Annotated in this window: 49 protein-coding genes and 2 tRNA genes (1 of these 51 running past the window's edge); 29 read left to right on the top strand and 22 right to left on the bottom strand. The window is 31.5% G+C overall.

The annotated features are described in order from the left end of the window. On the bottom strand, positions 1–2,222 hold the 5' portion of the coding sequence (locus F0000_RS12600) for a translocation/assembly module TamB domain-containing protein (protein ID WP_149625075.1). 2,206 nt of this gene lie to the left of the window's left edge; 2,222 of the gene's 4,428 nt are visible here — the first part of the coding sequence; its start codon is at positions 2,220–2,222; the stop codon falls past the left edge of the window. Between the two features lie 81 nt (positions 2,223–2,303). Between F0000_RS12600 and tsaD the strand changes: the two genes are divergently transcribed. Together tsaD and F0000_RS12590 are read left to right on the top strand one after the other, a co-directional pair. Continuing rightward, entirely contained in the window at positions 2,304–3,326 is a 1,023-nt protein-coding gene (gene tsaD / locus F0000_RS12595; RefSeq protein ID WP_149625074.1) for a tRNA (adenosine(37)-N6)-threonylcarbamoyltransferase complex transferase subunit TsaD, read from the top strand. A gap of 12 nt (positions 3,327–3,338) precedes the next feature. After that, a complete protein-coding gene (locus tag F0000_RS12590; RefSeq protein WP_149625073.1) occupies positions 3,339–4,043 on the top strand; it encodes a 16S rRNA (uracil(1498)-N(3))-methyltransferase in 705 nt (234 codons plus the stop codon). Between the two features lie 81 nt (positions 4,044–4,124). On the opposite strand, the gene F0000_RS12585 is transcribed toward F0000_RS12590, so the two are convergent. The 5 genes from F0000_RS12585 to F0000_RS12565 all read right to left on the bottom strand — a co-directional run bounded on the left by F0000_RS12585 (position 4,125) and on the right by F0000_RS12565 (position 6,719). Then, on the bottom strand, positions 4,125–4,493 hold the full coding sequence (locus F0000_RS12585; RefSeq protein ID WP_149625072.1) for a diacylglycerol kinase: 369 nt from the start codon (positions 4,491–4,493) through the stop codon (positions 4,125–4,127). Positions 4,494–4,502: 9 nt separating this feature from the next. Beyond that, on the bottom strand, positions 4,503–5,003 hold the full coding sequence (gene tpx / locus F0000_RS12580; protein ID WP_149625071.1) for a thiol peroxidase: 501 nt from the start codon (positions 5,001–5,003) through the stop codon (positions 4,503–4,505). Between the two features lie 451 nt (positions 5,004–5,454). Continuing rightward, positions 5,455–5,712, bottom strand: coding sequence for a hypothetical protein (locus F0000_RS12575; protein ID WP_149625070.1), 258 nt, complete (start codon positions 5,710–5,712; stop codon positions 5,455–5,457). Further along, positions 5,693–6,007 carry a co-chaperone YbbN gene (locus F0000_RS12570; protein ID WP_149625069.1) on the bottom strand — a complete coding sequence of 105 codons (315 nt, stop codon included), beginning with the start codon at positions 6,005–6,007 and terminating at the stop codon, positions 5,693–5,695. The genes F0000_RS12575 and F0000_RS12570 overlap by 20 nt, the downstream gene beginning before the upstream one ends. 73 nt (positions 6,008–6,080) lie before the next feature. Further along, positions 6,081–6,719, bottom strand: a complete 639-nt coding sequence (locus F0000_RS12565) for a peroxiredoxin (protein ID WP_149625068.1) — start codon at positions 6,717–6,719, stop codon at positions 6,081–6,083. 382 nt (positions 6,720–7,101) lie between these two features. Between F0000_RS12565 and F0000_RS12560 the strand changes: the two genes are divergently transcribed. The 5 genes from F0000_RS12560 to F0000_RS12540 all read left to right on the top strand — a co-directional run bounded on the left by F0000_RS12560 (position 7,102) and on the right by F0000_RS12540 (position 11,690). Beyond that, the gene (locus F0000_RS12560) at positions 7,102–9,222 is read left to right on the top strand and encodes a response regulator (protein ID WP_149625067.1); all 2,121 of its coding nucleotides are present in this window, start codon (positions 7,102–7,104) and stop codon (positions 9,220–9,222) included. A gap of 110 nt (positions 9,223–9,332) precedes the next feature. Further along, a complete protein-coding gene (locus tag F0000_RS12555) occupies positions 9,333–10,505 on the top strand; it encodes a PLP-dependent aspartate aminotransferase family protein (protein ID WP_149625066.1) in 1,173 nt (390 codons plus the stop codon). A 1-nt stretch (position 10,506) separates the two neighbouring features. Then, positions 10,507–11,223, top strand: coding sequence for a bacillithiol biosynthesis deacetylase BshB1 (gene bshB1, locus F0000_RS12550; protein WP_149625065.1), 717 nt, complete (start codon positions 10,507–10,509; stop codon positions 11,221–11,223). Between the two features lie 59 nt (positions 11,224–11,282). After that, positions 11,283–11,358: transfer RNA gene (locus F0000_RS12545), tRNA-His, on the top strand. A 125-nt stretch (positions 11,359–11,483) separates the two neighbouring features. Next, positions 11,484–11,690, top strand: a complete 207-nt coding sequence (locus tag F0000_RS12540; protein ID WP_149625092.1) for a transposase — start codon at positions 11,484–11,486, stop codon at positions 11,688–11,690. A gap of 96 nt (positions 11,691–11,786) precedes the next feature. Here the strand turns inward: F0000_RS12540 and F0000_RS12535 are convergent. Further along, positions 11,787–11,871: transfer RNA gene (locus F0000_RS12535), tRNA-Ser, on the bottom strand. Positions 11,872–12,042: 171 nt separating this feature from the next. Between F0000_RS12535 and F0000_RS12530 the strand changes: the two genes are divergently transcribed. From F0000_RS12530 to F0000_RS12520, 3 genes are all read left to right on the top strand, one after another. Next, positions 12,043–13,086 carry a M28 family metallopeptidase gene (locus F0000_RS12530; protein WP_149625064.1) on the top strand — a complete coding sequence of 348 codons (1,044 nt, stop codon included), beginning with the start codon at positions 12,043–12,045 and terminating at the stop codon, positions 13,084–13,086. Between the two features lie 949 nt (positions 13,087–14,035). Continuing rightward, complete coding sequence (locus tag F0000_RS12525) at positions 14,036–14,896, top strand: hypothetical protein (RefSeq protein ID WP_149625063.1); 861 nt, start codon at positions 14,036–14,038, stop codon at positions 14,894–14,896. 867 nt (positions 14,897–15,763) lie between these two features. Continuing rightward, the gene (locus F0000_RS12520) at positions 15,764–16,369 is read left to right on the top strand and encodes a hypothetical protein (RefSeq protein WP_149625062.1); all 606 of its coding nucleotides are present in this window, start codon (positions 15,764–15,766) and stop codon (positions 16,367–16,369) included. Between the two features lie 351 nt (positions 16,370–16,720). Here the strand turns inward: F0000_RS12520 and F0000_RS12515 are convergent, their stop codons facing one another. Then, positions 16,721–17,185, bottom strand: a complete 465-nt coding sequence (locus tag F0000_RS12515; protein WP_149625061.1) for a hypothetical protein — start codon at positions 17,183–17,185, stop codon at positions 16,721–16,723. 65 nt (positions 17,186–17,250) lie between these two features. Then, positions 17,251–18,621, bottom strand: a complete 1,371-nt coding sequence (gene hisS, locus F0000_RS12510; RefSeq protein WP_149625060.1) for a histidine--tRNA ligase — start codon at positions 18,619–18,621, stop codon at positions 17,251–17,253. 416 nt (positions 18,622–19,037) lie between these two features. Between hisS and F0000_RS12505 the strand changes: the two genes are divergently transcribed. Then, entirely contained in the window at positions 19,038–20,402 is a 1,365-nt protein-coding gene (locus tag F0000_RS12505; RefSeq protein WP_149625059.1) for a T9SS type A sorting domain-containing protein, read from the top strand. A gap of 603 nt (positions 20,403–21,005) precedes the next feature. Here F0000_RS12505 and F0000_RS12500 read toward each other — a convergent pair. Together F0000_RS12500 and F0000_RS12495 are read right to left on the bottom strand one after the other, a co-directional pair. Continuing rightward, entirely contained in the window at positions 21,006–21,323 is a 318-nt protein-coding gene (locus tag F0000_RS12500; protein ID WP_255452708.1) for a YchJ family protein, read from the bottom strand. 244 nt (positions 21,324–21,567) lie between these two features. Then, complete coding sequence (locus F0000_RS12495) at positions 21,568–22,161, bottom strand: DUF2293 domain-containing protein (RefSeq protein ID WP_149625058.1); 594 nt, start codon at positions 22,159–22,161, stop codon at positions 21,568–21,570. A gap of 439 nt (positions 22,162–22,600) precedes the next feature. Between F0000_RS12495 and F0000_RS12490 the strand changes: the two genes are divergently transcribed. After that, on the top strand, positions 22,601–23,182 hold the full coding sequence (locus tag F0000_RS12490) for a tRNA-(ms[2]io[6]A)-hydroxylase (protein ID WP_149625057.1): 582 nt from the start codon (positions 22,601–22,603) through the stop codon (positions 23,180–23,182). A 97-nt stretch (positions 23,183–23,279) separates the two neighbouring features. Here the strand turns inward: F0000_RS12490 and tssO are convergent, their stop codons facing one another. The 5 genes from tssO to F0000_RS12465 are packed head-to-tail and all read right to left on the bottom strand — an operon-like array spanning position 23,280 to position 28,303. After that, positions 23,280–23,786: a type VI secretion system TssO gene (tssO, locus tag F0000_RS12485; protein WP_149625056.1), complete on the bottom strand. Its 507-nt coding sequence runs from the start codon at positions 23,784–23,786 to the stop codon at positions 23,280–23,282. Positions 23,787–23,823: 37 nt separating this feature from the next. Continuing rightward, positions 23,824–24,981, bottom strand: coding sequence for a type VI secretion system baseplate subunit TssK (locus F0000_RS12480; protein WP_149625055.1), 1,158 nt, complete (start codon positions 24,979–24,981; stop codon positions 23,824–23,826). Between the two features lie 22 nt (positions 24,982–25,003). Beyond that, positions 25,004–26,002 (bottom strand): PKD domain-containing protein, encoded by a 999-nt coding sequence (locus F0000_RS12475; RefSeq protein WP_149625054.1) that lies wholly within the window; start codon positions 26,000–26,002, stop codon positions 25,004–25,006. 25 nt (positions 26,003–26,027) lie between these two features. Continuing rightward, complete coding sequence (locus F0000_RS12470; protein ID WP_149625053.1) at positions 26,028–27,827, bottom strand: type VI secretion system baseplate subunit TssF; 1,800 nt, start codon at positions 27,825–27,827, stop codon at positions 26,028–26,030. A 44-nt stretch (positions 27,828–27,871) separates the two neighbouring features. Continuing rightward, a complete protein-coding gene (locus F0000_RS12465) occupies positions 27,872–28,303 on the bottom strand; it encodes a GPW/gp25 family protein (RefSeq protein WP_149625052.1) in 432 nt (143 codons plus the stop codon). 200 nt (positions 28,304–28,503) lie between these two features. Between F0000_RS12465 and F0000_RS12460 the strand changes: the two genes are divergently transcribed. The 15 genes from F0000_RS12460 to F0000_RS12390 all read left to right on the top strand — a co-directional run bounded on the left by F0000_RS12460 (position 28,504) and on the right by F0000_RS12390 (position 46,991). Further along, positions 28,504–29,127 carry a C40 family peptidase gene (locus F0000_RS12460; protein WP_149625051.1) on the top strand — a complete coding sequence of 208 codons (624 nt, stop codon included), beginning with the start codon at positions 28,504–28,506 and terminating at the stop codon, positions 29,125–29,127. 31 nt (positions 29,128–29,158) lie between these two features. Beyond that, entirely contained in the window at positions 29,159–30,082 is a 924-nt protein-coding gene (locus F0000_RS12455) for a hypothetical protein (RefSeq protein WP_149625050.1), read from the top strand. Continuing rightward, positions 30,079–30,954 (top strand): TssN family type VI secretion system protein, encoded by an 876-nt coding sequence (locus F0000_RS12450; RefSeq protein WP_255452707.1) that lies wholly within the window; start codon positions 30,079–30,081, stop codon positions 30,952–30,954. Before F0000_RS12455 ends, F0000_RS12450 begins: the two co-directional genes overlap by 4 nt. Positions 30,955–31,202: 248 nt before the next feature. Further along, positions 31,203–31,592 (top strand): type VI secretion system tube protein TssD, encoded by a 390-nt coding sequence (gene tssD / locus F0000_RS12445; RefSeq protein ID WP_149625049.1) that lies wholly within the window; start codon positions 31,203–31,205, stop codon positions 31,590–31,592. Positions 31,593–31,729: 137 nt separating this feature from the next. Beyond that, positions 31,730–32,125 (top strand): type VI secretion system tube protein TssD, encoded by a 396-nt coding sequence (gene tssD / locus F0000_RS12440; RefSeq protein ID WP_149625048.1) that lies wholly within the window; start codon positions 31,730–31,732, stop codon positions 32,123–32,125. 535 nt (positions 32,126–32,660) lie between these two features. Next, positions 32,661–34,445: a type VI secretion system Vgr family protein gene (locus F0000_RS12435; protein ID WP_149625047.1), complete on the top strand. Its 1,785-nt coding sequence runs from the start codon at positions 32,661–32,663 to the stop codon at positions 34,443–34,445. 37 nt (positions 34,446–34,482) lie between these two features. After that, complete coding sequence (locus tag F0000_RS12430) at positions 34,483–35,457, top strand: hypothetical protein (protein ID WP_149625046.1); 975 nt, start codon at positions 34,483–34,485, stop codon at positions 35,455–35,457. A gap of 12 nt (positions 35,458–35,469) precedes the next feature. After that, a complete protein-coding gene (locus F0000_RS12425; protein WP_149625045.1) occupies positions 35,470–35,964 on the top strand; it encodes a DUF4280 domain-containing protein in 495 nt (164 codons plus the stop codon). Between the two features lie 11 nt (positions 35,965–35,975). Next, positions 35,976–38,684: an OmpA family protein gene (locus F0000_RS12420; RefSeq protein ID WP_149625044.1), complete on the top strand. Its 2,709-nt coding sequence runs from the start codon at positions 35,976–35,978 to the stop codon at positions 38,682–38,684. A gap of 4 nt (positions 38,685–38,688) precedes the next feature. Further along, complete coding sequence (locus F0000_RS12415; RefSeq protein WP_149625043.1) at positions 38,689–39,396, top strand: hypothetical protein; 708 nt, start codon at positions 38,689–38,691, stop codon at positions 39,394–39,396. A gap of 10 nt (positions 39,397–39,406) precedes the next feature. After that, positions 39,407–40,186, top strand: coding sequence for a hypothetical protein (locus F0000_RS12410; protein ID WP_149625042.1), 780 nt, complete (start codon positions 39,407–39,409; stop codon positions 40,184–40,186). Between the two features lie 1,034 nt (positions 40,187–41,220). Then, entirely contained in the window at positions 41,221–43,518 is a 2,298-nt protein-coding gene (locus F0000_RS12405; protein WP_255452706.1) for a lytic polysaccharide monooxygenase, read from the top strand. Between the two features lie 476 nt (positions 43,519–43,994). Continuing rightward, on the top strand, positions 43,995–44,705 hold the full coding sequence (gene uppS / locus F0000_RS12400) for a polyprenyl diphosphate synthase (protein ID WP_149625041.1): 711 nt from the start codon (positions 43,995–43,997) through the stop codon (positions 44,703–44,705). A 62-nt stretch (positions 44,706–44,767) separates the two neighbouring features. Beyond that, complete coding sequence (locus F0000_RS12395) at positions 44,768–45,967, top strand: hypothetical protein (RefSeq protein WP_149625040.1); 1,200 nt, start codon at positions 44,768–44,770, stop codon at positions 45,965–45,967. 124 nt (positions 45,968–46,091) lie between these two features. Further along, positions 46,092–46,991, top strand: a complete 900-nt coding sequence (locus F0000_RS12390) for an EamA family transporter (protein ID WP_149625039.1) — start codon at positions 46,092–46,094, stop codon at positions 46,989–46,991. 283 nt (positions 46,992–47,274) lie between these two features. On the opposite strand, the gene F0000_RS12385 is transcribed toward F0000_RS12390, so the two are convergent. The 5 genes from F0000_RS12385 to F0000_RS12365 all read right to left on the bottom strand — a co-directional run bounded on the left by F0000_RS12385 (position 47,275) and on the right by F0000_RS12365 (position 53,882). Next, positions 47,275–48,135, bottom strand: a complete 861-nt coding sequence (locus F0000_RS12385) for an RICIN domain-containing protein (RefSeq protein ID WP_149625038.1) — start codon at positions 48,133–48,135, stop codon at positions 47,275–47,277. A gap of 235 nt (positions 48,136–48,370) precedes the next feature. Then, on the bottom strand, positions 48,371–49,327 hold the full coding sequence (locus tag F0000_RS12380) for a lytic polysaccharide monooxygenase (protein WP_188112110.1): 957 nt from the start codon (positions 49,325–49,327) through the stop codon (positions 48,371–48,373). Positions 49,328–49,949: 622 nt separating this feature from the next. Then, entirely contained in the window at positions 49,950–51,557 is a 1,608-nt protein-coding gene (lepB, locus tag F0000_RS12375) for a signal peptidase I (RefSeq protein ID WP_149625037.1), read from the bottom strand. Positions 51,558–51,653: 96 nt separating this feature from the next. After that, the gene (locus tag F0000_RS12370) at positions 51,654–52,694 is read right to left on the bottom strand and encodes an AraC family transcriptional regulator (RefSeq protein ID WP_149625036.1); all 1,041 of its coding nucleotides are present in this window, start codon (positions 52,692–52,694) and stop codon (positions 51,654–51,656) included. Positions 52,695–52,847: 153 nt separating this feature from the next. Beyond that, on the bottom strand, positions 52,848–53,882 hold the full coding sequence (locus F0000_RS12365) for a bestrophin family protein (RefSeq protein WP_149625035.1): 1,035 nt from the start codon (positions 53,880–53,882) through the stop codon (positions 52,848–52,850). Between the two features lie 760 nt (positions 53,883–54,642). Between F0000_RS12365 and F0000_RS12360 the strand changes: the two genes are divergently transcribed. Beyond that, on the top strand, positions 54,643–55,560 hold the full coding sequence (locus tag F0000_RS12360; protein ID WP_149625034.1) for a M57 family metalloprotease: 918 nt from the start codon (positions 54,643–54,645) through the stop codon (positions 55,558–55,560). 1,251 nt (positions 55,561–56,811) lie between these two features. Here F0000_RS12360 and F0000_RS12355 read toward each other — a convergent pair. Then, on the bottom strand, positions 56,812–57,168 hold the full coding sequence (locus F0000_RS12355; protein ID WP_149625033.1) for a hypothetical protein: 357 nt from the start codon (positions 57,166–57,168) through the stop codon (positions 56,812–56,814). 128 nt (positions 57,169–57,296) lie between these two features. On the opposite strand from F0000_RS12355, the gene F0000_RS12350 reads away from it, so the two are divergent. Then, entirely contained in the window at positions 57,297–57,497 is a 201-nt protein-coding gene (locus tag F0000_RS12350; protein WP_149625032.1) for a hypothetical protein, read from the top strand. The last annotated feature ends 174 nt before the right edge of the window (positions 57,498–57,671 follow it).

Genomic DNA, 57,671 nt, shown 5'->3' with positions numbered 1-57,671 from the left:
TTATAGCTATCCACATTGTTTTTACCGCCTTTGAACTCTGATCGCATAAACAATGTATCATTTAGTGTAACATTAATCAGACTAAATCTGGATATATCATAATATTTAGAATTTATACTATCAATTGCTACATAGGTATTAAATAAGGGGTTTTTGTTATCTACCTGTATATCGACTTTCTGCATTGAATTATCAAAAGCCTTTATCAACGGAGATTTAAATGTTAACTTAAATTCAGAATCATTACTTTCTACTTTTCCCTTAATAAATGTATTGGGTGCAAACTGAATTTCTGGAAAAAATATATCTACGATCTTATTATAAATTTTAAAATTAAACTCCATAAATTCGTTGTCAGTAATCTCTGTTGCTTCAAAATTAGTGTACAGACTACCTATTGAATTTCGAAATAAATCATAAACATTCTCGAATCGAAAAACTCCAGCCACACTTCCCTCAATTATATCTGGGCTATTCATCGTAATTGTTCTTACATTTTCCTTATCAAAACTGGAAGTAATTTCAAAATCATCAAAATAATAGCTTGCATTCTGATTCTTATATAACCCTTTCTTAAAGGAAATTGTACCAAAAGCATCATTAACACCGGTTCCTTTCATATTCATAATTACATCTCCATTAAGTATTGAAATACTGTCTCTGGTAAAAAAATTGAGTTTCTCGAGGTCAATATGATCTATATTGGCAGTAAAATCATAGTTGTTAATCTCTTCTGACAAATCTGCAACACCATTAAAATGAAATTTAATATTCGGATCATTAGAAATCAACGAACCATCAAAAACAGGATCTCTTAAATTACCAATAACACTCAAATTGGAATAGCTATATCCATTAAACTCTAATTTACTAATATCTCCCTCTAGTTTAGTCTTTAAGCTCTCTAATGTAAAACCGCTTCCATCCACATCAATATTAAAAGCTGCTGTACCTAACTTTTCTTTTCCTAGTAATTGTCCCACGTTAAAATTATCAGAAATAATGTTACCATTATAAACAGCCTGCTTTACATCATCTAAACCACCTAATAAGACAAAAGCATATACTTTACCCAATTGCGAAAAGAAGTCCATATCTACGTCTACATCTTTTCTACTGATTACTGCATTTCCTACAGCCTTTACACTTCCTAATTGATATAGTTGTTTTGGTAGTGATCTTCCTAAGATTTTGGGCAATAAATTTACTAGGTCATAATAATTTGTAGTGAGATTGGTCATATCTCCTACTAACCTAAACTTGGAAACATTAGTAACTGCATTTTGTATCCGTATGTTTCCTTTTATGATAGATCTATCCAATCCGGAAATATTGGCTCCGATGATATTAAAATCATTTAAAGTCCCTTTTAGCTTTGTTTTTTTAAGCGTTATTTTTTTATTCCTACCAAATTCTTTGTAAAATGGGATCAAGTCATTGGTAGAAACAATCGCTCTTTCAAAATCTGCATCTATCGTAACCTTATTTACAAAATCTGACATCCCTCCTCGTTCATACGAAAATAAGACTTCAGCGTTTACATAAGAATCAGGAGTTTCTATCATCAATTTTCTGAAACGCATGGCTCTGGGCGTAATTGATAAATCTGTTTTAAGATTAGAGATGTTTAATCCACGATGATCCTTAAAAGATAATAATTCTGTAGTCATATAAAAGTCTTCCCCATCTACCTTAATACTTTCTGCATCCAATGTGATTTCTTTGAGGATTAAAACATCAGGGCTTGCTAAATTTTCATCAATATATCTAAACTTACCTTTCCTCATACTGATATTCCCTGTGGTCAATAAAAATTTAGTCTCAGAACTAGATTTTTTGCCCGTATTGAACTTTCGTATAAAAGTCATTAAATTATCACTTTGTTCACCTTGATACAATTTCATTTTGAACGTGAGTTCTTCGATGGCAATATCTCCCAATTCTGGTTGACCTTTTGAGATTTCTCTTATATTCAGGATTGATGTAGCTATAGTTCTTGCAAACAATAAGGTGTCTTTATGATGATCTCTTACAAAAATTTCTTTCAAATTAATATCACCCGTATAGGTCAGCCCTACTCTACCAACATTAATATCTACAGAGTACTTATCATTCAGATAATCAGTGACTTTTTTACCAAAATATGTTTGAACTCCTGGAATAGAAAATAGTATTACAACTAATATGAATAGCGATAGTAAGGTAAGAAATACCCTCTTCAATATTTTTCCGAATTTTTTGATACGTTTTATTGTTTTAACTTTGCCAGCAATATTAACAATTTCTATGCCCTTTTCCTCATAATGAACTCAAAAAATGTATACATACTAGGTATTGAGTCTTCCTGCGATGACACCTCTGCTTCCATACTATGCAACGGTAAGGTACTATCTAATATTATTGCTTCCCAAAAAATTCACGAATTATATGGCGGAGTGGTTCCGGAACTGGCGTCTAGAGCACATCAACAAAATATTGTACCTGTAATAGATCAGGCTATTAAACAAGCAGGTATAGACAAGTCTACTATCAGTGCTATAGCTTTTACCAAAGGTCCCGGTTTAATGGGATCTTTACTGGTCGGAACTTCTTTTGCCAAATCCTTAGCACTGGCATTGGATATACCTCTTATTGATGTTGATCATATGCAAGCGCATATTCTTGCTCACTTTATTGATGAAGAAGGTCAGGAAAAACCAAACTTCCCATTTTTAGCCATGACTATTAGTGGTGGTCATACACAAATTGTCATTGTTAAGGATTACTTTGATATGGAGATTATTGGAGAAACCATCGATGATGCTGTAGGCGAAGCTTTTGATAAAAGTGCTAAGATATTGGGACTGCCCTATCCAGGAGGTCCCTTGATTGATAAACACGCACAATCTGGAAATCCTAAGGCTTTTCCTTTTACCAAACCCAGAGTCGATGGATTGAATTTTAGCTTTAGCGGGCTGAAAACAGCAGTATTATATTTTGTTCAAAAACAAGTAAAAGAAAACCCTGATTTTATAACAGAAAACTTGGATGATGTATGTGCCTCTATACAGTATACCATCATAAATATTCTTATTGATAAATTAAAAAAGGCATCTAAAGAAACAGGAATTAAAACCATCGCAATCGGTGGTGGTGTTTCTGCTAATTCAGGAATTCGAAAAGCGCTAAAAGAAGGTGAATACAAATATGGATGGAAAACATTTATTCCCAAATTTGAATATACTACAGATAACGCAGCAATGATAGCAATGGTAGGTCAACTAAAGTATGAGATAAAAGAATTTACCGATATGAGTGTCATTGCGCAAGCAAGAACTAAATTTTAATTTTCATCTTTTATGCAGCTATTCTATAGTAAAGATATTTCTGAAACTACAACCGAATTTACTTTTTCCAGAGAAGAAAGCAGACATATTACTAAGGTTTTACGAAAAAAAGAAGGAGATACATTATATATCACCAATGGAGATGGATTATCTTGCCAGGGAATCATTACATTTTCCAGTCTCAATACCTGTAGGATACAAATAGAGAACAAAAAACACATTCTTGGTAAAAGCTACAATATACATCTTGTTGTTGCACCTACAAAAATGAATGATCGATATGAGTGGTTTTTAGAAAAAGCTACAGAAATTGGAGTTCAGGAAATTACTCCTGTTATCTGCGATCATAGTGAACGAAAAGTAATAAAACTTGAACGCTTTGAGCGTATTTTACAAAGCGCTATGAAACAATCATTACAATATTATTTACCAAAACTAAACCCTGTAATTTCTTTTACGAATTTTATAAAATATAAAAAAACGGATCAATTACTAATTGCTCATTGCGAGGAAGCTAAAAAACAAGCTATTAAAGAAGTATTGATCCCTGGGAATGATATCACTATTCTTATTGGTCCAGAAGGAGATTTCTCTAATAAAGAAATTGAAATAGCCTTGCAATCAGGGTATACCCCAGTTACTTTGGGAGAAACACGATTAAGAACAGAAACCGCAGCTATTATAGCTGCACACAGCATTGTTTTCTTAAATTCTTAAAGACTATTTTTAGTTCATTAGCTTTTCTATTTTCATGGGTATCAATCTTCTATAAATCAGATACATCAAGGCTAAAAAGCACTATAATATATATGGGATATAAATAATAAAACCAATAATAACAGCAGTTATGGCTGCAATAAAAACAGCTCCCGCGGCAATATCTTTGATAAAACCAATTTTATTATGAAAATCAGGATGTATAAAATCTGCTATAGCTTCTATGGCAGTATTAAGCCCTTCCATACTCATTACTAAACCAATAGCAAAAGTTTGCAAAACCCATTCGGTAGCCGATATTTTCATATAGAAACCTGCTATTGTCATTAATATACCAATACCGGCTTGTACCTGAATACTTGCCTCTGTTTTAAGGAGTAGCAATGCACCTTTTGTGGCATATCCACACCCTCTCAATCTACCTATTATAAATCTAGAAGCTTTACTCATTGTTACTACCTAACCTAAAGTTTCTATAGCAGCACTATAGTTGGGTTCTTGTACGATCTCTGGTACTTGCTCAGTATATTTGATAGTACCTTCTTCATCTACAACAACTACTGCTCTGGAATGTAATCCCTGCATAGGTCCATCTGTGATCTCTACTCCATAATCTTTTCCAAATTTACCATCCTTAAAATCAGAATTATTAAGTACGTTTTCTAAACCTTCTGCTCCACAAAATCTAGCCTGAGCAAATGGTAAATCTCTGGAAATACATAAAACTTTAGTATTAGATAGTGTGCTTGCTACTTTATTAAATTCTCTTACAGATGCAGCACAAATACCGGTATCAACTGATGGAAATATGTTTAATACTAACCTCGTTCCTTTATAATCTGATAATTTTGATAGTGATAAATCAGTGTTAACCAATTCAAAATCAGGAGCTTTTTCACCTACTTTAGGCAAGTTTCCATTGGTGTGTATTGAATTTCCTTTTAGTGTTATTGAAGCCATAATGATGTTTGTTAATTTTAGACCTCTAAATTAATAAGATTATATGTCATTATTCAAAAACTTTGAATAAAATATAACGAACGAATCCTAACTTTTTCTATTTCTCAATTAAAGACTGAAATTCACATACTTTTCATTACTGTTCTTATTTACACTGTAAACATACTTTTTAAAAAACGCATAATTTTAACTAATTTTTTATACATTTTTTAAATTAAAAACAAAAAAATAGCTATATGTTTAATGTTTTAAAAAGAGAGTAAGTACGATACTTGTAAAGCAATAGAAATCTATTAATATTTCCGGATTAAGAAAAGATGTATGTATCTCTCATTAAAAGAGGTCAATAAGAAGCCGTCAAATTCATTAAGAACTAAACTTTACACAAAAAAATAGGTTTGAACTAAAGTTCAAACCTATTTTTTATATCTACAAATACATTACAAAAGTTCTAAGTATCAATTGATCCCATAACTCTGCTCATAAAAGTATTTAAAGCTTCTTTTTTCTGTGCTCCTTCTTTTACCATTTTATTTACTTCGAGTGCTCCATACATATTAGAGATTAATTCTCCAATAACATCCAATTCCTCATCTTTTAGTGAAGGAACTTCTGTTAAGGCCTCCAAAGTTTCAATAGCTTCTACTACAAAGTCTTCATCATTTTCTTCAATAAAACCTGTTAGGTGCTTAATTATTGGTAACTTCATCTACTAATTCTTTTAATACATCAAATTTATTAGTCTGAACCTGATTAACAAAAGTACCACTCTGGAATGTCGCAAATGTTGGAAGGTTATCTACTGTTGCCATCTTTCTGGATTCTGGATTTTTTTCTGCATCTACTATAATAAAGATCGCATCACTTTTCTCTGAAGCCAATTTTTTAAACTTTGGTTTCATAATCCTACAATTTCCGCACCAGGTAGCAGAATATTGTACTATTACTGTATTATTAGCTTCAATAATCTCAGAAAGATTATCTGCTGTCAATTCTTGAATCATAATCTATAATAATTAATATAAAAGACTTCTCCAGAACTTGTTGTCTGGAGAAGTTATCTATTATAAAATAAAATTAATGGCTTGCCAGGTATGAAGCTACACCATCTCTATTTGCAGACATAGCATCTTTTCCTTCTTCCCAGTTCGCAGGGCATACTTCTCCATTTTTTTGAACGTGAGCATAGGCATCAATTAATCGCAAGAATTCTGCAACATTTCTACCCACTGGCATATGGTTAATACCTTCGTGAAAAACAGTCCCTTCTTCATCCATCAAATAAGTAGCTCTATACGTTACATTATCTCCTTCTACAGTAACGACACCTGTTTCTTCATTATAGGTCTCATTAGAAATATCAAGAATTCCCAAAGTACTAGAAAGATTACGATTAGAATCTGCTAATATTGGATACGTAACACCTTCGATACCTCCATTATCTTTAGAAGTATTTAACCATGCAAAATGTACCTCTGGAGTATCACAAGAAGCTCCTATTACAATAGTATTTCTTTTTTCAAATTCTGATAAAGCCTCCTGAAAAGCATGTAATTCTGTTGGACATACAAAAGTGAAATCTTTTGGGTACCAAAAAAGTAATACTTTTTTATTATTATTTTTCGCCTCTTCCAATACATTGAGTTTGAAAGTATCTCCCATATCATTCATTGCATCAACATCTAAATTTGGAAATTTTTTACCTACAAATGCCATTTTTGTTTGTTTTGTTTGTTATTAATTATTTTTTAACGCGACAAAGATACGCCACCTTATCTTATCATTAGGATAGGATAATTTTAATTTTCTATGTATTAATAGTTTTTTCTAATGGACTATACTTCGTATTAAAGTCCTACAAAAAAAACAAATTACTTACATTTTTTATGGATAAATTACACTTTTTTGACGACGATATACAGTATGTTACATCTATTTTTGTATTTTTGTTATTAAAACTAAACTAGAACTATCCACGTTGATAAACTATCTGAAATACCTAACTATACCATGTATAGTATGTTTTATTCTAAATACTCAAGCTCAATCTTCTTTTGAGGCTGATAGCATTCAATTTTATATAGAAAAAGCTGAAGTTTTGTTAGAAGAATACAAATATGAAGATGCCTTAGAAAAAGCTCAGATTGCGTATAAAAGCGCAAAGTTTAATAATGACGATAAAAATTTGGGTAAAATTTATCGTGTAATGGCAAAAATTTATGAATTAAACAGGCAAGAAGCTAAAGCCCTGAAATTTTATAGAAGAGCCCTTATTTATGCTTCAAATTCTAAAACCCGATATCTACAATCCAAGCTCTATAACAGTTTAGGGAATCTTTATATAAAAACAGATTCGACTTTGTATAATGGTATCGAGCAATACAAAAAAGCCTACGATATCGCTCGAAGTATAAAAGATACTATAAAAATGATCAAGCCTCTGCTAAACCTTGCAGACTATTATATTAATATTGATGATTACGAAACCACTGATGAATACCTAACCAAGGTAAGAGTATTAATTGGTAAAAATGATAACATTTCTAATATAGAAAAGACTAAATTAAGTAATCTGTTAGGAAAATATTTCCTTCGTGTTCGAAGATATAAGAGAGCTAATGAACATATTGATAATTCTATTTCGTATGCGAGTGATGAGATAGAAAATACTGATAATAACGAGAGGGTAATTTCTATATATCATAAGGAGCTTGCCACTTCTTACAAAACAAAATATAGAGTTTACAAGGCGCAAAAAGAGTTTGAATCTGCTAATATTTATCTCGAAAAACATTATGAAAGCATTTCTAAATCCGAAGATTTAGTAAAACAAATAGAATTGCAAAGAGCTACTGTAGAGTTTGAAGTAGATCAAATGGAAGAAGAAGTAGAGCAAGCCAAGGAAGTTAAAGCCAAAAGTGATTCTAAGGAGATCATATGGCAAATTACTATAATTCTGGGCATTGTACTGATTCTTATTTCTCTAGCATTCTTAATAAGTTCATACAGAAACAATCTGCAAAAGAAAAAATTAAATAATGATCTTATTGAAAAAAACAAAGAACTTGTTAATGCAAAAGAAACTGCAGAACAGGTTTCTACATTAAAATCTCAATTCATATCTACAGTAAGCCATGAATTAAGAACTCCACTGTATGGGGTTATCGGGCTTACATCTCTTTTAATGGAAAACCCTGAAGAGAAGAAGAAAAATGAATACCTGGAATCCTTAAAATTTTCAGGGGATTACTTGTTAGCATTAATCAATGATGTGTTGCAATTAAGTAAAATAGAAACTAATGAGGTGAAATTAGAAAAAGTGTCCTTTGATCTAAGGTCACTTATTGAAGGAATCGTTAATTCTCTACGTTCTAAACAGAAAAAAAATAACAACAAAGTTCACATTGATATCGATCAAAATATAAGAACCACTTTGTTGGGTGATTCTGTAAGGTTATCACAAATATTAATAAATCTAATTGGTAATGCTCTTAAGTTTACTAAGAATGGTAATATCTGGATTAAAGTAAAATCTATTGATTATCAAGGTGATAACTATAAATTACAGTTTAGTGTAAAAGATGATGGGATTGGTATTCCTAAAGGTAAACAGGCAACTATTTTTGAAAATTTTGCTCAGGTAAAAAATCAGAATCAAGAATATGAAGGAACTGGATTAGGGCTGGCTATCGTTAAGAAACTAATACAACTACACAATAGTGAAATACTTATCAATAGTACAGAAGGTGCTGGATCAGAATTCATTTTTGACCTTTGCTATGAGAAAGCTGTTAAAGAAGAAAATATAGCATCGAGTACTCATGAGAATATAAGCATCGGCACCACCAATTTTAATATACTAATCGTTGATGATAATAAAATCAACCAGATTGTAACGCAAAACATTCTAAAAAAGAAGGGATATACTTGCGATCTGGCAAACAATGGTATGGATGCAATTGAAATGCTAAAAAATCAAAGTTTTGATCTTGTATTAATGGATATTAATATGCCAGAAATGAATGGTCTGGATGCCACAAAAGTAATACGAACATTTAATACACACATGCCAATTATTGCCTTAACAGCTGTAGAAGAAGGTGAAATTAGAGATCAGGCACTTTCTGTGGGAATGAATGATGTTATCATTAAACCCTATGATACACAACAGTTTTTTCAAACAATAATGAAAAATATCTCCAAAGTAAAATATATATAAACGTAAAAAACATTTATTTATAATTGAACTACTTATATTGTGTTAAAGCATACCAAATTTATTATTGAATATCTTATTTTAGAGCAGAAATTATAGATCACAAAACAAGTATGAACTCAGAAAATAAAGGTTTTAATACAATTTGCACTCATGTGGGTGAAATCCAGGACAAACAATTTAAAGGTGCCATTTCTCCTATTTACTTATCGACCTCATATGCGTTTGAGGATGTAGATGTAAAAAGATACCCTCGTTATTTTAATACGCCTAATCAAGAAGCACTTTCTAAAAAAATAGCCCGACTGGAAAACGGAGAAGCATCTCTGATTTTTGGAAGTGGTATGGCAGCAATTAGTACTACACTTCTTGCTTTTCTCCAAAAAGGGGATCATATAATTTTACAACGCAGTTTGTATGGAGGTACCGCCAATTTGGTTAATGAAGAATTCACAAAGTACGGTATTGAATATTCTTATGTAGATACCAATGATATAGAGAGTTTTGAAGAAAAAATACAGGCAAATACCAAAGTAATTTATATAGAAACACCTTCTAATCCCTTATTAAGAATTATCGATATCAAAACAATTGCAGATCTAGGAACTAAAAACGGTATTATCACTATGATAGACAATACTTTTGCTTCTCCTGTAAATCAAAACCCTATAGAATTAGGAATTGATATTGTTATACATTCTGCTACAAAATATTTAGGAGGTCATAGTGACATTCTTGCTGGAGCGGTTATTGCTACAGAAAAAAATATTGAAAAAATATTTCATCTGGCCAAGAACTTAGGAGGTAGTTTAAGTGATTTTACCGTGTGGATGCTAGAACGGAGTATAAAAACGTTGGGATTAAGAGTAAGGCAGCAGAATAAAAATGCTAAAAAAATGGCAAAATGGCTAGAAAAGCATACTGATATAACCGCTGTATATTATCCTGGACTTAGCTCTCATCCAGATCACGAAATAGCAAAAAAACAAATGAAAGGGTTTGGTGGAATGCTTTCATTTGAACTAAAAGAAGATATAGATGTCAGTAAATTCCAAAAAGAACTAAAACTCATAAAAAGCTCTATGAGTTTGGCTGGTGTAGAAAGCACTATCCTATCTCCTGCTGTTACATCACATGCCTTATTAACAGAAGAAGAAAGAAATCAGCAGGGAATAAAAAACGGCCTCTTAAGATTTAGTGTAGGGATCGAAGAAATAGAAGATCTCATGAATGATATCGAACAGGCGCTACAAAAAATCAAAGTATTAGAAGAATTAGAACAATAGCATGAAATTAGACATTCTAGCCATTGGCGCTCATCCGGATGATGTAGAATTAAGTTGTTCAGGAACCATTGCAAAAGAAATAGATAATGGTAAAAAAGTAGGTATACTAGATCTTACACGAGGAGAACTAGGAACCAGAGGAACACCAGAAATAAGAGATCAAGAAGCTAAAGATGCTGCCGCTATTCTTGGTGTATCCATAAGAGAAAATTTAGGTTTCAGAGATGGTTTTTTTAGTAATAATGAAGAACATCAGTTGGCAATCATCCAAATAATAAGAAAATATCAGCCAGAAATCGTTCTCTGTAATGCTATCTCTGATCGACATATAGATCATGGTAAAGGAAGTAAACTTACCAGTGATGCCTGTTTCTTATCAGGCTTGCGCAAAATAGAAACTTTTATCAATAATAAACCTCAAGACCCGTGGAGACCTAAGATGGTGTATCATTATATACAATGGGAAAATATTGAGCCAGACTTTGTCGTTGATATTAGTGGATACACTGATAAAAAAATGGAGAGTGTTATGGCATATAAATCTCAATTCTATGATGAGAACAGCAATGCCCCTTCTACCCCAATATCAAGTAAGAATTTTAAAGAAAGTATTTTATATAGAGCAGCAGATATAGGTAGAATCATTAATGTAGCATATGCAGAAGGTTATACTGTAGAACGCTATGTTGCAGTAGATTCCATTTTTGATTTAATATAATATCATTTTTTGTTTTGTAGAAACATAAAAATGTCTTATTTTTGCAGCCGAAATTAAATGGTGGTTGTAGCTCAGTTGGTTAGAGCATTGGTTTGTGGTACCAAGGGTCGCGGGTTCGAGTCCCGTCTTCCACCCTTTAAAAACCTTGTCTTTTGACAAGGTTTTTTTATACTCTTAATACAAAGAAAAGCCTTTAGCGCACAGTTTAGAAGTGTCCAAAATGTAGAATTCTTCCTTTTCAGATTAACTAGAATATTTGAATAAACACAACAATTGAGCTTGATCCGTTCAAAGCATTCAACACCATTGCTAATACGATAACTATTAACTACAGATCAATTCTAAACTATTTTATGAACAGAAGCACAAATGCTTCAGCAGAATCATTTAATGCAAAGATAAAAGCCTTTGGTGGTGTCAAAAATGTAGAATTCGTTCTTTTCAGATTAACTAGAATATTTGCATAAACACAACAATTGAGATTGATCCGATATAATTTTACATTCATATATTCATTCATACAAAAAACCCCCTGTTTTTACAGGGGGCTTTAGCGTTTTCTGCGGAGAAAGAGGGATTCGAACCCCCGGAGGTGTGACCCTCAACAGTTTTCAAGACTGCCGCATTCGACCACTCTGCCATTTCTCCAGTATTAGTCTCATCAGGTGTTATCCTGATTGCGGGTGCAAATATAGAACCTTTTTTTAATTCTATGAAAATTATTTTTAAAATAATTTCAAGATTTTTCTTTTAAGAAAATATTCACTATTTGATATCTCTCTAAATCTGTATATTGCAATCTCTATTTAATTTTTTTTCATGAAAAATATTTTAATTTCTTTTTGTACAACGGTTCTTTTTTCTTGTGGCAGTTCACACAACTCTCCTAGTGCTAATTCTTCTAAAAAGGATAAAGACAATGTTGATGCAGCCATTATCTATGCAGAAAGTATTACTTCTAAGGAACTTAAGAAATATCTTTTCACTTTTGCGAGTGATGATTTTGAGGGTCGTGATACCGGTGAGCCGGGACAAAAAAAAGCAGCCGATTTTCTTAAAAATGAATACATAAAAATGGGAGTTCCTTCACCTATGGGTGGAGAGGACTATTTTCAAAAAATACCTGAAAGCTATTTTAGAGGCGGAATCAAGTCTTCAGAAAATGTATTGGCCTTTATAGAAGGTACCGAAAAACCGGAGGAAATAGTAGTGTTATCGGCACATTATGACCACGTAGGAGTCGATGAATCAGGAAATATTTATAATGGAGCAGATGATGATGGTTCCGGTACTGTAAGCTTGTTAGAAATAGCAGAAGCTTTTATAAAAGCAAAAAATAAAGGACATGGTCCTAAACGATCTATTTTATTTCTACACGTTACCGGAGAAGAAAAAGGATTATACGGTTCCAGGTATTATACAGAAAACCCTGTTTTTCCTCTCGAAAATACTGTAACCGACCTCAATATCGACATGATTGGAAGAATTGATAAAGATCATGAAGAAGAGGCTAAAAATAATTATATATACCTGATCGGAAGTGATCGACTTAGTACAGAATTGCATACACTAAGTGAAGAAGTAAATACAAAATACACACAATTAGATTTGGATTATACTTATAATGCAAAGGATGACCCGAATAGATTTTATTTTAGAAGTGATCATTATAATTTTGCAAAGCATAATATTCCTATTATTTTTTATTTTAATGGTGTACACGAAGATTACCATAAGCCTACTGATACTGCAGATAAGATTAATTATGATCTTATGGCAAAACGAGCTCAGTTAGTATTTTTCACTGCGTGGGAAGTGGCTAATAGAGCAGAACGATTAGTAGTAGACAGTATGGGCAACTAATTGCCGCTTACACCATTGGTTTTATAATAATATGGCTGTCGATACATATAGTCTCGTGATGCAATATGTCACGAGACTATTCTATATACAACCTTACTATAATTATAAATTTTATCAGGGAAGGGAAGTATTATCATTTCTAAAATGATATTGTCTGCCAAAATCATTTCTTTTTGTTTCGCATTTGTAAATAAAAAGCATCGATAGCACTTCTATCTATGAGTTTTCTTTCTGGTCTGAATTAAAAAATATTTTGATTCAATTTACAGTGATTTCATCTAAGAACTTTTATAAAACTGATGCGTATGTATACATTAGATCGAATAATAAACTATAATTGAATACTTTTATTTTAAAATAAAAAGGAGTGTAACTAATCAATGATTTTATTGAGAAAATTTATGACTGGAAACATCAAAAGAGATCAATTGCAATTGTTATGTTTATGCAAATATTCTTATTAGTCCAAAGAGTAAGAATTCTACATTTTTATCACCTCTAAACTTTATTCTAAACGCTTTTATTTTTAGGTCATCCAGAAAGCTACTTTATAGATTTGCCCTTGAAATCATCTACATAATTCTTGATAAGCTTTTGTGAAGATTTGCTAGTAATTGTTTAAAAGAGATTAAGAATAAAATTCCCTTCACAAATATAGGTTTTTAAATCAGCGCAAAACGAAATATAAATAAGGGATTTTTCCCTATTTTTTAGTAAATTACTGTAAATTAGATGTGTGTGATATTAATCGTTAAATAATTAATACTATTAGTAATTGCTTTCAAACCCTATTAACAAAGAGATTTTATCAAGATCAATATAAACTAAATAGCAAACTTAATATAAAGGACATATATCATAGCATTGTTATAAGTGCTATTTCAGAATATTTAAAGGCGACAATTTAAAACATTAAGACATTTACTTATATAAACAAATATAAATCAATATGAAAAAACATATTTTATTAATAACATGCTGTGTTTGCATCATTTTTACAATTCAAGCACAGAATCCGTCAACTTTAACAATAGAAAAAACCGATAATACCTCAGGGTCGCTAAATTTTAAAAATCCGACTGGATTCTGGCATTTGAGTGGTCCTAGATCTTATGAACTAAATAATAGTTTTTCTGTTTTTTGGAATGATGGGTCTTATAAAAGATATTTAACTATATCAGATAGCGGAAATGTTGGTGTTGGAACAGCAAATCCTTTAGAGAAATTTCAAATAAACAATTCATATACGTTCCACGATGGTGGTCATAAAGTAATAGGTTTTTTATATAGTCCGTCTGGAGGAGTTGATTTGGACGATTCAAAATTTTCAGCAGAAATAAGATTTAATCCTGTTAATGGTAATTTCAGACTTGGAACAGCAAATTCACTCAGTACTATTCCCGTCACACATCTTAATATAGATAAAAATGGTAAAATTGGTATTGGGACTATGGATACTAAAGGGTTTAAACTAGGGGTAAAGGGAAAAATCGCTGCTGAAGAAGTAAAAATTTCTTTACATTCTGAATGGTCTGATTTTGTTTTCTATGATAATTACAAACTACCAACACTTCAAGAAGTTGAAAGTTATATAAAAGAAAAAGGTCACCTTAAAGATATCCCTAGTGAAAAGGAAGTAGAAGAAAACGGAATTTTTCTTGGAGAAATGGACGCTAGATTACTTCAAAAAATAGAGGAATTAACCCTTTATACAATAGAACAGGAGAAAAGAATAAAGGAATTGGAATCTCTAAATGATAAATTACTTGAATTACAATCAAGAATGGAGAAATTGGAATCTGGAAAATAAAAAAACTTATAACACTAAGCAATCAAAATTAAGTTGGATTTAGAACCCAAAAACGATAGTGAATGGACAACTATTAAGAGTATCTTTAAATACGATTCTTAATAATTAATGTATTTTATTGAAAATAATTAGATAATTCTGCCATAGTATCCAAAATTCTTATCTTTTTGTTTTTTTTCATAGCCTTTATCGTGCCTTCTAAAGAAATTAAAGATCACGAAATCTCCTCCTCTTCAAGGGAATAGATCCTTATTCCCTATCCTTTTGCCGCTTACGATAATAATAATATATCACTACTCCATTTTAGAAAACTATCTGGGAGATTCTGCCATTTTATAACTGTTTTATCGTTTTGCAAACCTGTACAAATAACGAATGAAATCTTGACAGAGAGCCCAAGAGAATATCAAAAAGTTTGACTCTTCATTTGTTATTAGAAGTGGTGGGAGTTGTTTATTATATCAAATTTTGTAGGCAGATATATACTAAAAACAGTATTCAAACAAGATACTATCGAACAGTTAATTTAAGGTTCAGAGGCAGCAATAATGATGGATTTCCTGCAAATTCCAGAAGCTTTATTGGTAATTTTTATAGTCTATAAACTATCAAAAACCGAATCCAGACTTGCTAACAGAATAATAGAATTTGGCGGTAATAATGTACATAAGTAATAGCAGATAAAGTTATAGCACAAATAGTAGTTGAATATAAAACACACAAAAAGATAGTACATTGGTAGCTTTGTAACGGATTTTTTTTGAAAATTCCCTTAGTTTAGCAAATTATACTATATTAGATATCTAGAATATTGAGCCAGGGAAAACGCACTATATTACTTTGCCGTAAATAATTGATTAATCATAGATGCTAAAAAAACTGATTAAAATATTACTTGTATTGATAGCCGTTATTACAATTGGAGGCGTATACCTTTATTTTCGATTACATAATACTATAGAGAACGTTCTTGAAGCAAAAAATGATTGGCGGAGTGAAGTTCTAGAATTTCCATTAATATTCGCAGGAGATTTAGAATATGAAGGGGAAGAACATATTCGATTTGCACCAGGCTGGGGTGAAATTGATAGCGAGGATTATTTTTCATATGTTTTTTTGTGGATGATTTCAAAAGATCCCAATGTAAACTCCTCTGAGTTGGAAAACATAATGAATATATATTTTGACGGACTTATGAATACTGGAGCAATTACTAATTTTAGCTTCTTTAAAAAAATTCCAGAGACTAAGTCTTCTTTTCAACAGACAAATAAAAACACCTTTGAAGGTTCAATCAAGCTATATGATGAATTTTTTAAAAAAGAGTTAATTGTTCTGAACGCCAAAATTAAAAGTGAATACTGTCCAGAGAAAGAGAAATATTTAGTCTGGTTTTATTTGTCTCCCCAGGAGAAAAAACATCAAATTTGGAGTCAACTCACTGAAGTAAACCTGAACATCAAGTGTCATTAAATTAAAACTAGCTATGAACGCATCTTGCGTAGTGGTTTTCAACTGAAAAGTTTGGCTTTTGCTCGCTAATTTTGTTTTTTTTAATGTTGCTATGGCTATGCTGAAAAAAAACTACTTACTATAGTACAAAATGTAAGTTTTGCAGGTCAAAGCAGTATTCAAGTTGAGTTCTATAATTAAAAAAGGGAATTGCACCCATAAACTTCTCAATACACAGATTTTTTATGCGATAGATAGCTAAGTTTATGCATCGCTTCTTCCCTATTTTCATTAGTAAAATTAACAAATTAGTGACTTCATTATCAATACGAAATATGATAAAAACACCTAATTCAGAAAATCAAGAACTAACTACATCTGCTTAGAAAGTTCTTCTATTTGCTTAGATTTGGCTTGAATATATTTACTCATTTTTTTTATTTCTTCTCCAGAAAGTGTAGAAATAAGTGATCGATATTGTTTAGTCAGGCTACTACTCGCCTCATTTAATTCCAAAAAAGAATCCATATCCTTAGCCTTTACAGCCTTCTTATAATTAGCAATATACGCCTCGTAATCCCTTATATATTTTCTAGCTGCCCTACTATTAAAGGTAGGAGCACCCGGAGGAACCGCTATTTTTTTATCTTTAGGTTTCTTTTTTGCGACAGGCTTCTTTTTCTTTTTTGCGACAGGCTCCTCCGCTACTATTTCTTCAGCTACAACATCTGTAGAATCAACAATCTCTTCTACAACTTCTAATTTATCAGTCTTAGGATCTTTTTTACAAGACACCATAATCAGCAGGAACAAACATAAAAAAAAGATATTTTTCATAATTCTAATTTTTAGGAGTAATTCTAAAATCGTCATTTCGTACATTATTTTTCTATACAATAAAACTAACATAAAAGTACTATTAATTCTTCAAAAGTTAACTCTTCTTGTGTTCCCTTATCCATATTTTTAACAGTAAATATATCATTTTTCATTTCTGAAGCGCCCGCAAGAATGACAAAAGGAACTTTTCTTTTATTCGCATACTTCATTTGTTTATTCATTTTGGCACTATCTGGATACAATTCTGACTGTACTCCTGCTTCTCTAAGTTTTGCAATAGTTCTTAAACAATACAAGGCTTCGTCTTTTCCAAAATTAATAAACAATGCTTTGGTAGTACCTATTACTGTTTCGGGAAATTTAGCCAACTCTTCTAGTACCAGATAGATTCTATCCAGCCCAAAAGAAATCCCAACACCACTAATATCTTTTAATCCAAAAATTCCTGTAAGATCATCATAACGACCACCTCCACCTATAGATCCCATGTGTACTCCATCGGGAGCTGACACCTCAAAAATAGCGCCTGTATAGTAGTTCAAACCTCTTGCTAAAGTTATATCCAAATCAAGATTGGCAGAATTCAGAGAAATTTTGCTAATCATACTGATAATAAACTCTAGTTCTTCGACTCCTTTCATTCCTTCTTCAGAAGCCACCAACAATTCTTTTAATTTAGCAATTTTTTCTACAGTATTCCCTGTAAAATTAAACAGGGGTTTTACTTTTTCTATTGCAGTTTCAGAAATTCCTTTAGTAAGCATTTCCTTTTTAACACCCGCTTCTCCTATTTTATCAAGTTTATCTAATGCTACCGTAAAATCAATTAATTTATCACTTGCACCTATTACTTCTGCTATTCCAGAAAGTATTTTACGATTATTCATTTTAATAGTCACTCCATCTAATCCCAGTTTTGCAAACACCTTATCATATAAATGAACAAACTCTACTTCCTGCCATAAGGATCTACTACCTACAACATCAGCATCACATTGATAAAACTCTCTGAACCTCCCTTTCTGTGGTCGATCTGCTCTCCATACTGGTTGAATCTGATATCGCTTAAAAGGAAAATCTATTTCGTTTTGATGCTGAACTACATATCGTGCAAAAGGAACTGTAAGATCATAACGAAGTGCCTTTTCTGAAAGAGAATTAGAAAACTTAGCCAGATTTCCTTCTTCTAAAGCCGTTAGATCGGCTTTTTTAACTTTCTCTCCACTGTTTAAAATTTTAAAAATCAACCGATCTCCTTCTTCTCCATATTTACCCAGTAATGTTTCACTGTTCTCAAAACTTGGAGTTTCTATTGGATTAAATCCAAACAATTGAAATTGTTCTTTTATTATATCTATTATATAAGAGCGTTTAGCTACCTCTGTCGATGAAAAATCTCTGGTCCCTTGAGGGATTTTCGGTTTTTGTGCCATTTTTTTTGTTTACATCGTGAATTCAATACCTACTTTAAAAAATAGTAAACTCACCATTATTAAATTAAGAATGCAAATATTAAAAAAAGCTGTAAATAATTAGAAATTTATATACATAACTTAATTTTTTCTATTTCCAGAAAAACAGCAGAAATATACCACCATTTTGTTATATCTCTCAATCGTAATGGCACCATTGCTTTCAAAAAACACCTTATTTAGCCTAATCTGAATAAATTTTTGATGAACAACAATCATACTAAGTTCAAAACTAAAAATTAAAAATATGAGTACGCTCATCCCGATTAATTTGTTAGGTAAGGTTTTACCATAACCTTTTTTGCGAATTCTATTTTATCATATAAATATTACATATGTTTGTAACTAATTGATTATAAAAATTTAAAATACAATTTATGACATCAAAAATTACTCTAAACTTTTTATTAGTTATTTGTTCTATAGTATACAGTCCTTTTATTGGATTTGCACAATATGGAAATGTATCAACTTTTGCAGGAACGGGAGTTCAGGATTTTAGCGGAGATGACGGACCTGCTATAAATGCGGAACTTAATTTTCCGGGAGGAATTGCTGTTGACGCAGCAGGAAATGTTTATTTCTCAGAAATAACCAACCCGGATATCCGTAAGGTTGACATAAATGGTATTATTACAACCTTTGCTGGTTCTCCAGGTAGTTTTGGAAGTTCTGGCGATGGAGGTTTGGCAGTGGATGCTTCCTTAAATTCTCCTCAAGGATTGGCATTTGATATTTTTGACAACCTCTATATAGCCGATAGAGATAACAACAAAATCAGAAAAGTAAATGCTTCTGATGGAATTATTTCAACAATTGCAGGTTTAGGAACCAGTGGATTTAGTGGTGATAATGGTCAAGCAACTCTTGCCGAATTAGATAGCCCACAATATGTCGCAGTAGATGTTAATGGCAATGTCTATATTTCTGATTGGTTAAATAACCGAATTAGAAAAGTAGATGCTACTACCGGTATTATTACTACGATTGCAGGCACAGGAGATAGCGGATTCAGTGGTGATGGCGGACCTGCTACGAGTGCTGAACTCAGAAGTCCTTCTGGTATTGCTGTTGATACATCTGGAAATATTTTTTTCGCGGATAGAGGTAATAACAGAATCAGAAGAATTGATGCTAGTGGTGTTATTACAACTGTTGCCGGCTCTGATAGATTTGGTGATTTTGATGGAGATGGCGGACTTGCTATAAATGCAAAATTGGATAGCCCTAATGGAATTATCACAGATGCAGTAGGGAATATATTTATTGCTGACAGAACCAATCAAAGAATACGTAGAGTAAACTCTTCTGATGGATTGATTAATACTATTGCTGGTACAGGTGCTACAGGTTTTAATGGTGGTGGTTTTAATGGTGATGGTATGTCTGGTACTGATACACGTTTGAATAACCCTTCTGCAGTTGCAATTTCTAATCCAGGAGATATTTATATTGCTGACGGAGGAAATCACCGTGTGCGTTTATTACCTGCTATCCCATTAAGTATTGAAGATGTTACTCTTGAAAAAGTTCAGATTTTTAACACACCCACAAATATTAAGGTAGTTTCAAAAAATAACATCTCTACTATTGAAATTTTTGACTTATCTGGTAAAAATGTTTTACGTAAAAGCGTTCAATCACTTACTTTTGATATTGATATTAGCGGTTTGCAAAATGGTGTATATCTGATAAACTTAGAAGGAAACGACATCTTTGAAACTTTCAAATTTTTAAAGTAAACTACCTCGGGGCAAGTCCACGAGGCATTTATTAAAAAATAACATTTCGATTTAGATGCAGGGCTCTGAGCATTTGAGTCTCGATTTTCGAATAAAAAATAAATACCTTAAAGCTGTTAGATTTCTTATCTGACAGCTTTTTTATCATTATGCTGGAAAATAAACAAGCAAAGGTTGATCGATTCATTAGAACATGAGTTACTAGCTTCATTAATTCTAAGCACATCCTGTTTGAGAGATTCAATAAAAATTTTATCCAGTGTTTAAACTGATGAGTTAAAGAACTCGTCATTGTGTAGTGAAATTCTGATAAGAATTGTGGATTTAAAAACTATTCTTGATACACTTTCCCTTTGTCAAAGCATTGGAATTATACTATTTGTGATTAAAAAATTCGTATAAATTCATTGAATTATTTTTTCTTTATGCAAGGCAAAAAAATCAAGCATAGCTATAGCTACGGTTTATTTTTTAAACGAAGTAGAAAGGAAAAAGAAACGATGAATATGCGAAATTTTTAGTTATAAATCGTATTAGCTGTATTAATCTTTAATATTAGCAATTGAAAATCAAATTAGCACACTTCTTTTTATAGAAAAAAACTCACACGGGATCGACATATACCCAATGACCATTTTCTCTAGTAAATCTTGAGTTTTCATGAATCATTTGTATTTTACTATTTTCATAAAAAAAAGCTTTAAACTCAACCATCCCTTCTATATCATTTTGTAAACCTTTTTTGCATTCTAAAACTTCTAGTTTTATCCCGTCTACGGATTTGGCCCATTTTATAATAGCATTCTTCTCTTTAATAGGTCTTGTCGAACTATGATGACTTTTCATTAGGTAATCCTCATTTGCTAAAACATAGGCAGTATATCTGGAACGCATCAAAGCTTCTGCTGTTTCTGCGTTCATAATATCCAGATGTATTTTTTTACAACAAAAATTATAAGATATATTGTTACCACAATGACAATTATTAATCTCCATGGTTATTTTGCTCATTTACTTTTTTCACAATAGCTTTTAATCTTTGCGCTCTTAACTCTTTTTCTTTTTTGAGTTTGTTTTTTTTGCGATTCATTAACTTACTGTGTTTCGCCTTATTCACTGTATTCTTCTCTTTCCTTTTTTTGGTCATCAATCAATTATGAAATGTTTATTGTTTCCATTGTTTCATTATAGAACTTATATCTGGTTTTATAGCAGCTCGGATTTGTTTTTTCCCTTTTCCTTTACCAAATTGATCATCATAATTAGTCTCCTCATGTCTAATATGCGCTTCTACTGCTAAATCAATCATTTTGCTATCGAATTTTTTAGCATCTGCTGTTCTACCTACACGTCCGCTATATTTTTCACAGGCGTGCATAGCTATTTCAAACTCACGATCTTTTGGACAACCTGGATATCGATTTCTTATCGCCATAGCAAAATTAAAAGTATACTCTCGATCCTTATGAGCTCTTACAACTGCAGCTTTTTTGTTTTTAAGATTTCTGGCAGCCTGATCTTTTTCACATTCTAATCTAGCTTTATCTATTGCTATTTGTTCTACTAGCTGTCCTTTTCTTTCATATCGTTTTCTTCGTTGATTCCATACTAAAACTACTCCACATAAAGTAGAGTATTTTTTGGATCTTCTTGTTAATGCTACATCACCCGATGGTAACATCACATAACCAACAAAAGGAGAACAATAAAAACAGGTTCCTTTATGATTTTCACTCTCTGCGACAAAAGATTTGCCCACCGGAATTTTTTTTCCACATGATGTACATTTAAGTTTTTCTTTCTTTGTTAAAAAGATATTTTGTGAGATTGTAGCCAACTACTAATTTTTACTGCAAAAATAATATATTCAGATATTTCTACAACTGTAAAAAATTACTAGGAATCTATTATAGTCCTATTATCAACTCGAATTTATCCTATATAATACATAACCTTTTTAAAAGTCTTAAATAATCCTAGATACAGTTAATACTTGTTTATGTATGTTATCCCCTTGAAAATGAATAGGATTCATCCATGTTTCAGTACTTTTTTAACTGTACAATTGTTGTGTAGTCTTCAAAAAATATAGCTATGAGTCTAATTTTGATTCATTTTTAGTTAAAAGTAAAAAGTCAAGATAAATTTAGTTCGTTTTAACTAATTTTGTATAAAATGATAATCAAAAATTGAATCGTATGCTAGGTCTAAAACTTCCTACAGATCCCAGATGGGTGAATATTGTTGAAAAGAATATAGAAGAAATTCTTACTGATCATGCATACTGTGAACAGAAAGCTACTTCTACTGCAATATCACTAATTGTTAGTTTTCCTGAATATACTGAACTAGTACAGGAAATGACGAAACTAGTTAAAGAAGAAATCAGTCATTTTAAAATGGTGCATGATAAAATTATAGCGCGAGGATTTGTTTTGGGGAGAGATCGTAAAGATGATTATGTGATACAACTACTTAAATTTTTTCCCAAAGGCGGTAGTAGAACCACTCAATTGGTTCATAGATTATTGTATGCTGCACTGATAGAAGCCAGAAGTTGTGAACGTTTTAAATTATTATCAGAAGAACTTACCGAAACAGAATTAGCAGATTTTTATAGAAGTCTTATGGTAAGTGAAGCAAATCATTATACTATGTTTTTAAATTTTGCCAGGCAATATGGTGATAGAAAAGAAGTAGAAAAAAAATGGCAGGATTTACTTTCTTATGAAGCAGAAATTATGAAATCCTTAAGTAAAAGTGAAGCGATTCATGGGTAAAACACAACCATCTGTTTAGATAAAAAAGAGGATACTAAAAAAAGTATCCTCTTTGTGATTGTGTATTCTTTATTACTATAATAATGGATACTACTGGCTAATTGGCTCTATAGATATCCAGAGATCTATTAGCTTCTTTTAGTTCTTGTGTTACTCTATCCAGTTCTTCTTTATATTCGGCTAAATCAGATTTTAATTTACCATATTCTTTTAAGTTACCTTTCATCTCTTTTATATCCAAATATGAATTTACAATACTGGTATACATATCATATCTATAGGTAGAATCTTCTACAGGAATGGTCTTTTTTAAATCAATAATTTTGGAGTTAATTAACTGATTTATATAAGAGAGATTCTGACCGGGAATATCCAGAGAATCAACAAGTGATTCTACCTCTTTCATCCCTTTAGAAAACCCTTCCTGAAATTGCATTTCTTTTTCTACAGATGCTGAACGCTCTCTTAAAACAGAATTTTCCTTAAAAGGAACTCTATTAAAATCAAAAAAGAATGCTGTAACAATTAATGCTGCTGTAAATAAAAACAACAATGAAAATTTTAATATACTATTTCTTCTTTCTTTACTATTTTTTGGTTTCATCTTTTAGAACTATAATTTTTTTTAACAACACTACGTACTAATCCAATAAGAAACTACGTCTATTTTTAACATCAGGTTTAGCAATTACTTCCTCTTTAACAAAGATATTAGAATCAGATTTTTTTCCAATATAGTCAAGCTCATTTAATTTCTTAAAAAGAGAAAGCATTAATTTGGTAAAACTAGATACATTATATAAAGCTTTATTTATATCTGTATGTTGATATTCTAAATCCATCATTTCCAGCAATACATTCTCAAAAGCACCTTGATTGAGATCACACCAATCAGATAAATAATTTAATAATTCTTCTTTTCCTGTTCCAACATATACATCCATGCTATTCTTGATAACTCTTGCCAATGCCATCAATTTTGTAATCATAGTAACCGGAGGTAAATGTCTGTCCTGTAATCTGAACTCTGGTAGCATACCTCCAAGATATTGTAGTGTATTCTGGGTTAGGGTCAATACCATCGTAGCAAGTTCATTATTTTGCTTCTTCTGATAAATTTTCTGGATAATATTCATAGTATACTTTTCTATAGCATTAAAAAAAGTATGTATTTCTGTATAAATATATCTAAGATCCTGATGACTTTGAATAGAGATACAAGGAGGAATAAAATCTTCAGCTAATGATGCGGTACCATCGGATAATTTAATTTTACCGATTGTGATGTGATGTTTTCCAAATTCTTCTTCATTAGCTTCTGCAATAGCTATGATCGTAAGATTATACTCTGGTAATACGAATGGATGTCTAGGCGGTTCTTCTTCGGGATCGGCATCACCAATAGGAACTCTTCCATATGGATTCACACTCAATACAATATAATACTCATCTTCTGGATTATTTATCTGGTACTTTGTATTTATAATACTCCCTTTTTGTTCAAGAAAACCAGAGATTTCTGGAGTGATATTAATGATATATCCTCCTTTGGTAACTGCTCTGCATTTATTTAGTTGAACCTTTATAGTATCTTGACCGTCCATAGAAAATACCATATCAACCGCATCTTCTCCTCCAAAACCAGGTAATAATCCATAATTAATGCCATTTATATCCATAGACCCCACTTGCTGAATCAAGCTGGTAAAAGCATTCTCAACTTCAATAAAATGATTTTTATTGATCTTCATTCCGTCAATCCAATTGACTCTATGGTGATTTTTATTTATTAATTCCATCTGTATCTAGTTCCTTTTAGACCTATAATCTAGTGTTCTTATATCTAATAACAATATTGTTTATACAATTATTCTCTTCTCTGGATATCTCAAGCTCCTTAAGTTTCATACCTTTTCTTCTTATTCGTTCGCACAATTTCATAAAAGTAGTTTTCTTTTTATTTGCTATGATCGTAAGGTCCAGGTTACCACATAAATACTCACTAAAACTTTCTGCAGTTGCCTTCTTATCGGCAACCAAAACAAGCTTATCTTCAAATGATTTTTTGCTTATAAAAGGAGCTTTAAATTCTTCTTCCTCTTTTACCGGTTCAATCCCAATAGGATCCACCGGTATAATACCCGGATTTCTGGGCTTAGGATCTTTTGGTTTTACTATCGGACGAGGTTTGTCTTTTGGTTTTTCTTCTGGGAGTACGGTAATTTTCTTTTTTGTTGCATATCTTATATCTCCATTAACAACAAGAATAACTGTTTTCAAACCTGGTGTTTTATATACGTACTCCGGGTTCTTTTCGGTAGAATTAATACTAGCTGTCTCACCAAATCTCCATTCCCAGGAAGTTGCTCCCAACGTCTTATCCTCTATTTTTAAGGTTTTCCCAACGTTGATAACACGTGGAATATCAAAATTGGCAAGTTTTGTAGAATCAAGAATAAAAATCTTTTCGTTGATCGTAATTTCTTCCTGACTTTCACACCTGCCATTAACTTTTAATTTCACAATATAGAGCCCCGGTTTCTCGTACGTGTGGTAAGGAGAAATTCTGGTGTCAATTTTAGAACTATCCCCAAAATCCCAAGCTCGTTGGGTTACTCCTTTAGTATTATCTTTAAACCGTACGATCTCTCCTACTCTATAATCTTTTTTATCATTAAATTCAAAATCAACTATTTCGCAAGGAGTATAGTTGATAAATTTAAATGCAAAAACAGAAGCAGTGACTAGTATTGTAATAATAAAAAACAACACAACACTTTTATCTAAGTGATAATTTGCAGTATTATTAGACTTTTTCATTTGTTATAATTTTCAAAAAATACAATTAATTTACTATCGTAATTTTATATGGAAAAACGTTTAAGGATTGTTGCTCTAATATAGATAAAATATTGCTTTTTAGTGAATTCCATTCCAGATCTAAAGTTTTCACTTCTGTATTAGCTAATAGCGTTATTTCTATACAAGGTACTAAACCTTTGGTTATCTGAATATCCGTTTTAAATCCTTTATTTACTTTTACTTCAGTTATTTTATTACTACATAATTCATAACATAATGCTTTTACATCTTCTTTGGTTACAATCCTGTTTCTGGATAGTAATGCTCTGCGGTATGCATTCAATCTTTCTTCCATTGCCAGGTTATCTTTACCTTGAAATGTGGAAGTAAGAAATACACTAGCATTTTGTTTCAGATCACTACCTTGATATATATTTAAGGTATTTCCAGATTTGATCTGATTTGCATCTTCTCCATTGGTAACCCAATATTCTACTAAAAGCGTATCCTTTTTCTTATAGGGTTTTACCGAAATATAATTGGTCTCTTCTGAAGTCTTCTGCATATCTGAAACCTTTTTTTCTAATAAAGAAATATTTTGATTCAGTTCATTTATATTAGACTGTAAAAAATCATTTCCAAAAAAAGAAAAAGAAGCACTCTCATCTTTTAACAATTCAATCAGATGTACTATATATTCTTTAGCTTTTCTGGCGTCTAATTTACTCACATTATCTCTTCTGATGACATAGGTACCTTTATTATCACTTGAAGAATTATTCTCTCTCAGTTTATATATTTTACCTGATGTATTAGAGATTGTTTTTACATCCAGAAATAACTCCTGAGTACTTACTGGTATAATATCAATATAATCTTTCAATTGATACGAGATACTTTCCCACTTTCTATTTAATACAGGAAAAGCATTAAATGTGCAATACACACTTTCTAAAACAGTATCATCGATGATTCTCGGAAAAACTATTTTAATCCAATTCAAGTCCTGCAGATCCTCATGGTTTTTCAGATCTATAAAATTAGAAAAATCTTCTGGTATTTTACACCCCGAATGCAGTGAAAAATCAGATTTTATAGAAATAAAGTGTTTTTTATACAACTTTTTTGTTTGCTCTTCAATATTTCTAGTTTTATTAGGTTTATAGTCAAAAATAGATTCCAGATGCATTCGACTGGAGATTTCACTATTATAATAGCCCGAAATAGTCTCTATTGGTCTGTCTTCAAAATAAAAATCTGCATTTTTGAGATGATGATAAAAAAGTTCATTTTCCTGTACATCTAATAGTTCAAAGTATAGTGAAATATCTTTGATAGAGTTTTTTTCATGCTCAGAATGAATACCTATATATAATGTAGATGGTGGTAGTGATTTTCCTTTGGATAATGATAAAGGGCTGGCAGATGTTCGTTTTCCATCTATTTCATACAATTGTTTGCCACAAATCATATGACTTATACGAGCATCGATAAGTTTATTTTCCTCTACGGGAGAAAAATATATATTCTTTAATTCATTACTGGCATTCCTTGATTTTATTTTTTTTTTGTAATATAACAGATGCTCTGGGGTAATACTCATATTTTTCTCGACAGGTTCAGCATATGCTACACCGTGTGCAGCTCTCGCTCCATAAAGAGTTTCTGGAGTCATTAATTGAATCAAACGCTCCGTAATTCTGGTCTGAGAACTATCAATCTCTCCAGATATTTTTTCTATTTCTGCGGCGCACGCGCCTATAAGCAGTGATACTAAAGGATCAAAAGAGCTTTCAATCTCATTGGGAGAAACCCCCCAAAGAGAAGCGGCCTTTTTGATCATTCTATTTTTTATCTGTACTTTATTTTCTAAACCCATAAAACTTTCTAAAATGACAGTGGAGCAATATAAAATCTTTCTATACAGGTAAAATCTTCATTAGTCCTGCTAATAATACCATTCACTTTGATATCTACGCGCTTTTTAATTCTATTCGATGCGCCTCTGTTTGTAAACTCTTCTTGTTCGATAGTTACCTCTACATTAACTCTTTTAAGTCTTTTCTCCTGAGAAACGATACTATCTATAAGAGATTCTGTTATTGTGTTTCTCAATTTATTAGTACTGGTTAAGTTATCAAAATCAACATTCCATATAGAACAACCAAAAGATTCATCAAAGGTACATTCTCCAAAATAAGAAGTAGTTATTAGGTGAATAAAGCTAACAATAGATTGTTTCAGATCACAGCTGTCTATTTCTTTATTCTTGACAATCCTAAGGGTATCCAGCGGTAATTTATAATAAGAATTAACCATCAAATATTTATTTGTTTACTTTGCTCTTAAAAGTTAATCGCAATTTAATAAAGATTTTATTTATCAATGCCCCGTTATCAAAGAAACTAAATAAAAAATAATGATTCCTTCTTTTTAACATCTTATTTTAGTGTTAACAGTTGGCTAAGTATATAAAATAATTAGAAGTTTTTTTATATTTGTGGAAATTTAATTCACATATGAATATACTTTCTAAGGCATTAATTCTATTTATTGTTGTTGTTGGGGTACTGAGTTGCGGAGGTTCAAAAAATGCAGAACAAGAAGCATTAGCTCAGGCAAGAAGAGACTCTATTGCATTAGCTCAACAAAATACTGTGTCACCTATCCAGAAAAAATATGGAGCTATACTTGGTGTTCCTGCCAAAAAAATAGATAATATACCATTATTTGAATTCATAGATGATTGGATGAATACGCCATACAAACTTGGAGGAGAAACTAAAGATGGAATTGATTGTTCTTTTTTTACGCAATATGTATTTCACGATGTATATGGTAATCTTATAGAACGTACTGCTCAAAAACAATTTGATGCGCCAGATACTAATAAATTCAAGGGGCAGCATAATTTAAAACAGGGAGATCTTATCTTTTTTAACAGTAAAGGTTCAGAATTCTATGATATCACGCACGTAGGGTTTTATTTAGGGAATGACAAATTTGTACATTCTACATCAAGAAAAGGAACTTCGGGAAAAAATGGTGTACAGATTAGCAACTTAAAAAAACAGCCCTGGAAAAGAATGTTTGTTGCTGGAGGAAAGAAACCAAAGATTTCTAACGCTACCACACAAAATTAAACCAATAACATTCTTTTAAAACCCTATACGAATGACCGAAAAAAAGGTACACGATGTTTATAAAGAATTAACGACCACTTACCAGAACCTAAAAGCTGAAATTTTTGTAACAGAGATTCTGGAAAATTCTGATCTTGATCTTACCGATATTGATGTTTTTAATCAAAGTACCTTTTCAAGATCATATAGAAGAGATGTCATTGATTTTAAAGTAGATTCATATACAGGTAACACAGATAAATTGCAATTCAATTTGGCCAGAAATGGCTTGTATGATATGTTACCAGAAGGATTATTTCATGATCCGGTAAAAACCAAAACTGACCTCTCTTTTACTGAACTCCATCAAAAACAGAAGAAACAAGAAAAAGATGCTCGTTCTTTTTTTGCACCTTTAGAAAATGAATTTTTTACGCAAAAGGTAATTATTGAAAAGAATGAAAGAGCTTTGATTAACGAGTTCACTAATTTAAAAACCGATTTTCTCTTAAAATTTTGGAAATTAGATAAAGATATTCCCGCAGAATATAGTATCAAATTACTACAATTACTACCCTATGTACACAGAATTTCTGGGGATATTGAACTCACTGCGCTTAGTCTGGAAAAGATTATTAGTGAGAAAGTAACTATAAAATTAAAGTATAAAACTATCAAGGATGATATAGCTGCCATTTCTGGAGATCATCAACTAGGTGTTGATTTTGTATTAGAACTAAAAGAGACTTCTATTTCTTACCCCTATTGGGAGATAACCATAGGTCCTGTAAAAAAAGAGAAAATAGATAACTATATAGTAAATAGCGCTACTAAAAAATTTATTACTATCTTTTGCGACTATTTTATTCCCCTGGAAATAGATACAGAAACTAACGTAACATATTCAAGTAAAGAGGATACATTTATTTTACATGAGACAAACAGTCCCAGAATGGGTCTAACAACTATGATATGAGTTTAATAATACAATCTGCAGCAATGATAAGTGCTGATTTTTTAAAAGTAGGAATATTATTATTAGCAATAAGTGCTATTTTAATGGGACTTGTTGCTGGCTTAAAGAAGCTTTTTGTAAAAAACAAAAAGAAATTCCTTCTTTATATACTCGTTGTACTCCTATTATTTGCAGGAACTGCCCTACTGAGTAATGATAAGGTTCTTAATGATATACCACTTAACAGTTTTATTGGTTTTCAGATTATTTTTTTATGTCTGGGATCATTACATGTACTTACACTACGCAAGTTTTTTCCAGATTTATCAGAGAGTTTAACCGATTTTTGGTCAGAATTTCTATATACAGTAGTGACGGTGCTATTAGGTCTCATTACATTTCTTATGGTAGTCGATATCTACAAACCTGAGTATAAATATATATTTACTGCCGCTGCTATTTGGTTTATCATACCAATATTGGTAGTAAAATTATATGAATTTGCAGTAGCTATTCCTGTTCCGGTATATAAAAAGTGGTTTTACCCAATCGATAAAAAAATCAAAGATCCCAAAGATGAAGAATTAATAAACCCTTTGGTAATCTCTTTTGAATTTCATAAAGGAAAAAATCTGGATGAGCTTAGCAATTTTAGATTAAAAGCGCCAGAGAAAATGGAATTTGGTAAATTATTCTACTTTTTTATCAATGACTACAATGATCGCCACCCAGAGGGTGAAATACAATTTCTGGACGATAAAAACAATCCACACGGTTGGATCTTTTATACAAAGCCTAATTGGTATGGATCACAAATGCATGTGGACTTCACCAGAACAGTAGAGGGCAATAACATTAAAGAAAACGATGTAATCATCTGTAAAAGAGCATAAAATAAGTTAAAATTATGTTAAAAAATATCTCATGATTTATCGTTGAGATATTTTTTTTGCTGTTTATCATCGCAAAAAGGGAAAAACCCCCTGAAAAAAGTGTAGTCCTTTTCCTTCTTTAATTTTAATTAATAAGATTCCTACATATAATCAACAACTACGGTTATAACATTTTTCATTACATTTACACCGTACAAGTTACATTTATTATATACTTATTATTTATTATTAATTTAAAATTATTTATTATGTCATTTCATGCAACAGTAGAAGTTAATGGAGCTACATTTAACTTATTAAATTTCCATTACAAACTTTCTCAAGAAACAGATGCAACAGGTCGTCCATCTACAGTTTTAAGAGGTGGGAAAGCTAGATTCTCAATAGAATCTTGTGCAGACGATGAAAAAATTTCTGATTTAGCTTTTGATAGCTACACTATGTCAAATTTTGTAGTAAATTTTGAAAAACGAGACACTAAAGCAACTGCAAAGAAAATCAATTTCAATGATGCTTATGTCGTAGCTTATGAAGAAAATTTTGATTCAACTGGTAAAAATCCTGCGACTATCACTTTTACGATATCAGCAAGAGTTGTTGATACAAAAAATAGTGAGCACGAGAACCCTTGGGTTTAAGATCTTTTCTACAATGAAAAATTATTAAAGAGGAGGGAGTGAATATCACTCCCTTTTTTCACTATTTATTATATCAATCTTTTACTTATAAAATTTAGATTTAGTATCTATAATTATAAATACTTAAACAAAACATTATGTCATTTTTATCAAAATTAGAACTAGATGGTGAGGAATTGACTATTTTAGATTGCCGATTCACTTTCAAACAAGATGCGGATTATACAGGTCGACCCTGTGCAAAACCGCAAGGTGGTCAGGTAAGCCTGCTTATTGAGTCTACCGCAAAAACAGATTTTTTGGATTGGTGTATATCGCCAACAGTTACCAAAAATTGTAAGATTACTTTTTTTAGACGAGATAATATGTCTAGTCTTAAAAACGTAGAGATAAAAGATGCCTATTGTATAGAATATACAGAACATTTTAATGCTACTAATGACCAACCTCTACAAATACACCTAATACTTTCTGCAAAAGAAGTAACGATTAAAGGAACTACTTTTACAAACAATTGGCCATCTAAAGTATAAAGTTATCAAATGCTTAGAGGGAGAGGATATGATTATTATAAATAATTTCTTAATAAACACTGAATAGTCTAAGCGTTTGTTAATTCAATATTTATAGACAAAGAAAGAATTTTCTAAAAAATTTTATATACTGGAAGGGAAAACAAAGCTGATTTAAAAAAATAAGATTAGCTATAAGGTATTTAAGAAATAAAAAAGTAAGAAATTTAATTCCTTTAAAATGTATAGGAAATAATTAATATCAATACGTGAGTCTATATTTTAGTCATAAGAATTCATGAGCTGTCTAAAATGTATTCTTAGAAAAAGAGTATTTCTCTTTATATAAATCTAATTTCATACGTATCTTCTCTCCATACCAGGAAAGTAATGGTTCGACTATAATAAAGGAGTACCACACAATTTTTTATCATTATAAAAGTGATACTTCTTATCAAAAGATTGACAACAATTCCCTGTGTTCTTTAAATATACTGTAAAAGAAAATTTAAAGAACACAGGAAATCTATAAAGTGTAAACCTCAAAACAAAACACATGGCATTACAATCTAACACTCAAATATTTATAGGAGGCGCTGCTATACATGCATATAAACAACTAGTGTTGCATCAGGAAATTGATGCACATCATATATTAGAATTAGTTTGTAGAATGGATGTATTAGAAAATAGTACAGGAGATATAGCCTCACAGACTAAAAATTATCTAGGGCAAATTATTACGGTACAAATTTCTTCTCTTGGAGCTTTAACAGGTTATAAAGATTTTGAATTTAAAGGAGTGGTTACTTCTGTGAATAGCACAAAAGGATTTCACCAGCAACAAGGAGATTTAGTGACTATAAAAGCACATAGTAGCAGTATTATTGCTGATGACGGCCCTAATTATAACTCATATAATGATGTAGACCTGACAACTATTTTGGACGAAACATTCAAGAAATACGACCAATCTAAGCTTCAGACCATTTTTAATCCGGTGGGTACTCAAACCATTCATTATAGTGTACAGCATAAAGAAAGTGCTTTTGAGTATGCCCGCAGATTAGCAGCTCAATATAGCGAATGGTTCTATTATGATGGCAGTTCTCTGGTTTTTGGTAAACCAGAAGACGAAGAAGAAGTGCTACTTACCTATGGTCATGATCTGCAAGAATTCTCATTAGATTTAAAACCTTCATCTACTAATTATAATTATTTTACGAACGACTATCTAACAGATGGACAGCATCAGAAAGCAACAAGGCAAGTGAGTACAGGTATTAATGGGCATAATGGCTTTATTAGCAATAAATCAGATGAAATTTTTCCTAACGAAACCAAGGTGTATCTGAATTCTTATATCGACAGTAGCCTAAAACAACGATTAGATACTCAGGTAGAACAACAGAAAAAAGCTGAAGAAATAAAACAAGTAATTTTTAAAGGTTCCAGTGATAATCCAGGAGTAAAAATAGGTCAGGTAGTCAAGATTCAGGGAGATGGAGCTGCCTACGGTAGTTTTAGAATTACCAGTATTACGCATACGAATACAGAAAATGGTAAATACCAAAATAAGTTTGAAGGAGTTACGGCTGATCTTGACGTGTATCCTAATACTGATTTAATGGCATTTCCAAAAAGCGAAACACAAGTAGCCATCGTAAAAGAGAATAGTGATACCGAAGGGTTAGGCAGAATTCGTGTACAATTCCCCTGGCAAAAGGAAAAAGGTGAAATGACACCTTGGTTAAGAATCGTTACACCCCATGCAGGTGGTGAAAAAGGATTTCATTTTATCCCGGAAATTGGTGAAGAAGTTTTAGTTGGTTTTGAAGGTGGAAATGCAGAAAGACCTTATATACTAGGGACATTATATAATGGAAGTGCTAATCCATCAGGCTGGAATACCGACAAAAATAATATCAAAGCCATCAGAACCCGTAGTGGCCATACCGTAGAATTAAATGATACCAAAGGTGGAGAATTTATAACAATTACCGATAAAAACAGTAATAGTATACATATTGATACCGCTACAAATAATATCACAATTTCTGCAGGTGAAACTATGACTTTTACTGCTAAAAATATTAAAATCAAAGCAGATGAGAATATAGATATGGTTGCTGGAAAGGATTTTACAAAAAGTATCTCTGAAAACTACAATGTAATGACTAAGAACAATACAATAATTGTTGAAGAAAATCTTTCTACAGATTCTAAAAAACAACAGAATGTATCTGATGAAATAACAATAAGTAGTAATAAACAAAACCTGACACTGTCATCAGGAAAAACGGTTGACGTTCAAAGTAAAGAGAAAGTTAAACTTTTTTAATCTAAAAGTACCTTTTAATCGATCATCTTAACGTACTATGGAAAGAAACCAAGAACAACATACGGTTGCTATTCTGGGCAGAGATCATCAATTACTTTTAAAACCCAAGGGTTTTACAGGTAAATATGGTTGCATGATTATTTTGGATGATCATCAATCCAGAACTGAACTCAGATATAAGCTAACGATCAAATTTATAGGCAAAGTTGATGAATTTACAAATTCATTCAGGATTACCCGATTACCAGAATTTTATATTAATGATCAGGCTCCACAAGATTTTTTAGATAAATTAGCTTATGAGGTTAGTAATGTCATTTATCCATTAGAAATCGAAACACTCAGAAATGGACAAATTCATAGTATTAATAATCATAATGACGTTGTTTCTCGCTGGAATATAACAAAGAAGCGATTATCCAAAAATTATAAAGGTCTTCTTGTAGATAAATACATTAAACTTACTGATTACACACTGAGATCACCAGAAGTGTTTTTTGATAAAATCTCTAAAGACTGGTTTTTACAACTTTACTTTGCACCTTTATATAACGTATATAGCGATGATTTCACCTTTGGATGTGAAATCAAATATCCCATTGCCGGAAAAGCACTACCTGTGAATTATCTAACAGAACTAACTATAGAAGATTTAGAAAATGAATCTTCTAAAGACATAATTATAAAAGGTAAAGGCAAAATTAAAGATCAAAGATGTGCTCTGGATATTGAACAAGAGTTAGATGATCCTTATTACGCAAAAATTAATACCAATGAAAAAAAACTGAATGGAACCTGTGATCTCATCTATTTATTAGATAAAAAAACAGGAATCGTAGAAGGATACGAAGCTAATTTTGAAACTAAGTTTGCAAAACCTAAAAAGGTTTGTATTAAAATGTTTTTGTTAGAAAAAATTCCAGAACACTCAGTTTTGATAGATGATCAGGAAGCCGAAGAAAACAAAAATGATAATCAAAAAGGTTTTTGGACCAAATTATTTAAAAGATAAAAAAAACACATTATGAGCCAGAAATATGCTGCAGTACAAGGAGCGATGTGTGAGTGCCAGTTTGGAGATGGTCCGGATAAACTTAAGGTTCTCTCCCACTCCAAGTATTATGCAAATGATAGTGATGGAACAGAAAAACTACTTGCAACTTCTATGGAAATAGGAGGCGCTACGTTTGAAAAAAATACTTTTGGTCAATGTAAATTACAACCTACAGGAAGTAGTTTTAAACCATGTCAAATTGTTGTGACCAAGTGGGATGGTTTTTATGAAAATTTAGAGTTCAGCAATGGAGGTAAAGTATTACTTGAAGATAGTAAAGCTATTTGTCCCATTGCAGGTAGTCCTTGTATCAGTATCTTAGATCATGGTCAATCTCCGGCAGGAAGCTCAAGCAATGCAGAGGATTCTAATCCCGATGCGCAGAGACAAATAAACCCTATGATCGATTCCAGAGATTTACAAATGGAAGAAGCTTCTGATATAAAAGAAATAATTGTTACTTAAAAACATCTTATATGCCTGTAGGAATAGAAAAAGTAGTTATTGTAGAAGGGATAAGTAAAACTAGCGCACCCAGAAACTTTGAGATAAAAGCAAACGAAACAGTTGAAGTAAAAGCTATATATCACGATGGAACTCCTAAGGGAATGCAAGGTCATGCACAATGGATTATAAGACCCAAAGAAGGTATTCCATACACAAAAAGTGATCAGGAAGGAAAAATTGGTGATACTAGAGGAATCACCGTAAAACCAAAATTTTGCGGACCAAAACAACACATTATAGAAGCCTTTTTGGATACTCCTATCAATAGATATCCAACACAATTAACTTTTAGAGCAATCGCTCCTCAAAAAATTGTAAGTACCAAATGGAGTAAAACGAATGGAGGTAGTGATATCAGAGAAAGCGCTATAAAATATGGTGATGATGTATGGTTAAATATACAGACAGAAGGGTTAAATGGAGCCACTCTGGTGCTAGACATATATAATCGTCAAACAGGAAGTGATAAAAAAGTGACATCCATAGGCGGTGTGCAGTGTATTCATGGAGAGGTGAACCTACAGATTAAAAACACCTATACCTGGAGAGCTGGTACCGGTATATGGACTAGTAGTAAAGAAGAATTCTATGTAAAATTAAAAGTACAAGGAACAACAAAAACGCTTGTAGATGATAAAAAACAAGATATCCATGCTCGTTACCTAAAAATAGAAGATGAAATTGTCACCAGACAAGTAGAAAAAGCTCAAAATGCAAGACCTGCCATCGTTGGGGAATCTGAAATCAATGTAGAACGGTATGAGTTATGCAGATTTAGGAAAATTGTTGTTGCAGATGATAAAAAAGATATTCCGCTTTTTGAAGAAGGGAAATTACAACTTGATACCAAACAAAAATCAGAATTTCAGGTATCCGAAGTTATTCATTTTGATCTGGACAAATCAGAGATCAGAAATGATGCAAAATCCGTTTTAGATGGAATTGTCAGATTATTACTAGACAACCCATACGTTCCAGCAGAATTAGGTGCTCATTGTGATGTTAGAGCTAGTGATGAGTACAATGATAAGCTTTCTCAACGTAGAGCCGCTTCTGCGCGAGAATATCTTGTTTCAAAGGGAGTTTCCAGAAAAGTGATCACGGCTCGGGGATATGGTAAAAGAAGACTTTTAATTAATGGAAACGATATTTCTGAAGAGGAACATCAACAAAATAGACGACTTACTATTAGATTTAAAATCTTTGGAGGTAATGCAGAAAGCATTGTTTTTGAAACCATTGCACCAGATGAATCTAAAAAGAAAAAAATTGCATTTACTATAGATACTTACAATACGGATAAATGTTTAAGACGAGGAACAAACCTGGCTCATGATACCAAAGACGTAAAAGTTATTGAACTCACTTCTCAAGGACAAAAAGGACCTTTTGTATATGATGGAACATCAAAAATAGAACATCAGGTGTATTCAAATCTTTCTATCTCTGTATTAAAAATAGATGCTTTAAAATATATTTGGCCGCATAAAAGCAGTACTAATAATTTCAATTTTCATATTCACAGTTGTAGATACTATACTAATAAAGAAAAAGCTGCTGTAATCGTAAAAACATACCCTGATATCAAATGGGATTTTCATTTCTTTTTAAAACTTAGTAATCCTTTGGCTGTAAAATGGCAAGGCTTAGATGCTCCTGGAGTACAGAGAATGCGTAAAGTAAATGGAAAAATAGCTGCAGAAAGTAAATGGAAACAGTCTGAAGCAGCTTTTGGAGTAGTTCTCAAAGCCAGCTGGAATAAAATAGATGACCTAAATTATGAACAAGATTTTGAAGTCACAGGAAAATACGAAGATAAATTTAAATGGATCTATAATGTTTTTAGTTCCTTGAAGGAGATTTCTAAAGGAATTACGAAAACGACTAAAGGAAAAGCAACAAAAACTCTTGGCAATAAAACTCCTTTTTCTGTAGAAATGGTTCCCCCTAATTTTTGTATAGGTGCTGAATGGCAGTTAGCCAGAGGAGAAATAGATAAAAAACCTATAAAAGAAATTGGAACTGAATACAAGTTTTATTTAAAATCAGAACCACTAATCGGTGTTAAACTAATAATTGATTTACTGGGAGGAGCCATCACCGCTGCTTCCTATGCAACTACAGGAAACCCAGTAGCGGGAGATATTATTCTGGCTATAAGAGAATGGGCAGAAAAGGGGTACGAATCCGAAAGAGTACAGGTCAATTTCCGTGTTTGGTTTGATCTCATTATTACAGGAACTATAAATGGTGGTGTTGATTTTGAAAGCAATACAGCTTCTGACAAAAAAAGTGCTAGTGCTAATCTAGAGTCCAAATTAGGAGTTGAACTTACTGCAGGTATCGAATTAAGTGCCAAAGTCGTTATCGTAAAAGTAGGATCAGCCCACGCAAAGGGCCATGCCAGTGCAGGTGTCAAACTTGGTATAACCTCTGGACATCATTTAAAATATGGAACACATCAAGGTCTATATTACAAACCTAGTTTAAAAATAGACCCTTGTATAGCTCAAGTAGTTGTCTACATAGAAGTAGGCTTATCATACAAAGTAATAAGTGCTGATTGGAAACCTATCAATATTAATGAAAAGAGAAAATTTTGGGATGAATTTGATATCATCAAAAATTTAGAGGATATTTCGGGTCGCAAAGCAGAAATACAACTTATAAAACCTTAATCTAATGAGATTCTTCAATTTACTATTATCACTTTTATTTACATTTTGTATGTTATCTTGTACTTCTCATTCTCAATCAAATTTTGATTTGGCAGAGGTAAGAATGCCTTATGAAGCTTCTAACCTAATAAATAAACAATATGAAATCAAAGAGGGAAAATCCACTTTTGAACACTTAAAAAGCTATAAGTCAGAAGACCAAAAACTACTTACATTCAATAAAATAAAATTAAAACAGCAACAAACTGAAAAGTATTTCACGCCCACCAGTTTAAATTTATTTTTAGATGAAAAATCCAATCTAATCAAATGTTTTGATTTAAAAACATCGGTTAGAGAAGATAGCAAAAATTTGTATACCAGTATTATAGAAAAATATGGTAAGCCTAATTATTATAATAAAGATGAAAATTTCTTTAATGGAATATGGGAATTAAACGATACTTATTTAATACTAAAACAAAATTTCACATCCAAAATAGAAGAAAAAGAAACTATCAAAAGTAAATTGATTATACTGCAAAATGATGATCAGAAATTAATTGACCACTATCTATATGAAGGATTGAATAATTATAATGATTATCTCAACACAAGGATAGAAAAACAAGATTCAAATTATTCTTATCTCCAATTTGCTGAGGATAAGAAAAATGATTTTTTTGGAGAAGAGAAATATGCTAATGAATTACTAAATAATTTACCGCTTTAAAAATAAAACATTGAAAAAACCATACTATATTATCAAGTTTAGTGCAGTTGAATGTCGTTTCGAAATTAGAGTTAATGACCATCCGGTTCTTACAATGAATGTAGAAAATGGTCAGATTTCTTCTCAAATACCTATCAATCACGCGATATCAGAAAGTGGTATGACAGAAATTTCTGTTTCTATAGTACCTGTAATAGGCAGTACACAATTTTCGAATGATACAAAATTTGAATATACCTGTAATCTATATACTATAGAGAGTGGTTTTAAATTTGTTGAAGCTTATGAACGTTATCAAAGTCCAAAAGTACATGATAATCAACCTTTAAGCTTTTTTGCGAATACACAAAATCTGGATGTTACTGTAAATTATAAACTGAATACCCTTTGGGAACAAGGAAATGACCTTAAAGATATAGAGGATTTTGAAATTAAATTAAGAAGTGCTTATATAGAAATTGCAAATACAATTAAGAACAAGCAGTTTAAGGTATTTGAAGATCGTATTAAAAACAGGGAGCAAAATATCGCAACTTCTATGTACCTGTCTTCGGTTGATTCTAACGCTAGAATACGAGGTCTTATACAAGATTTTGAGAATGGATTTGATATCGTAAATTTAGCAGAAGATAGCATTATAATATATGCAGCTGATGGTAAAAAAGCAAGTTTGAAGAGACCAACGGGAGAACCAGCGCTTTCATTTGAAAAAGCTGAGCCTAAAGAGTTTTTAATGTTAGATCTAGAGTTTTACTTTAATAAAGATACAGGACGTTTGGAAATCATTTAAATTATTTTCTTTTTCAAAAAAAAGCTATAAAAATACCTTAATCATTTTAATATTTGCTTAAGGCATTTTAAGAAAACAACTATTAAATCATTTTGCAGGTTTTTCGAACATTGACTTATCTGCATCTATGTTAAATTTTATATTTGTCCAGTTAGTTATATAATAGTTTTTGCCCTTCACACTTCCATCCCAATCTGATTCTATATACTTTCGTTTAGCTGGAATTTTAATACCATCGATGGTCTCTTATAGAATCAGGAGATATTATACTAGAAGAGTTAAAAATTAAATTTATGAAGTGTATCAAAGAACATTCTAAATTTTGGCTTCCACTAGATACTATTGATGGTATACAACAAATGGTAACTAACGCTAAGACTTATAAAGAATTAATTTTACTTTTTAAGTAAGTACTTCTTTTTAGATTTAATCCTGCGGCAATTTAAGTATTACATAATATATTCCCATTACACACACATTCCCCTACTCTCCTACCGTCGTTTCGGGTAATAAGTGTTCCATCACCTTTTTTATTGGAACCTTTCGTTAGAAAACTTTTAAAGAAACTGTAGTATGAGAGAACTTATTCCTGTATTATGATATCCATTAAGACGAAATAGCTCAATCCCCTTATCTAAAATATTATTAATGTAAATTTAAAATTCACGTCAGACACAACTAATTTATTTAAAATGTCCACTAAATAAAGAAAATGCAAAACTAAAAAAATGCGAACAGCATTCTTGCCATTTTTTGATGGAGTTAGCGACAGTGCTTGGAAGTTCTGGTTACAATTACCATCAATAAGGGAATATTTCTTAAAGCAGAGCACCTTTCTCCTACTATTTGAACTTCTACACAAAAGATACGAATATCTACAAGAGTAATTTTTTTAAATAATTAAAGATATGTTAAAGTATACAAATTACTGTTAAATCATTAATTATCAATACAATAAAGACAAATTTAATAGTTGTTATTTGTACAAATAATGTTCACTAAAAACTAATTATTGAATTAAAATTATAACCGACATGAACTCACACACAAAAAAAAACCAATTTTTAAATGGGATAACTCTCCATTTAAAAGGATGGTCTATGCAGCTTTTGGTTTGTATAGTTTTAGTATTAGCACCGATTCAATCTATTTTTACCCATGGTACTGTAACAAGTCCTCCAAGTCGTGTTTGGATTTGTTTTCAAGAAGATCCTCAAAGCCCGGATTCTCCTGCTTGTGCTGCAGCCATTGTAGGATGGGGAACGCAGGCTTTCTACGACTGGAATGAGGTTGCTAGAATGGATGCAAACGGTATGCATATGGATATCATCATGGATGGTAATCTGGCAAGTGCCGGTCGACCGGATAAGTACGGCGGACTGGATCAGGTGAGAGATGATTGGGTGTCAACACCTGTTACTCCTGGTCCATTTACGATTACCTGGACCAATACAGCACCCCATGAAACCTTGTATTATGATGTATATATAACAAAGGCAGATTGGACACCTGATCAACCGCTAACCTGGGATAGTCTTGAACGTCTGGTGCGCACAGAGCCAAGAGCGGCTTCTGCAACTGACAATATAGATATTATACTTCCTGCAAGAACAGGTAAACATGTGATCTATAGCGTTTGGCAACGATCTCTTACTGAAGAAGCTTTTTACTCCACCAGTGATGTTGATTTTGGAGCATCTACAGAACCAACTCCACCTGTAGCTTCGTTTACAAGCGATAATGGTCGATGTGGAGGGCCGGATGTTATCTTTGATGCAACTAGTTCTTATGATCCTAACGGAGATGAATTGACCTATTCATGGGATTTTGGTGATGGAACTTCTGCTGAAGGTGTTACAGTTTCTCATAGTTATTCTAATCTGGATAGTGCAACAGTTACTTTGACTGTTAGCGATGGAGTGTTCAGCAGTGGTTCTGTAGAATCGGTTAATTTAGTAGTAGATCAGGATTGTGCAGAAATAATTTGTCCTTTTGATACACCAAGAACAACAGCATTACCTTCTATAAATACATCTTATCAAAATATTTATGTATTAGGAGACGCTGGCCCTAATCTAAGTAACATTGCTAATTCTTCTATAAACTGGGACTTAGGCAATAATGGCTTATACCAATTTTCGTTGAGTACAAATAATGGTATTCCATCTTATTATAATGATTTATTATCAGTTTCAACACATAATTTTAATTCGATAGAACCTCAAATTACGTTTTCAGGCTCAAGTTTTGTAGGATTAGATGGTACTTATTATGCTACGATTGATGGAGATAACTTCGTACTAGTTTCTACTACTGGAGATTTTACTATTTACTTTAGTAATTCGGCAACCGCTCCAGATTGTGATGATGTTACAGGGCCTGATCCAGGGCCAACTCCCACAAATACTCCTCCAGTAGCTGATTTAAGCGCTACCCCAACTGTAGGAACAACTCCTTTAGAAGTAACATTTGACGCTTCAGGTTCTACAGATGCAGATGGAGATACTCTTAGTTACAGTATTGATTATGGTGATGGAACTTCTGGAACCGGAGTTACTTCAACACATACATACACAACCGGAGATTATACAGCAACCGTTACAGTTAGTGATGGAGAAGGTGGAAGAGATACAGCTTCTGTGACCATAACTGTTGATGATGATATAATAGTTAATCCGCCAACTGGTGATTGTACTTTTGGTGCTCCTATGAGTACTTCATTAGTAAATGTTAATACTTCGTATGAAAATACATACGTTTTAGGAACTGGTGGTCCAAATTTAGACAATGTAACTATGTTTACTGTAAATTGGGATTTAACTAATAGCGGTTTATATCAATTTTCATTGAATTTAAATACGGCACCATGGTATATCGATTTTTCTAATGCTTCTCAAAATTTTAATGAGCCAAATCCAGAAATTTCTTTAACAAATACAGGTATTCCTGGATTAGATGGGGATTATTATGTGACTATTGATGAAAGAAACTTTGTACTAGTAGCAGATGAGTATACTATTTATTTTAGTAATTCAGCAACAGCTCCTGATTGTGAAGCTGTAACAACGCGAGTAAATAATGTGGATAAACTTTCCTATATCATGTTTCCGAACCCTGCAGTTACAAGTATTTCAATACTAAATAAAACAGATCTTAAGGATAACATAATTACGATCTCTGACCTTACCGGAAAACAAGTCAAGTCCCTGTTAATACAAGAAAGTACAACAAAAATGACTATTGATATTTCAGGAATTACATCAGGATTGTATTTAGTAAGAATTTCGGATCATTCAGGTACGAGTAGTACCCAGAAATTAGTAGTGGACTAAAGTCCTTTTTTAAAATAGTTCAAACTGATTTTAGAAAGGAAGACAGAGTATTATACTTCCCTTCTTACAAAAAACAACCTTCTTAAACTTAGAAGGTTGTTTTTATTTATTTCAGTGTCTCTAATTGAAATACTTCAGGAACATGTAGTGTCATTTATGTTGCTTCATTTTTTATTTTCAAATTAATTTAGGAACTTTAAACGGATAAAAATAAGTTTTCGAGATATAATCCAATTATAAAAATTATCATTTCGTTCCTGTTATTATATGAAATAAGAACATATTCAGTTCTTATTTTTTAACTATTTTTTTAGTACTCTTTTTTCTGAATCTGGGATATTAAAAATAAATAAACTCCTGAATTTAGGTCTGTAAGATCAATTTCATTAAAATTATTACTTTGATTAGATATATCTCCATTTAACACAACGAACTCATCTAGACTTTTTCTATATTTAGTTTCTAGTTTTTTTAGAATGAATAAAATACCTAAGCATGTAGGAATTATCATGGATGGCAATGGTCGATGGGCTGAAGAGAGGAGCATGCAACGATGGCAAGGACATCTGGCTGGAGCCGAAAATATTGAACCTATTTTGTACCACGCTATGAATTTGGGAATTGAAGTTCTTACTGTTTATGCTCTTTCTCTTGATAATATTAAAAAGCGATTTGATGATGAGAAACAACATCTTTTCAACATTTTTAATTCCAAACTTGATTATGCCAAAAAAGAGTTTCATGATAAAAACATAAAATTGCGATTTATAGGCAATTTATCGTATTTACCCAGCGATATCAGACATAAAGCTAAACAGGTAGCACAAATGACCAATAACAATGGCAGAGGAACTTTTGTGATGGCAATGGCCTATAATGGTCAGGATGAAATTAAACGTGCCGTGAGTGAAGCATTAAAACTAGGGAGTGATGACTTTACAAAATATATGGATTCATATGATTTTTCTCCAGTAGACTTAATTATCAGGACAGGAGTAGAAAACCCAATTATTACCCGATTATCAGATTTTTTATTATGGCAATCTGCATATGCCGAAATATATTCAACTTCGATATACTGGCCGGATTTTACCGTTGCCGAATTTGATTTAGCTTTAGAGTATTATTTTGAAAGTGATAGAAAATATGGAGCCATATTGTCAAGAAAAGATTGGGGTGGGTTTTAAGCATATTCTCCTTATGTTTTATTATTTTCTACATTTAATATTTAAAATATAAGAAGTACACAATGAGTGATACTAAAAAAATAATCTATCTATTTATTACTATCATAAGTATCTGTTTTTTACCTTGGCTAGCATCTCTATTATATCATAAAGGAGAATTTCCCGAAGGTTTTTTTATATATCCTCCAGTGTCTGTAATCCCCAGAGCATCAATAAACTGGTATGCTTTTATTGTTATTACCCTAATTTTTGTTCTTATTCCCACAATACTCTATATGTACCCCAGACTTTTTGGGTTTAAAAAGCCCGAAGAAAAAACCAAAACAAAAGAAAGAAAAAAAATTCCTATATGGTTTTGGTTGGGACTCATGCTATGGGGAAGTACTGTTTTTCTTCAGTGGACACATAATACATCGTTACTATCTTGGTTACATTGGTCAGATATTCCTTTGTTTTGGGGCTGTATCTTAATGATCGATGGCTGGGTATATGTAAGAACTGGAGGAGTTTCAATGATTAGCAAAGCTCCACAAGAACTCTTAGGTATTAGTTTAGCCTCTATTCCAGGTTGGATGTTATATGAATTTATTAATTTCTTTGTGGATAATTATTGGTACTATCCATATGCTAATTTAATGACTCGTCAGGAAATACTCATATATGCTCTAATTACTTCAGCAGGATTAATGCCTCTAGCATTTGAGTGGTATTGTTTATTTAAAACGTTTCCATCCTTTAGTAGAAAATATTCTAATGGTCCTAAAATCATATTTTCAGAAAAAGTAAAAACGTATTTGCTGGTTCTAGGGTTTACACTCATGTTTATAACTGGATTATTTCCAGAACAGATGTTTATAACAATGTGGATATCAATTCCAATTACCTTAGCAGCTGTTTTAGATAAACTAAAAATATGGACCCCTATTTTAGAAATTGGAAAAGGCAATTGGAGTCCTATCTTATTATTTGCTTTAACTTATTTATTAGAAGGTTTTATCTTGGAATTTCAAAATTTTTTTAGTGTAGCACCTGATTCACAACCGACATTTATAGATTCGCCTTTATATTGGAAATATGAAATTCCATATGTCGGAATTTTACATGTTTTTGAAATGCCTCTTTTGGGATATGCCGGCTACCTACCTTTTGGAATATTTTGTTGGCTATGGTGGATTGCTTTTGCGAAGTTGTTAAATATTCCAATAATATTTAATTCTGAAAACCCACTTGAGAAGCATATTGAAAAGTTGCAAAATGATTAAACTACATCATAGATAAAAAGTATTAATGGATTAAAATGGTGAGTATAATATAGAGTAGCTCGAATGTCTGCAAAATTTACTGGTATTCTAATCACAAAATTACTTAAAAACTTATATTCGCGCCATGTGGATGTATTTAGGCCTATTGGCAGCACTTTTTTTGGGGGTACACAATTTATGTAAAAAACACGCGGTACAAGGAAATGAAGTCTTTCCTGTACTTTTGAGTACTGTTTCTAGTGGATTTTTATTAATCGCTTCTTTTTATTTGTTATCAATCTTTTATCCTGACCATGCATTAAATCACGGTTATAATTTTCAGGATATTTCCTGGCAAACACATGGCTTTATTTTTATAAAGGCTGCTATTATGGCCATTTCCTGGGTTTTATCCTATCAAGCTTTAAAGCATTTGCCTATTACTATTGTAACTCCTATACGCTCGGCAGGACCATTTTTCACTTTTATTGGAGCCATTATAATTTATAAAGAAAGTCCTAATTTATACCAATGGGCAGGCTTTTTTCTAATCATTTTTTCTGTGATTTTATATGCTAGAATTGGAAAAAAAGAAGGGTTAAATTTTAAACGTAATAAATGGATATATGCTATTATTGGTGCTACTTTCTTTGGTGCCAGTAGTGGATTATATGATAAGTTTTTAATTCAGAATATACGTTTAAACCCTCAAACCTTGCAGTTTTGGTTTTGTGTATATATGATATTAATCTTGCTTATTATCTTAAGCTGTACATGGTTTCCGTATGCTAAAAAACGAAAAGAATTTAAATTTCGATGGTCTATTATTGCTGTTGGTATTTTATTACAAGCCGCAGATTATTTTTATTTTAAAGCCTTGCAAGACCCTGAAGCACTAATCATGCTATTATCAGCTATAAAGCGGAGTCAAATACTCATTGCTGTTATCGCTGGAGGTCTTATTTTTAAAGAGAAAAATAAGCGGAAGAAATTAATTCCACTATTTGGTATTATAGCAGGAGTATTTTTGATTTTGTACTCTTGAAACCATAGAGTCTATAAATTATAAGCATAGTTCTTTTAATAAACTAACTATAGGCAAGCTATGAGCATTTATTGAAAAAAACATTCCGATTTCGAGGCAAGCCTCTTTTAAACGATTATCGAGTAAAAAAAAGATGCAATAGATTTTCTTCTATATTGCATCTTTTTTTTAGGTGATACTATTATTAAACTCATCCTGAGTAGTGGTTTTCAACCGAAAAATTTGGCTTTTGCACTATAATTTTGTAGGTCAAGGCATTACCCAGGATGAGCTCATTGATTACTTATCTGTTTATAATTAAATTTTTTGCTAATCTTTGTTCACCATCAATAAAAATAATTACTACGCTTAATCCTTCATTGACAGAACTTAGATCAACTTGCACTTCATTACTTCCTTTTATTAAACTAATGTTTCTTCTTACTACTTCTATGAATCCACGTTCTCTTATCACATAAAAAGCATTTGGATCATCAGAAGGGCTATCAATAAAAAGTGTGGTATTATTTATTGCAGGGTTGGGTGCAATCGTTAGGTTTGGATCCACAGCATCTGGATCACCTAATGGAGAAACCTCTACGGATTCCATTCTCCACATTTGCGCTCTGTTATTTCTTCTCACATTTCTCTGGACGATAATAGCATCTCTATTAATAGAAAGAGCCTTTCCTGTCAAAACGCTTACAAATCTTACGTTATTGCCTCCTAATTGAGCAACTCTCCATTGTTGTCCTCTGTCGGATGCATTGATATCCTGTTGATTTGGAATTGCATTAGCATTTGCTACATCAATAGCTCTTCCTGAACGTACATTTACTATTTGAACAATACCATTGTCTAAATTAATAAATCTCCATTTTTGAAAGTCTGTCAGAGTTTCGCGTGAAAAAAACTCTGCTAAAGCAGTTTCTGCTTCAAATCTAACACCATTTTGGATATCAAAATCATAAACAACTTGACCTCCACAACATCCAATAGAGAGTCTTGATGTAAATTCTATAGAAGCCCTCTGCCTATTTGATAGATTTTCGAATGTAAATTGTTCATTAGGATTGAACTGTGCTACACTCGAAAAAGAAGCGGTAAATACCAAAAAAAAGAATGCGTAAAAACTAAGTTTGGTGTAAAATAATTTGTTGTTCATAATAATAGGTTTTAAGTTTAAAATAATATCGAATTTGTGTTGACTATATGTAACTTATAGACAAAATATTAGTCGTTTATTTTTTATTTTATTACTCTTATAAATCCTAAAATATTGTTAACTTTACAAATGTTTTAATGTGTTAAAAATGAATGATTTATCAGCAAAAAAACTTTCTTTTTTTAAAGGAATTATTTCTACATATTTATTATCATTTTCAGTATAGAGTAATGTATCATTTACGTATCACCATACGTCTTGTTTCTGTATAATTTCCTGCCTTGAATACATAGAAATAAACACCACTGCTATGCACATTATCTGCATTAAAAATGACTTCGTGCTCTCCCGTAGTTTTATGGTCATCAATGAGTGTCGAAACTTCCTGGCCAAAAACGTTATAGACTTTAATATTAACTGAGGAATCTTTGTGTAAATTATATTTTATAGTACTTTGCCCGCTAAACGGATTAGGGTAGTTCTGTTCTAAAGCTCCAGATGGTTTTTCGAATTCATCAACAGATAATGTATTTCCAAAATCAACATCACTAGTTGAGTAAAATGCCTCGGGGCTCAGTGATCGTTGCCATATGCTATAGATCACATGCTTTCCTCTTCTATTTGGCAAGGTTACCTCTATGGCATCTTCTTGCGAAAGTGGTCTCTCTCCAGTTCGTACAAGAAGTTCTAAACTATCCCAGGTAAGCGGTTGGTTAGGTGTCCAGCCATCTTTGGTTATATACACTTCATAATATAAGGTAGCGTGAGGAGCTGTAATAGACCAAGTAAGCGTAAATGGTCCAGGAGTAACGGGTGTTGATACCCAATCATCTCTTACCTGATCCATGCCTCCATATTTATCAGGTCTTCCGCCACTGGCTAGATTTCCATCCATAATAAGAGCTCTATGATTACCATTTGCTTGCATTTGGTTAATTTCATTCCAATCATAAAGAGCCTGTGTACCATGAGAAGCAACTGCATCAATACATGCAGGAGAATCCGGATTTTCAGGGTTCTCCTGAAAGCAAATCCAAACGCGACTTGGAGGACTTGTCACTGTGCCATGCGGAGAAATAGATTGATTTGAAGTTAATAACAGTCCAGTGCAAAGTAATACCTGTAAAGGATGGCTTTTTGCAAAGGAATCAATAGTCTTTAAGGTTTTAATTTTAAAAGTGTTTGTTTTCATGACGATTAGTGTTTACAATAATGGTTTGTTATTTTACTATGGTATTTTGTATTTCAATAAATAGTATGTTTTAGAATTTTTCATACATTTCCAAAAAAATATAAGAATATATAGATGTTTTTATAGCCTATAGCCCATTGTTTAGCTTCTTTGGCGAATAAAATCAAGAGACACCTTGACAATATGACTGATATAAAACACCTAATAAGCTTTGTAATACAGGGTTTTAGTATACAGTTATATTTTATAACTCCGTATTTATGATTTATTGTATGTGGAATTTAAGAGAACTTTGATATAGACCACAGTTTAACCTATTGTTATTATTTTTTTAACTTTTTGTTAAAATCCTTGTTTTAACGACTATAAAGATTTAATAATTAAATATATAACACTCGTTCTGATTATAGTTTTAAAGATTTCCGATTTTTAGCGTTATTCAAAATGAACCTTAAGAGCTTGTTTAAAAACCTTACTTCCTGAAAACAAATATTTTAAGAACCGTGAGCTTACTTCAAATAATTAAAATATCTCAATATTCTCATCATTTGAAGTGTCCTCAGAACCTTAAACTATTGATTTTCAATTTGTATTCTTTTTAAACATATTCTAAGAAGCAGAGTTAAAATACAGATTTCTTTTTCTTTCTATAGCCGTGATAACCTAAATACATAACTAATACTATTACAAAATAAATAAAATATGATGTAGGTTCTTTATCACCTTTGACTGTTGTGAACAAACGACTCCATCGTATTTTATCAAAAACACCCTCAGCCAGTTTATTCCAGCTAAACCATATGAATACAGGTTTACCAACTACATGATCAAATGGCACGTAACCCCAGAAACGGGCATCCAAAGAATTTTGACGATTATCCCCCATCATCCAGTAATAATCTTGTTTAAAAGTATAGTTATCTGTTTTCTTTTTATTAATAAAAATTTCTTCTCCTTTTATAATTAAATCGTTTTTTTCATATTCTTGTATGATCCTTTTATAGAAAGGAAGTGAATTTTGATCAATTTTTACAGTTTTTCCCTTTTCAGGAATATAAATAGGACCAAAATTATCAATATTCCACCCCAGAGAAGAAATATGTGGAAAAACCCCTCCATCAGTACCTTTTTGAGTTATAAGTTTTTTTACACTTTTAACGAATGGATGATTGCTGATTCTTTCTGCTTCTATATCTGTTAGTGTTAACACATATCCTCCTTCTTTGGTCATTATATATTTACCATTTTTATATTGCAAACCTTCTCTTACCCCATATCTATTTGTAAGAAGTGACTGATTAATTTTTTTACCTTCGGTATTAACAAAGAAATTGTATTGAGGTTTGGCTCTGTTAGATAATTTTGTTCTTTCTCCATTTATATACACATAGCCATCATGTACTTCTAATAAATCTCCAGGAATTCCAACACAGCGTTTTACTAGATTTGTTTTTTTATCAATTGGTTTATAGTAATTTCTATCTGGATTGAAATTATTCATATCTAGTAATGTGTCAGCAGGTTGATTAAAAACTACAATTTCATTCCGTTTTATTTTTTGAAAACCCGGCAGTCTTATATATGGAAACTGAAACTTATTAAATAATGAAGTTTCTTTTTTAGAATAATCATCACTGAACAAATATGATTTTGTTTTTAGTATAGGTAGTGTATCATGAACCATAGGTGCAGCAATAGTAGTCATAGGAACTCTTGCTCCATAATGAAGTTTGCTAACAAATAAATAATCTCCAACCAATAATGTTTTCTCAAGTGACGAAGTTGGGATCATAAAGGGCTGTATAACATACGTATGTACAATGGTTGCAGCTATTATTGAGAATAAAATAGAACTCACCCAGTCACCTGCTTTTGTTGAGGGTTTAAGATCCCTATTGCTATTGTAGATAAGTTTATCAGAAGTATAGTTTATATAGCATATATAAATACCTAGGGTCAAAATGGTCAACCAGGTGTCTCGTTTAGTGTTTTTGCCAAAGCTTCTAATAGTTTCTACCCAAATTACGGGAAACATGATTTGGTTAACTATCGGAACAAAAAGTAATATAACCCACCATCTAGGTCTGTTAATAATTTTCATTAAGATAACTGCATTGTAAATAGGAATGATAGCTTCCCAAGATTTTCTACCTGCTTTACTATATAGTTTCCATGTTGCAAAATAATGTACTATCTGTATGATTATAAAAAGAAAAAGCCAATGATTCATTTATCTTGTTTTTATCGCAAAAATGCAATAGATAATTGAAGTTTTCAGCCAAATTCGTGATTCTGGCAAACAAAAAGACGATTGTAAGCACGATTTTTAAGGTATCGATTCACGAAACTTGATTGCAGTAGTATTCGTTATTTTTTTAAACGCATTATTAAAAGAAGATATACTATTAAATCCACTTTCATAAGCAATAGCTGAAATTTTATAATGATTGTAATCAGGGTTTTCCAAAAGTCTCTTCGCTTCCTCTACTCTATAATTAGCAATGTATCTAGAATAATTTATGTTTTGAGTTTGATTAATTATTTGAGAAAGTTGTTTGGAAGAAACACCTACTAATTTACTTAATTTGGTTAAGGTTAATTCTGTATCCAAATATATTTGATCTTTTTCAATAATTCTTTTTAGTTTTTCATGATATTGGTTTACTTCATGAATGCTTAGGTTAGATGTTGAATATTTGACCTTTTCTGATTTGAATATCCATAAATGATTTAATGCATAAAAAGATAGAAGAAGAATACTCAATGAAAATAAAAAAGAACTTGTTGGGAAAAAGTGTACAATTTCAAAAAATATCAATATAGAATTGAAAAACATTGCTGCAGTTGTCCCAATCAATAAGAATAACCATTTTCTAATGTTTATTTCTCGAATATTATCTTTTTCAGGTAGTTTCTTTTCTTTACCAAATAGCGCAAAGAACATAATAGCGCAATAGATCAAACCGTGTGCAAATAATCCCAAATAAAAATAGGATCTTCCGGTATAAGGAATTAACCAGCTAAAGCATGCGACGGCTATAAATGGAGTGTAATGTATGAGATATTTTACTTTCTTAATAGAATATTTCTCCAGATGCAGAGAATAAAACCATAAGGATGGTCCTACGAATAATAAACTACCTAAAAAAACATTATGAACTATAATATTGACATCGTAATAACTATAAAAAAGTGATTTCGTCATTCTTAAACTAAATACAATAAGATAAAAAGACAGGAAAATATTAGCTTTAGAATATGTGTTTTTTTTAACTAGAAGAAAGACACCAAAGAAAATACTAATGACAATACCAACACTACCAATTAATAATAGCATCCGATCAAAAATTTCTCTATTTAAATCCATTGAGCAAAAAAACAAAATTTGTAAGTTTTACTAAAGAAGTATGGTTTAAACTTTTTTCAATTCGAAATAAAAATGTACAGTTTTTAGGTTTATTTTAATCGAATATGTCTATTCTATTAATGTCTATCAGAAGGTTCTGATACTTTTTACAAATCACATAAGAATGCCATTTTTTGCCTTTATACTTGGCGGCAAATCAGTTTCGTAGAGCATTTCTCTAAGATCAATTTCAATGGTTCGGCAGAGTGATAACATTGGGATATCATTTGCCATACCCTGAAATGGGTTTTCTGAATAATCTCCTACAACTTCCATCATTACATATACCCACCCAATCAAAACGGTTATAGGTACAGACAGCCAAATACCCCAATAATCTAATTTTAGCAATTCAGGGATCATACTAAAGGGAAGTAATACTATAAATATCCACACAAAGTAGCGACTCATATTTGCATACTGACGTGGTAAGGGAAACTTCTTAATACGTTCGTTTTTTCCTTGTAGTGTATAAAAACTTTTAAGGATATTTACCATTTCCATATGTCTAAAATCTTCAATATAGCCTTGTTCTCTCAATTTTTTGAGATCTCTGGATTGTTCATTGATGATTTGCGTAGCAGTATTTGTATGGTTTATAAGTCGATCATATTCATTTTTTGGTAAAAATAATTTTAATTCAGTTCGGGTTACTTCATCATCTATTAAGCCAACTCCAAACTTCTGTTGATATTTTTTTGCTGTTTTTGCCATATATCCTCCTTGGCTAATATGCTCCCAGGGGGTTGGCACTAATAATTGACTACGATGCGCATACAACCAACCAATATGTCGATAGATGAGTCGCTTTTTAATCGCTTGGATATCTTTTTCAGATAACGTATTCTCTGTAAATAGATTAGAAATAAATCCATCTATCATCATACCCCACGTGCGGCTATCATTAACAATACCACCCCAAATTTTTCGAGCCTCCCACATACGGTCATAAGCCTGATTATTCTTAAAACCAACATAAAATGCAACAGCCGTACCTATTACCGATAAAGGTAACCAGGGGATAGCAATATTAATAATTTTAAAATAATACAATGCAGCTACTGCTCCCATCAATATTGTTAGCCAAATAATATGAATAATAGTCCATTTTAGCAGGTTAATTAAACTTATTCCTTTCGTTATAATCATTGTCTATTCGTTTTTAATCGATTGCTACAATACCTTCAAATTTGAGCACAATAAAAAAATCATCAGTTAGAATGTTTTTTTATTGAAAATGATGGCGAACAAAGATGAGTGATTTTTTAAACAAACGCATAATTTTGATATAGTTTTTCTTTTTCCAGTCATAATTTTATCAAGGATCTAGTATATATTTGATATTATTTTCTATAATTATTAATAGTTAGGTCGATTAGTTCTTATAAATCTTTTAATCAGCGTATTTGCAGTGCTTATGGTGGCAGTATTTTTTCACTTACGATTTACCATTCTTTCTTTTGTTTATAAACTACTTCGGGGCAGACCAATGAAGCATTTAAATCTCAATTATCGAGTAAAACCTCTGATATTTTCTTTGAGTTGTTGTTTATTGATAGCTCTTTTCTGTTCGATGATAGATGTTTTCTATCGCTAATAGCAGGTATTATGTTGATTACCTATTACCTTGATGGCAGCTGGTTGCCCTTTGGGCGATAATTCTTTCCTCTCTGATGTTAACTGAGACAACCTATCTCATCCCTAAAATAAACAATTGCTATCTTCTTTATTGCAGGATATTCTTTTTCTAACCACTGCTGAACCTTTTCAGATTTCTTCTCAAACACCTTTTGTATCTGATTTTTAGTGAGTAGTTGTAAAATATTTTAAAAAAACTCGCTTTTTGGATTAGGGTATCTTATTTGTTAAATGTTTATATATATGACAAATGTTAACTAAAATATAATTTATGAAAAATGTAATCAAACTTAGTTTTTACTCAGCGATCATTGGGTTTAGCTTAGTAACTATCTCATGTGAAAATAACACTGACTTGAATGACGATCTCGGTGTTGAATCTGCAATACCTGTAGAATCTCTACCTTTCAAATATCGTAATGCTGAACTGACCGAAGCAGAAAACAAAAAATTAACAGATGCTGGGTATCAATTAGATGAAGTGACCAAACTTATTCGAACTAATGAGGATGGATCTAAAGAAACTTTATATAATACTTCGGATTACTCATTTTCACCTGCAAGTTTAGAACAATCTTTAGCTGATCCTTCTAGAGGTTATAGAAATGCAAATACGGTATTTGGTAACCGTACATACACCATTGCTCTTGTAGACTTTGGAGGAAAGTATAGAGCAGCAGCGCAAAGTGCTATTAATGATTTCAATAATGTATTAAGAACAACTGTACGCTTACGACCAGTATTTACTTCTTTTAGTAATCTAAGGAATGTGAATAGAGATATCACAGCTTATATCTTTGATTTTAGAGGCACTTCCTTTCGAGGAAATGGACAAGGTGAAATTCCAACAAACAATAGACCTGGGCGCGTTATAGGCTTAAATTATATCAGAAACTTTGAAAGTAGTGCTAAAGAAATTGGCGCTCTTTTTAAACACGAATTATTACATAACTTTGGAGTTGAACATAGCGACTGGGCCACACGTAGAAGTTGCGGAAGTATTGTACCTGTACCAGATGATGTACCTAGACCTATAGCTGTTGGAGGAAATACAAGTGGTGACTTTATAGATGCACTTATGGCTTCATGTAACCCTTTTGATGTATTTAATGGAGTATTTCGTATTAGATTTACTGAATATCAAACTGATGACATTATTACTATGAGAGGTATATATGGCTTTAAATAAATAGAAAATATTATAATTATGATTAGAGAATGAAATTTTATATTTATAAAATTTCATTCTCTCTTTTGTTAAAAATCAACCCCAAATTACTTATTAAATAGTTATAATCAACTATCTGGCTTCAATAAATAATAGTTCTTCATAATGGATGCAAAGTCCCTTTCTTTCTTGACTGCAAATACACGAACATGCTTATCACTTATGATGAGCTTGCTAATAAACTTCATCAATATATGCCGTTCTGTCCTTCATAAAAATAAAGTAGAGCTTCTTTATCAAAAGTGTTATGTTGTCGCTATTATCGCAGGTGCTGAACCCTTCTGAGTTTCACAATACTTAATCAAAGTATATAAAAATATGGTAGAATAGAACAAATTATAGAATCAGAAATTACCGAATGTATTTATACAGACGGTCAACCATTATTTTACTTGAGTATATCTACTGAAGAATAATATAATCTATATAGGATCCAAAGATGGAACACTCATTAGACTTGATATTTCTAATAAAAAAGTAACTAAAACAAAAGTGAATCATGATATCATATGATCAATCATCTATCGTAATGAAAGTATCATAACCAGTGAAGAAGATAATAAGGTAGTCTCATCGGATTTTCAATTTTATAAAACTACAGAAATACGCAATACAGCTAATTTCATACAAGCCTTAGATAAAATAACCGTAAAGTGAATCAAATTATTTTTCAATTCAGACAAGAAAGAAGATTCATAGATAGCAAGGCTATCGATGCTTTTTATTTTAAAGAGGCAAATAAAGGAAATCCTCTTGTTTTTTGACTTATAAAGATGTAACCGATATTGACAGCTTGTAAAAAATAAAAGAAAGCTTACTTGAAAGAAGAATTTATTTTGCAGAATTTTTCAGGAAATAATTTCTAATCACTTTTGAGTTATGATTTTTTTACGCAATCATTAAAAAACAAAAAACTTTCCCGGATTACTGATAGCAATTAATAGATTGATATTCTATAAATTATAGCTTTACAGATTGGTATTGTTCCAACTAAAATCAAAATTCCTTATAACACATAAAATTCTAAAAAACCAGTATTCACAAATTTTTGAATATTGTTTTTAGAATTATCTATACGTGAAAATGTTCAGAAATATTATTTTATGATATATTGTTTCCGGATATCATATCCCTAAATATTTTATTAATGTACTTATGCTTTTGTGTCATTCTATTTATGCAAAAGAAATTGACAACAACCAACCATTTTTTCTAATTTCCAGCAAGCAATACAAAAGAATTATTAGCTACTGGAGAGACCATGTACCCTTTAACATTTTTTAATGTTTTTGTATATTTTTCTGCTTCCAAAAACGCCATTTCCATAACACTGATAGAAGTTTCTTCATTAACGGTTATTGTTTTAGAAATCTGGTCTCCATTTGTATACTCAATAGTAATTTTCCATTTCTTAATAGAGTGAAAGCTTTTAGAATCTATCGTATTTCCCTCCTTCTCTTTTTTTGTTTTCTTCTTTTCCTTTTCCTTATCGTTTACAGGTACTTCGCTGATTGAATTTGCACTCATAAAAGAGCTGCAAAGCAATATAATAATAAATGTTAGCCTCATTTTAATGATTTTTTGATTTGTTTTTTCGAATATACATATAAAATTTGAATATACAAATATTTTTTTAATAAAATTTTATTTGAATATTAAAAAATTACATGTATGTTTGATTTATGATAAATAAAAACTTGAAAAAACTCCTTAAAAGAAGCAAAGGAGCTAAAACGGTATACGGTATTTCTAAAACATTAGGAGTAAGCCCGCAAGCAGGTGATTATGTAGTAAAGCGTAAAAATCTTGCAAAAGACTTTGAAAGACTTCAAAAAATTGCAGACTATATGGAAGTAGAAATTAAAGATATTATTGATCTTAACAAAAAGAAAAAGTAACCCTTAATCAAAGATTACTTTTTATAAATCTCACAAATTTTATTTGTGATTATACGATTTGTGATTAAAAAATTCGTATAAATTCATTGAATTATTTTTTCTTTATGCAAGGCAAAAAAATCAAGCATAGCTATAGCTACGGTTTATTTTTTAAACGAAGTAGAAAGGAAAAAG

It is taken from the genome of Aquimarina sp. RZ0, assembly GCF_008370685.1.
Classification (GTDB): domain Bacteria; phylum Bacteroidota; class Bacteroidia; order Flavobacteriales; family Flavobacteriaceae; genus Aquimarina.
Note: the sequence above shows the minus strand (reverse complement) of the source record. Positions and strands in the feature narration are given on the sequence as shown.

Excerpts from the sequence above, each read along its gene's own strand:
- tssO (WP_149625056.1), bottom strand. The coding sequence starts at position 23,786 with ATGAAACCAAAAAATAGTAAAGAAAGAAGAAATAGTATATTAAAATTT.
- F0000_RS12395 (WP_149625040.1), top strand. The coding sequence starts at position 44,768 with ATGAGTGATACTAAAAAAATAATCTATCTATTTATTACTATCATAAGT.
- tsaD (WP_149625074.1), top strand. The coding sequence starts at position 2,304 with ATGAACTCAAAAAATGTATACATACTAGGTATTGAGTCTTCCTGCGAT.
- F0000_RS12555 (WP_149625066.1), top strand. The coding sequence starts at position 9,333 with ATGAACTCAGAAAATAAAGGTTTTAATACAATTTGCACTCATGTGGGT.
- F0000_RS12575 (WP_149625070.1), bottom strand. The coding sequence starts at position 5,712 with ATGAAGTTACCAATAATTAAGCACCTAACAGGTTTTATTGAAGAAAAT.
- F0000_RS12515 (WP_149625061.1), bottom strand. The coding sequence starts at position 17,185 with ATGAAAAATATCTTTTTTTTATGTTTGTTCCTGCTGATTATGGTGTCT.
- bshB1 (WP_149625065.1), top strand. The coding sequence starts at position 10,507 with ATGAAATTAGACATTCTAGCCATTGGCGCTCATCCGGATGATGTAGAA.
- F0000_RS12360 (WP_149625034.1), top strand. The coding sequence starts at position 54,643 with ATGAAAAATGTAATCAAACTTAGTTTTTACTCAGCGATCATTGGGTTT.
- F0000_RS12380 (WP_188112110.1), bottom strand. The coding sequence starts at position 49,327 with ATGAAAACAAACACTTTTAAAATTAAAACCTTAAAGACTATTGATTCC.
- F0000_RS12355 (WP_149625033.1), bottom strand. The coding sequence starts at position 57,168 with ATGAGGCTAACATTTATTATTATATTGCTTTGCAGCTCTTTTATGAGT.
- F0000_RS12590 (WP_149625073.1), top strand. The coding sequence starts at position 3,339 with ATGCAGCTATTCTATAGTAAAGATATTTCTGAAACTACAACCGAATTT.
- F0000_RS12435 (WP_149625047.1), top strand. The coding sequence starts at position 32,661 with ATGGCATTACAATCTAACACTCAAATATTTATAGGAGGCGCTGCTATA.
- F0000_RS12465 (WP_149625052.1), bottom strand. The coding sequence starts at position 28,303 with ATGGTTAATTCTTATTATAAATTACCGCTGGATACCCTTAGGATTGTC.
- F0000_RS12420 (WP_149625044.1), top strand. The coding sequence starts at position 35,976 with ATGCCTGTAGGAATAGAAAAAGTAGTTATTGTAGAAGGGATAAGTAAA.
- lepB (WP_149625037.1), bottom strand. The coding sequence starts at position 51,557 with ATGAATCATTGGCTTTTTCTTTTTATAATCATACAGATAGTACATTAT.
- F0000_RS12415 (WP_149625043.1), top strand. The coding sequence starts at position 38,689 with ATGAGATTCTTCAATTTACTATTATCACTTTTATTTACATTTTGTATG.
- F0000_RS12480 (WP_149625055.1), bottom strand. The coding sequence starts at position 24,981 with ATGGAATTAATAAATAAAAATCACCATAGAGTCAATTGGATTGACGGA.
- F0000_RS12425 (WP_149625045.1), top strand. The coding sequence starts at position 35,470 with ATGAGCCAGAAATATGCTGCAGTACAAGGAGCGATGTGTGAGTGCCAG.
- F0000_RS12390 (WP_149625039.1), top strand. The coding sequence starts at position 46,092 with ATGTGGATGTATTTAGGCCTATTGGCAGCACTTTTTTTGGGGGTACAC.
- F0000_RS12490 (WP_149625057.1), top strand. The coding sequence starts at position 22,601 with ATGCTAGGTCTAAAACTTCCTACAGATCCCAGATGGGTGAATATTGTT.
- F0000_RS12585 (WP_149625072.1), bottom strand. The coding sequence starts at position 4,493 with ATGAGTAAAGCTTCTAGATTTATAATAGGTAGATTGAGAGGGTGTGGA.
- F0000_RS12405 (WP_255452706.1), top strand. The coding sequence starts at position 41,221 with ATGAACTCACACACAAAAAAAAACCAATTTTTAAATGGGATAACTCTC.
- F0000_RS12450 (WP_255452707.1), top strand. The coding sequence starts at position 30,079 with ATGAGTTTAATAATACAATCTGCAGCAATGATAAGTGCTGATTTTTTA.
- F0000_RS12385 (WP_149625038.1), bottom strand. The coding sequence starts at position 48,135 with ATGAACAACAAATTATTTTACACCAAACTTAGTTTTTACGCATTCTTT.
- F0000_RS12525 (WP_149625063.1), top strand. The coding sequence starts at position 14,036 with ATGAAAAAACATATTTTATTAATAACATGCTGTGTTTGCATCATTTTT.
- F0000_RS12430 (WP_149625046.1), top strand. The coding sequence starts at position 34,483 with ATGGAAAGAAACCAAGAACAACATACGGTTGCTATTCTGGGCAGAGAT.
- F0000_RS12475 (WP_149625054.1), bottom strand. The coding sequence starts at position 26,002 with ATGAAAAAGTCTAATAATACTGCAAATTATCACTTAGATAAAAGTGTT.
- uppS (WP_149625041.1), top strand. The coding sequence starts at position 43,995 with ATGAATAAAATACCTAAGCATGTAGGAATTATCATGGATGGCAATGGT.
- F0000_RS12500 (WP_255452708.1), bottom strand. The coding sequence starts at position 21,323 with ATGAACGCAGAAACAGCAGAAGCTTTGATGCGTTCCAGATATACTGCC.
- tssD (WP_149625049.1), top strand. The coding sequence starts at position 31,203 with ATGTCATTTCATGCAACAGTAGAAGTTAATGGAGCTACATTTAACTTA.
- F0000_RS12530 (WP_149625064.1), top strand. The coding sequence starts at position 12,043 with ATGAAAAATATTTTAATTTCTTTTTGTACAACGGTTCTTTTTTCTTGT.
- tpx (WP_149625071.1), bottom strand. The coding sequence starts at position 5,003 with ATGGCTTCAATAACACTAAAAGGAAATTCAATACACACCAATGGAAAC.
- F0000_RS12455 (WP_149625050.1), top strand. The coding sequence starts at position 29,159 with ATGACCGAAAAAAAGGTACACGATGTTTATAAAGAATTAACGACCACT.
- hisS (WP_149625060.1), bottom strand. The coding sequence starts at position 18,621 with ATGGCACAAAAACCGAAAATCCCTCAAGGGACCAGAGATTTTTCATCG.
- F0000_RS12370 (WP_149625036.1), bottom strand. The coding sequence starts at position 52,694 with ATGGATTTAAATAGAGAAATTTTTGATCGGATGCTATTATTAATTGGT.
- F0000_RS12565 (WP_149625068.1), bottom strand. The coding sequence starts at position 6,719 with ATGGCATTTGTAGGTAAAAAATTTCCAAATTTAGATGTTGATGCAATG.
- tssD (WP_149625048.1), top strand. The coding sequence starts at position 31,730 with ATGTCATTTTTATCAAAATTAGAACTAGATGGTGAGGAATTGACTATT.
- F0000_RS12570 (WP_149625069.1), bottom strand. The coding sequence starts at position 6,007 with ATGATTCAAGAATTGACAGCAGATAATCTTTCTGAGATTATTGAAGCT.
- F0000_RS12365 (WP_149625035.1), bottom strand. The coding sequence starts at position 53,882 with ATGATTATAACGAAAGGAATAAGTTTAATTAACCTGCTAAAATGGACT.
- F0000_RS12505 (WP_149625059.1), top strand. The coding sequence starts at position 19,038 with ATGACATCAAAAATTACTCTAAACTTTTTATTAGTTATTTGTTCTATA.
- F0000_RS12460 (WP_149625051.1), top strand. The coding sequence starts at position 28,504 with ATGAATATACTTTCTAAGGCATTAATTCTATTTATTGTTGTTGTTGGG.
- F0000_RS12470 (WP_149625053.1), bottom strand. The coding sequence starts at position 27,827 with ATGATCAAAAAGGCCGCTTCTCTTTGGGGGGTTTCTCCCAATGAGATT.
- F0000_RS12520 (WP_149625062.1), top strand. The coding sequence starts at position 15,764 with ATGCTAAAAAAACTGATTAAAATATTACTTGTATTGATAGCCGTTATT.